At 63.9% G+C, this 54,369-nt stretch carries 58 protein-coding genes, 1 tRNA gene and 1 riboswitch (1 of these 60 only partly in view); of the genes, 36 read left to right on the top strand and 23 right to left on the bottom strand.

What is annotated here, in order from left to right; translation table 11 throughout:
• The 4 genes in view from DGI_RS17300 to DGI_RS10975 are tightly spaced (at most 18 nt apart) and all read right to left on the bottom strand, a layout consistent with a single transcriptional unit that may run on beyond the window.
• Positions 1-258 carry the start of a phage minor head protein gene (locus tag DGI_RS17300; RefSeq protein ID WP_021761116.1) on the bottom strand. It extends 954 nt beyond the left edge of the window, so the window shows 258 of its 1,212 coding nt (coding positions 1-258); it begins with the start codon at positions 256-258; its stop codon lies beyond the left edge, outside the window.
• Positions 258-1,937 carry a DUF935 domain-containing protein gene (locus tag DGI_RS10985; RefSeq protein ID WP_021761115.1) on the bottom strand — a complete coding sequence of 560 codons (1,680 nt, stop codon included), beginning with the start codon at positions 1,935-1,937 and terminating at the stop codon, positions 258-260. The genes DGI_RS17300 and DGI_RS10985 overlap by 1 nt, the downstream gene beginning before the upstream one ends.
• A gap of 18 nt (positions 1,938-1,955) precedes the next feature.
• On the bottom strand, positions 1,956-3,557 hold the full coding sequence (terL, locus tag DGI_RS10980) for a phage terminase large subunit (RefSeq protein WP_021761114.1): 1,602 nt from the start codon (positions 3,555-3,557) through the stop codon (positions 1,956-1,958).
• A complete protein-coding gene (locus DGI_RS10975) occupies positions 3,557-4,048 on the bottom strand; it encodes a DUF1804 family protein (RefSeq protein WP_021761113.1) in 492 nt (163 codons plus the stop codon). Before DGI_RS10975 ends, terL begins: the two co-directional genes overlap by 1 nt.
• 175 nt (positions 4,049-4,223) lie before the next feature.
• On the opposite strand from DGI_RS10975, the gene DGI_RS10970 reads away from it, so the two are divergent.
• The 19 genes from DGI_RS10970 (at position 4,224) to DGI_RS10880 (ending at position 18,192) form a co-directional block, all read left to right on the top strand.
• Positions 4,224-4,703 (top strand): phage holin family protein, encoded by a 480-nt coding sequence (locus DGI_RS10970; protein ID WP_021761111.1) that lies wholly within the window; start codon positions 4,224-4,226, stop codon positions 4,701-4,703.
• A gap of 10 nt (positions 4,704-4,713) precedes the next feature.
• Complete coding sequence (locus tag DGI_RS10965; protein WP_158407322.1) at positions 4,714-5,685, top strand: phage protease; 972 nt, start codon at positions 4,714-4,716, stop codon at positions 5,683-5,685.
• 3 nt (positions 5,686-5,688) lie between these two features.
• Positions 5,689-6,096, top strand: coding sequence for a hypothetical protein (locus DGI_RS17295; RefSeq protein WP_021761107.1), 408 nt, complete (start codon positions 5,689-5,691; stop codon positions 6,094-6,096).
• A gap of 11 nt (positions 6,097-6,107) precedes the next feature.
• On the top strand, positions 6,108-7,013 hold the full coding sequence (locus DGI_RS10955) for a Mu-like prophage major head subunit gpT family protein (protein WP_021761105.1): 906 nt from the start codon (positions 6,108-6,110) through the stop codon (positions 7,011-7,013).
• A gap of 51 nt (positions 7,014-7,064) precedes the next feature.
• Positions 7,065-7,478, top strand: coding sequence for a DUF1320 domain-containing protein (locus tag DGI_RS10950; RefSeq protein WP_021761103.1), 414 nt, complete (start codon positions 7,065-7,067; stop codon positions 7,476-7,478).
• A 21-nt stretch (positions 7,479-7,499) separates the two neighbouring features.
• Positions 7,500-8,258, top strand: coding sequence for a phage tail tube protein (locus DGI_RS10945; protein WP_021761101.1), 759 nt, complete (start codon positions 7,500-7,502; stop codon positions 8,256-8,258).
• Between the two features lie 12 nt (positions 8,259-8,270).
• Positions 8,271-8,645 carry a hypothetical protein gene (locus tag DGI_RS10940; RefSeq protein WP_021761099.1) on the top strand — a complete coding sequence of 125 codons (375 nt, stop codon included), beginning with the start codon at positions 8,271-8,273 and terminating at the stop codon, positions 8,643-8,645.
• Positions 8,635-9,144, top strand: a complete 510-nt coding sequence (locus DGI_RS10935; RefSeq protein ID WP_021761097.1) for a phage virion morphogenesis protein — start codon at positions 8,635-8,637, stop codon at positions 9,142-9,144. Before DGI_RS10940 ends, DGI_RS10935 begins: the two co-directional genes overlap by 11 nt.
• Positions 9,144-9,617, top strand: a complete 474-nt coding sequence (locus DGI_RS10930) for a phage protein Gp37 (protein ID WP_021761095.1) — start codon at positions 9,144-9,146, stop codon at positions 9,615-9,617. Before DGI_RS10935 ends, DGI_RS10930 begins: the two co-directional genes overlap by 1 nt.
• 16 nt (positions 9,618-9,633) lie before the next feature.
• Entirely contained in the window at positions 9,634-9,990 is a 357-nt protein-coding gene (locus tag DGI_RS10925) for a hypothetical protein (RefSeq protein WP_021761093.1), read from the top strand.
• Between the two features lie 92 nt (positions 9,991-10,082).
• A complete protein-coding gene (locus tag DGI_RS10920) occupies positions 10,083-13,124 on the top strand; it encodes a tape measure protein (RefSeq protein WP_021761091.1) in 3,042 nt (1,013 codons plus the stop codon).
• Complete coding sequence (locus DGI_RS17290) at positions 13,111-13,485, top strand: hypothetical protein (RefSeq protein ID WP_021761089.1); 375 nt, start codon at positions 13,111-13,113, stop codon at positions 13,483-13,485. The genes DGI_RS10920 and DGI_RS17290 overlap by 14 nt, the downstream gene beginning before the upstream one ends.
• Positions 13,482-15,167, top strand: coding sequence for a hypothetical protein (locus DGI_RS10910; protein WP_027193450.1), 1,686 nt, complete (start codon positions 13,482-13,484; stop codon positions 15,165-15,167). The genes DGI_RS17290 and DGI_RS10910 overlap by 4 nt, the downstream gene beginning before the upstream one ends.
• 3 nt (positions 15,168-15,170) lie before the next feature.
• Positions 15,171-15,800, top strand: a complete 630-nt coding sequence (locus tag DGI_RS10905; protein WP_021761085.1) for a glycoside hydrolase family 19 protein — start codon at positions 15,171-15,173, stop codon at positions 15,798-15,800.
• Complete coding sequence (locus DGI_RS10900; protein ID WP_021761083.1) at positions 15,797-16,198, top strand: hypothetical protein; 402 nt, start codon at positions 15,797-15,799, stop codon at positions 16,196-16,198. Before DGI_RS10905 ends, DGI_RS10900 begins: the two co-directional genes overlap by 4 nt.
• 18 nt (positions 16,199-16,216) lie before the next feature.
• Complete coding sequence (locus tag DGI_RS10895; RefSeq protein WP_021761081.1) at positions 16,217-16,600, top strand: hypothetical protein; 384 nt, start codon at positions 16,217-16,219, stop codon at positions 16,598-16,600.
• Positions 16,597-16,926, top strand: coding sequence for a hypothetical protein (locus tag DGI_RS10890; protein WP_021761079.1), 330 nt, complete (start codon positions 16,597-16,599; stop codon positions 16,924-16,926). The genes DGI_RS10895 and DGI_RS10890 overlap by 4 nt, the downstream gene beginning before the upstream one ends.
• Positions 16,923-17,246 carry a hypothetical protein gene (locus DGI_RS10885; protein WP_021761077.1) on the top strand — a complete coding sequence of 108 codons (324 nt, stop codon included), beginning with the start codon at positions 16,923-16,925 and terminating at the stop codon, positions 17,244-17,246. Before DGI_RS10890 ends, DGI_RS10885 begins: the two co-directional genes overlap by 4 nt.
• 151 nt (positions 17,247-17,397) lie before the next feature.
• Complete coding sequence (locus DGI_RS10880; protein WP_021761075.1) at positions 17,398-18,192, top strand: DNA adenine methylase; 795 nt, start codon at positions 17,398-17,400, stop codon at positions 18,190-18,192.
• Between the two features lie 672 nt (positions 18,193-18,864).
• Here the strand turns inward: DGI_RS10880 and DGI_RS10870 are convergent.
• Together DGI_RS10870 and DGI_RS10865 are read right to left on the bottom strand one after the other, a co-directional pair.
• A tRNA-Ala gene (locus DGI_RS10870) sits at positions 18,865-18,940 on the bottom strand.
• A gap of 156 nt (positions 18,941-19,096) precedes the next feature.
• Positions 19,097-19,417, bottom strand: coding sequence for an IscA/HesB family protein (locus DGI_RS10865; RefSeq protein ID WP_021761071.1), 321 nt, complete (start codon positions 19,415-19,417; stop codon positions 19,097-19,099).
• A 224-nt stretch (positions 19,418-19,641) separates the two neighbouring features.
• Between DGI_RS10865 and pyrR the strand changes: the two genes are divergently transcribed.
• Complete coding sequence (gene pyrR / locus DGI_RS10860) at positions 19,642-20,178, top strand: bifunctional pyr operon transcriptional regulator/uracil phosphoribosyltransferase PyrR (protein ID WP_021761070.1); 537 nt, start codon at positions 19,642-19,644, stop codon at positions 20,176-20,178.
• A 47-nt stretch (positions 20,179-20,225) separates the two neighbouring features.
• Here the strand turns inward: pyrR and DGI_RS10855 are convergent, their stop codons facing one another.
• Entirely contained in the window at positions 20,226-20,534 is a 309-nt protein-coding gene (locus DGI_RS10855) for a hypothetical protein (RefSeq protein WP_021761069.1), read from the bottom strand.
• A gap of 162 nt (positions 20,535-20,696) precedes the next feature.
• Positions 20,697-20,875: riboswitch (cobalamin riboswitch) on the top strand.
• A 216-nt stretch (positions 20,876-21,091) separates the two neighbouring features.
• Here DGI_RS10855 and DGI_RS10850 point away from each other — a divergent pair.
• From DGI_RS10850 to DGI_RS10825, 6 genes are read left to right on the top strand one after another with little or no spacing between them, the layout of a single operon-like run.
• Positions 21,092-22,162 carry a FecCD family ABC transporter permease gene (locus tag DGI_RS10850; protein ID WP_021761067.1) on the top strand — a complete coding sequence of 357 codons (1,071 nt, stop codon included), beginning with the start codon at positions 21,092-21,094 and terminating at the stop codon, positions 22,160-22,162.
• Entirely contained in the window at positions 22,159-22,986 is an 828-nt protein-coding gene (locus DGI_RS10845; protein WP_021761066.1) for an ABC transporter ATP-binding protein, read from the top strand. Before DGI_RS10850 ends, DGI_RS10845 begins: the two co-directional genes overlap by 4 nt.
• The gene (locus DGI_RS10840) at positions 22,925-23,785 is read left to right on the top strand and encodes an ABC transporter substrate-binding protein (protein ID WP_235621132.1); all 861 of its coding nucleotides are present in this window, start codon (positions 22,925-22,927) and stop codon (positions 23,783-23,785) included. The genes DGI_RS10845 and DGI_RS10840 overlap by 62 nt, the downstream gene beginning before the upstream one ends.
• Positions 23,782-24,510: a precorrin-2 C(20)-methyltransferase gene (cobI, locus tag DGI_RS10835; RefSeq protein ID WP_027193455.1), complete on the top strand. Its 729-nt coding sequence runs from the start codon at positions 23,782-23,784 to the stop codon at positions 24,508-24,510. Before DGI_RS10840 ends, cobI begins: the two co-directional genes overlap by 4 nt.
• Before the next feature lie 16 nt (positions 24,511-24,526).
• Positions 24,527-25,762 (top strand): glycosyltransferase family 2 protein, encoded by a 1,236-nt coding sequence (locus tag DGI_RS17285; RefSeq protein WP_021761063.1) that lies wholly within the window; start codon positions 24,527-24,529, stop codon positions 25,760-25,762.
• Positions 25,735-27,384 (top strand): glycosyltransferase family 2 protein, encoded by a 1,650-nt coding sequence (locus DGI_RS10825; protein WP_144284172.1) that lies wholly within the window; start codon positions 25,735-25,737, stop codon positions 27,382-27,384. Before DGI_RS17285 ends, DGI_RS10825 begins: the two co-directional genes overlap by 28 nt.
• Here the strand turns inward: DGI_RS10825 and DGI_RS10820 are convergent.
• Positions 27,366-28,505, bottom strand: a complete 1,140-nt coding sequence (locus DGI_RS10820) for a hypothetical protein (protein WP_021761061.1) — start codon at positions 28,503-28,505, stop codon at positions 27,366-27,368. The genes DGI_RS10825 and DGI_RS10820 overlap by 19 nt on opposite strands.
• A gap of 170 nt (positions 28,506-28,675) precedes the next feature.
• Here DGI_RS10820 and DGI_RS10815 point away from each other — a divergent pair, with 170 nt between their 5' ends.
• Positions 28,676-29,830, top strand: a complete 1,155-nt coding sequence (locus tag DGI_RS10815) for a cysteine desulfurase family protein (protein ID WP_021761060.1) — start codon at positions 28,676-28,678, stop codon at positions 29,828-29,830.
• 12 nt (positions 29,831-29,842) lie between these two features.
• Here DGI_RS10815 and DGI_RS10810 read toward each other — a convergent pair whose 3' ends face one another.
• Positions 29,843-30,583 carry a hypothetical protein gene (locus DGI_RS10810; RefSeq protein WP_021761059.1) on the bottom strand — a complete coding sequence of 247 codons (741 nt, stop codon included), beginning with the start codon at positions 30,581-30,583 and terminating at the stop codon, positions 29,843-29,845.
• Between the two features lie 2 nt (positions 30,584-30,585).
• Complete coding sequence (locus tag DGI_RS10805) at positions 30,586-31,395, bottom strand: hypothetical protein (protein ID WP_027193458.1); 810 nt, start codon at positions 31,393-31,395, stop codon at positions 30,586-30,588.
• A gap of 118 nt (positions 31,396-31,513) precedes the next feature.
• Here DGI_RS10805 and DGI_RS10800 point away from each other — a divergent pair, with 118 nt between their 5' ends.
• A complete protein-coding gene (locus tag DGI_RS10800; protein ID WP_021761057.1) occupies positions 31,514-32,665 on the top strand; it encodes an aminotransferase class V-fold PLP-dependent enzyme in 1,152 nt (383 codons plus the stop codon).
• 66 nt (positions 32,666-32,731) lie between these two features.
• On the opposite strand, the gene DGI_RS10795 is transcribed toward DGI_RS10800, so the two are convergent.
• Both DGI_RS10795 and DGI_RS10790 read right to left on the bottom strand, forming a co-directional pair.
• Positions 32,732-32,944, bottom strand: coding sequence for a hypothetical protein (locus tag DGI_RS10795; protein ID WP_021761056.1), 213 nt, complete (start codon positions 32,942-32,944; stop codon positions 32,732-32,734).
• A gap of 190 nt (positions 32,945-33,134) precedes the next feature.
• Positions 33,135-33,476, bottom strand: coding sequence for a DsrE family protein (locus DGI_RS10790; RefSeq protein ID WP_021761055.1), 342 nt, complete (start codon positions 33,474-33,476; stop codon positions 33,135-33,137).
• A gap of 180 nt (positions 33,477-33,656) precedes the next feature.
• On the opposite strand from DGI_RS10790, the gene pgi reads away from it, so the two are divergent.
• The 3 genes from pgi (at position 33,657) to DGI_RS17280 (ending at position 37,872) form a co-directional block, all read left to right on the top strand.
• Positions 33,657-35,315, top strand: a complete 1,659-nt coding sequence (pgi, locus tag DGI_RS10785; RefSeq protein WP_021761054.1) for a glucose-6-phosphate isomerase — start codon at positions 33,657-33,659, stop codon at positions 35,313-35,315.
• 78 nt (positions 35,316-35,393) lie between these two features.
• The gene (locus DGI_RS10780) at positions 35,394-35,738 is read left to right on the top strand and encodes a carboxymuconolactone decarboxylase family protein (RefSeq protein WP_021761053.1); all 345 of its coding nucleotides are present in this window, start codon (positions 35,394-35,396) and stop codon (positions 35,736-35,738) included.
• A 490-nt stretch (positions 35,739-36,228) separates the two neighbouring features.
• Positions 36,229-37,872 carry a serine hydrolase gene (locus DGI_RS17280; RefSeq protein WP_021761052.1) on the top strand — a complete coding sequence of 548 codons (1,644 nt, stop codon included), beginning with the start codon at positions 36,229-36,231 and terminating at the stop codon, positions 37,870-37,872.
• Between the two features lie 415 nt (positions 37,873-38,287).
• Here DGI_RS17280 and dsrP read toward each other — a convergent pair whose 3' ends face one another.
• The 7 genes from dsrP to DGI_RS10740 all read right to left on the bottom strand — a co-directional run bounded on the left by dsrP (position 38,288) and on the right by DGI_RS10740 (position 44,578).
• Positions 38,288-39,448 carry a sulfate reduction electron transfer complex DsrMKJOP subunit DsrP gene (gene dsrP, locus DGI_RS10770; protein WP_021761051.1) on the bottom strand — a complete coding sequence of 387 codons (1,161 nt, stop codon included), beginning with the start codon at positions 39,446-39,448 and terminating at the stop codon, positions 38,288-38,290.
• Positions 39,449-39,460: 12 nt separating this feature from the next.
• A complete protein-coding gene (gene dsrO / locus DGI_RS10765; protein ID WP_021761050.1) occupies positions 39,461-40,267 on the bottom strand; it encodes a sulfate reduction electron transfer complex DsrMKJOP subunit DsrO in 807 nt (268 codons plus the stop codon).
• A complete protein-coding gene (gene dsrJ, locus DGI_RS10760) occupies positions 40,267-40,650 on the bottom strand; it encodes a sulfate reduction electron transfer complex DsrMKJOP subunit DsrJ (protein ID WP_021761049.1) in 384 nt (127 codons plus the stop codon). Before dsrJ ends, dsrO begins: the two co-directional genes overlap by 1 nt.
• Positions 40,651-40,652: 2 nt before the next feature.
• Positions 40,653-42,281 (bottom strand): sulfate reduction electron transfer complex DsrMKJOP subunit DsrK, encoded by a 1,629-nt coding sequence (gene dsrK / locus DGI_RS10755; protein WP_021761048.1) that lies wholly within the window; start codon positions 42,279-42,281, stop codon positions 40,653-40,655.
• 23 nt (positions 42,282-42,304) lie between these two features.
• Positions 42,305-43,321 (bottom strand): sulfate reduction electron transfer complex DsrMKJOP subunit DsrM, encoded by a 1,017-nt coding sequence (gene dsrM, locus DGI_RS10750; RefSeq protein WP_021761047.1) that lies wholly within the window; start codon positions 43,319-43,321, stop codon positions 42,305-42,307.
• Between the two features lie 28 nt (positions 43,322-43,349).
• Positions 43,350-43,895, bottom strand: coding sequence for an RsbRD N-terminal domain-containing protein (locus DGI_RS10745; RefSeq protein WP_021761046.1), 546 nt, complete (start codon positions 43,893-43,895; stop codon positions 43,350-43,352).
• Between the two features lie 176 nt (positions 43,896-44,071).
• A complete protein-coding gene (locus DGI_RS10740; protein WP_021761045.1) occupies positions 44,072-44,578 on the bottom strand; it encodes an RDD family protein in 507 nt (168 codons plus the stop codon).
• Between the two features lie 190 nt (positions 44,579-44,768).
• On the opposite strand from DGI_RS10740, the gene DGI_RS18430 reads away from it, so the two are divergent.
• The 5 genes from DGI_RS18430 to DGI_RS17275 are packed head-to-tail and all read left to right on the top strand — an operon-like array spanning position 44,769 to position 48,948.
• Positions 44,769-45,788, top strand: a complete 1,020-nt coding sequence (locus DGI_RS18430; protein WP_021761044.1) for a hypothetical protein — start codon at positions 44,769-44,771, stop codon at positions 45,786-45,788.
• A gap of 29 nt (positions 45,789-45,817) precedes the next feature.
• Positions 45,818-46,171 (top strand): hypothetical protein, encoded by a 354-nt coding sequence (locus tag DGI_RS10725; protein WP_021761043.1) that lies wholly within the window; start codon positions 45,818-45,820, stop codon positions 46,169-46,171.
• Between the two features lies 1 nt (position 46,172).
• Positions 46,173-47,252 (top strand): agmatine deiminase family protein, encoded by a 1,080-nt coding sequence (locus DGI_RS10720; protein ID WP_021761042.1) that lies wholly within the window; start codon positions 46,173-46,175, stop codon positions 47,250-47,252.
• Between the two features lie 33 nt (positions 47,253-47,285).
• Positions 47,286-47,471, top strand: a complete 186-nt coding sequence (locus tag DGI_RS10715; protein ID WP_021761041.1) for a hypothetical protein — start codon at positions 47,286-47,288, stop codon at positions 47,469-47,471.
• Between the two features lie 34 nt (positions 47,472-47,505).
• Positions 47,506-48,948, top strand: coding sequence for a sensor histidine kinase (locus DGI_RS17275; protein WP_021761040.1), 1,443 nt, complete (start codon positions 47,506-47,508; stop codon positions 48,946-48,948).
• 18 nt (positions 48,949-48,966) lie between these two features.
• On the opposite strand, the gene DGI_RS10705 is transcribed toward DGI_RS17275, so the two are convergent.
• From DGI_RS10705 to DGI_RS10690, 4 genes are all read right to left on the bottom strand, one after another.
• Positions 48,967-51,444 (bottom strand): PilZ domain-containing protein, encoded by a 2,478-nt coding sequence (locus DGI_RS10705; RefSeq protein ID WP_081697017.1) that lies wholly within the window; start codon positions 51,442-51,444, stop codon positions 48,967-48,969.
• A gap of 111 nt (positions 51,445-51,555) precedes the next feature.
• Positions 51,556-52,821, bottom strand: coding sequence for a radical SAM protein (locus DGI_RS10700; protein ID WP_021761036.1), 1,266 nt, complete (start codon positions 52,819-52,821; stop codon positions 51,556-51,558).
• 186 nt (positions 52,822-53,007) lie between these two features.
• Entirely contained in the window at positions 53,008-53,826 is an 819-nt protein-coding gene (locus tag DGI_RS10695; protein ID WP_021761034.1) for an MlaA family lipoprotein, read from the bottom strand.
• Positions 53,827-53,858: 32 nt separating this feature from the next.
• Positions 53,859-54,302 (bottom strand): Tgt2/MlaC family protein, encoded by a 444-nt coding sequence (locus DGI_RS10690; protein ID WP_051286717.1) that lies wholly within the window; start codon positions 54,300-54,302, stop codon positions 53,859-53,861.
• Between the last annotated feature and the right edge of the window lie 67 nt (positions 54,303-54,369).

The raw sequence follows: 54,369 nt of genomic DNA, 5'->3' as shown, positions 1-54,369 counted from the left end.
GGCCTTGCGCATTTGGGGCTCAATCTCTTTGCGCCAGTCATCGAAGGTTTTGCCTTCGCGCAGGGCGTCTTCCAGTGAGTCTTGCGTCTTCTTGAGCAGATCCAGGTCCAGCATCTTGGCGACGGTGAAGTCCTTTGCATGCTGTTCTCCCCAGACGTCTGAATAATGGTCCGACGGGGCCAGCCCCTTGCCGCCGAAGTGGTCGATGGCCTCCTGGGGATCGACATCGAAGCGGATGTCCATTGGTTCCGCAGGCATCAGGCGTCTTCCCCTTCATCTGGCTGCCCGTCCTGCCCGGCCTGCCCGTCCTGCACCTCCAGCTGGCCGTAGAGATTGGCAATAAAGCCGGCCCTGGCCAGGCGGTGGCCCAAGCCCTCGGTGGCGGCGTGATCGAAGCCGGTCTGGACCGTGGCCAAGGCTTCCTCGAAGCTGCCGCAGGCCTGGAGCCGGGCGAGGAGCGGGGCGACCAGTTCTTCCTGCACCTGCCGGGAGAGGGCTTCCACGGTGGCCTCGGCATGGGCCTCGGCCTCGGTGACGGCTGGTGATTGTGCTGCGTTGGCAGCAAGTTGCGACGGCAGGAACCCGCCTGCACGCGTCTGCTGGGGGGCGGGCGGGGCCTCCGGCGCGGCAGGGCCGGCGGGCGTGCTGGCCTGGCGCAGGCTGCGCAAGGTGGGTTCGTCGCCTTCGGCCTTGGGGATGCGGAACTTCTGGCGAATCCACCACAGGGGAATCTCGTCATAGCCGGCCTGGCCCAGGGTGGCGATGACCTGGGCCAGGGCCTGGAGGTCCGCGGGTTCCGGGACGTCAATGGCCAGGGTGGGATAGGCCGGCTGCGGGCCGAAGTTCAGGTCCACCAGGGGCTTGACAAGATCGCGGTTGAGGGTGGCGCAGAGCTGTTCGGCGTCGTCGCGTTGAAGGTCCCAGCGGACCTGGTTGTGCACCTCGCCCAGGGCATAGGCCCCGCCACCACCGGAGGCCGTGTCTGTGGTCAGGGTGCCGCCAATGAGGGCGATGGAAATGCTGCGGGTGGTCCAGTCCAGGAACCCCTCATGCGGGGTCTTGGCAGCGCTAGAGAATTTGGTTTCCAGCAATTCCAGCTGCATGCCCTGGGGGATGATGACCGCGGCCTCGCTGCTGATGGCCTGGGCCGCGGCAAGCAGGGTGTTCTGTTCCGTTTCCGTGGCACCGGCAGGATAGCGACCCAGCCGCGTGGGAATGCCGTAGCTTTCCACAAAGCGCGCCCAGCCGGCGAGGTTGTAGTTGCGGAAGAGATACAGCCACGCCAGGGTACGATACAGGGGACCGCGCCAGGGCACGCCGCTGCGGGCCTGGGACCGGTGCACCAGCCACTTGAAGGGCCACAGGGGCTCGGGTTCCCTGAGGCTGCCATCCCCGGCCAGGCCCAATTCCAAGGCCCCATTCCCAAGGCGGAGCCAGCCAAAGCGCCGCTGTTCCACGAACTCCAGGCGCGTGGGCACGGCCTGGCCTGCGGAGACGTCCCAGTACAGCTCCAGGGCGGCGAAGCCCTTGCCCGTGGCGTCCAGGGCATCGCGGAAGGCCTGGCGCAGGGGCAAGGCTTCCAGGACCGTTTGACAGAAGCCGGCTATTTCCGCGGCTTTTGGCGAATCGTCCGCGGCATCCATTTGCCAGCTGCGACCGGAGACGGCGCGCTTGCGGATGCTGGCCAGGTGGCCGATGTGGGGATCCTTTTCTTCCATCTCGTCAAACAGGTTGGCCTGGGCGGCCACATCCCCGGCGCCGCCGGCCCGCAGCAGGCCGGCCAACTGCCGGGCCGTGAGGGCCCCGCGGGCGGGAGTCCAGGTGTCCAGGCCGGCGGAGCCGCCCAGCCGGGAGCGCCGCCGGACGGCTTCGGCCTGGGATTCCTTGAGGTCCCGCGATGAGACGGGCACGCCGCGATGATCGTACAACGTAGGCATCTCAATATCCTTGAAGTGTTAGAATCCGCGCTGCCTGCCGCCAAAGAGCCGGCCAAAGATGCCGCCGCCACCGCCGCCACCAGAAGACTTGAAGGCGATCTGCCCGGCGTGGCGTAAAAGGGACCAAGCCAGCTCCAGGGCGTCTGGCCCGTCGTCGTGTGCAGCCTGGGGGAATTCCTGGAGCTGCTGGTTCAGGGTGCCGTGCAGGGGGTTGAAGAGGATTTGCCCCGCGGCCACAGGTGCTTGCAGGGACAGGATGCGGACTTCCTTGGCAAAGAGGGGCTTGACCGCGAGCACGGGCACGGGCACCCCGGCTTCCAGGGATTTTTCCAGAATGATGTCCCGCAGGACGGCCTGGAAGGCCACGTCTTCCACGGCCCATTGGGCGCAGCCCCACTTGCGCTGCAGCTCGATGACGCGATCCACGGTGGCCATGGGATTGCGCCTGGTGACGTCGGCTTCCAGCACCAGGGCCTTGCGATCGTCCCGCTGCCCCAGGATAACGATGCCCGTGAAGTCGCCCTTGATCAGGCCCTGGGCAGGGTCCACCGCCCCGACGATCAAGCGCCAGGCGTTGGGCATCTCCACGTAGAAATGGAGGGTCCGGAAGACCTGGGAGTCCGGATCAAGGGGCTGATTCTGCTTTTCGGTCTGGAAGGTGTGCGGATCAAGGGCGCGCTTGGCCATGAGCCGCTCCAAGGGCTCCATCTCCGGCCAGAGGACTTCCGCGCCTGCGTCCATCTCCCCTTGGCGGGCCTTGTAGAAGGCCGCTGCCGCCGGGGCGTCCACGGCCAGCAGCCTGCCCCATTCGTCCCAAAGGTCCAGGCGTTCAGGCATGCGCGCCACGGCGCTGAAGGTGTGGCTCTCGAAGTCCGGCCGCCGCTGCATGCGCGCCACCAGACAATCCGCATGGAGCATGGTGCCTACCAAAATCACCTGCAGGCTGCCGTCGGCCAACCCCAGCTCCAGCACGGCTTTGACGAACCAGCTTTCGACCTTGTCCCGCTGGGTCTTGGAGAGGACGTTTTCATCGTTCTCCAGGTCATCCGCGAGGACCAGGGACGGCCGCAGGCCGTTGATGTTCAGGCCGCGGATGCGTTTGCCGGAGCCCAGGGCGGCCACGGGCACGCCTGAGGCGGTGATGATTTTGTCCTGCCGCCAGAGCCGGCCTTCCCCCACCAGCTCCGGGAAGTCTGCAGCCAAGCGGGGATTGTCTTCCAACTCGACCTTGATGACGGCCAAGGACTGCTCGGCAAGTTCCGAGGAATCCTGCAGCAGCACGGGAAAGGCCGCATCCCCTCGCGCCAGACGCCACAGGCAGTAGGCCCGCACCAGATACGTTGTCTTGGCATAGCCGCGGGGCGCGGCGATGCAGAGCTTTGCCCCCTGTCCCCAGCATGGGGCCTGGGCGAAAATCCAGTGATGAAAGGATGATGAGGGCCGGTCCAGATAGTGCGGCAGGTAGGTTTGGCAGAACAGCCGGAAGTCTGCCTTGGCCGCCGGGATGCGGTCCTCGCGCCCGGTTTCGGCCAGGGCGGACATGCGCTGCAGGCGCTGGCGCAGGGCGGCCAGGTCGCGATCCAGCTGTTTGCGGTCCAGACGTTTTGGCGCGGGAGGCATCAGGCGAACTCCTTGCGGACCTTGTCCCGGATGGCGTCCAGACTGGCCTGCAGCCACAGGGCCAGGTCATCACGGCCGTCTTCGATGGCTTGATCCACCAGCAGGTCCAGGGTTTTGGCGACAACTTCGCCCACGTCGATCCTGGGATCCGTGCGCACGGCCCGGATCAGTTCCGAATAGGTCCGGGAGTAGGTGCGCAGGATGTCCAGGCGCTTGGCCGCGTCCGTAATCTCGCGCAGCTTGGGCAGTTCTTCAGCAAAGCAGCCGAAGAGCGTGCCCAGGAACTGCTGATGCGCTTCTTCCGTGGCCGTCTCCCCCACCCGGCATTCCACCCGCAGGGCGTCCCAGTCTGCGCCGTTTCGCGCATCGATACGGCGATGATACTGCACTGATGCCGGCTGCAAATCGAAGAGAACGGCAATCTCATCAATGCTCTTGCCAGCGGCGTACATTTGTCGCATCTTCTTGCGCACCTTGCTGTAGTCCTTCATGGCACATCCTTACCATATTTTATGCTTGTGAAACACTAAAGCGCTTTAGTGGATTGCGTTGTACCGATCTATTACAACGCAAACTGTGCATTGCGTCTAGGTTGCTTTGTTTCACTAATGCGTGAAAATGTTCTCTTGAACCAGCGGTACAATGTGAGGGCAATAGGGGTGCAGCATGGTGCGTGACATGATCGAACAGTGGCGGACGCTCGCGGACCATTGCGGCGTCAAGAGCGCGCTGGCTGCGGCCGGGGCGTATCTGGTCGGGCCGGTGGATGCCGTTGTCTGGGGGCTGGTGACCCTGCTGGTCCTGGATTTCGCGTTGGGCTTCGGGCGGGCCTGGACGGCCGGCACGCTTTCCGGGCGGCGCATGCTGCACGGCGCGGGCAAGTTCGTGCTCTTTGGCCTGGCCGTGGTCATGGGGCATGTATTGGATGCCATGTTTCTTGCCGGAATCGGTCTGGAATTTCCGGTAACCTGCCGTAATCTTATTATCGTCTATCTTGCTCTCAGCGAGAGTCTGTCCATCTGCGAGCACCTGGCCTGCCTGAATGTGCCCCTGCCGGCACGGCTGGTGGCCAGGCTCAAATGCTACCGGGACGAAATCAGCAACACCGAAAGCGCGTCGCGGCCTGCAGGCCGGCCGCGTGCCTAAGGAGCATGAGATGACGACTATGCATCGCAGCGTGGTGCGCTTGGCCGTGGAAGCCAATGCCGTGCAGTCCGGAGCCCGGCTGCTGATCCTGCCGCTGGGTGAGATCAAGGGGCGCGATGGCCGGTATTGGGACCTGACCCCCGGAGACGCCCAGGCCCTGGTGAACATTGTCCAGGCCGAAGGCGTGGATATTGTCATCGACTATGACCACTCCACCTGTTGGAGCGGTGGCCGGGCCGCCGGCTGGCTGCGCAATTTCCAGCTGGAGGATGCTGGCATCACGGCGGAAGTGGAATGGACTGAAGCCGGGTCCGCGGCCATTGCCTCCAAGGAGTATCGGTATCTTTCTCCGGCCTTCGCCACGGATGAAGGGCCGCGCATCCTCCGGCTGCACTCTGTTGCTTTGGTGAACAACCCGAACATTGCGGAATTGCCCGCCCTGAATGCGGCTGGCGTCGCGCCGGGCAGTCCGCCCGTTTCGCCCGTTTCGCCCGGCCCCGCTGCATCGGCTGCCCCGGCATCCTTGGAGCAGCTCTCCGTGGAGCAGCTCTCCGTCCAGGTGCAGTCCTTGGCCGGCCAGGTTCGCCTGCTGACCGAGCAGAACGCCAGCACCATGAACGCCCTGGCGGCAATGACATCGGCCCAGCAGCACTCGGCTGTAGAGGCCCTGGTGGCCAATGCCTGTGCCGATGGCCGGTTGACGCCGGCCCAGCGCGATGCGGCCATCGCCCTGGGCAAGGTGGACAAGAACGCCCTGGAAGCGCTGCTGAATGCTACCCCCAAGGGGCTGGCCACCCTGGCGGCGAGCCAGGCCGGCCAGGGCGCAGGTCCGACGAACGGCGATCCCGCCATGGCAACGCTGGACGGCAATGACCTGGCTATCTGCAAGGCCATGGGGCTTGATCCGGCCAACTATGTAAAAACCAAGGCCCAGGCCGGCGCACGGACCGGTCGGAATGGCCAGACCGGGAAGGAGGGCTAGGCCATGATGGATCGCGATACGCATTGCATCCAGGGTGAGTTGTTCGAATACCTTCCCGCGCCCACGGCCACGGAGTTTCCGGTGGGCCACATGGCCGCGGTGGATGCCACCGGCCTGTTGCACCTGGCCGCTGACGCCGAGGGGCTCGTTGTGGTCGGGCGCATTGAACGTGGCCTCAGGCATGGCCGGGTGACCGTGCGCCGGGGCGTGTTCAACTGGGAAAAGGCCGCCGCCACGCCGCCCACTGCGGCGAACCTGGGGCAGTTTGTCTATGTGGCAGACTCCGAAACCGTCTCGGTGGCCGCTGGCGTCAACGGCATTGTGGCGGGCGTGCTGCTCAAGGTGGACGATTTCGCCTGGGTGGACACCGGGTTTGTCCGCAAAGACCTCGACCCCGCGGCGGCGGGCTAGGAGCTATTTGTATGCTTGTGAACGCGCAGAACATTGCGAGCTTTTTCGTCGGCCTGAACACGGCCTTTCAGAGCGGGCTGGCCCTGGCCGCGCCCAAGTGGCCGGCCATCGCCATGCACGTGCCTTCCACCAGCGATGCCGAAGACTATGGCTGGCTCTCGGGGCTGCCGAGCATCCAACGGTGGGTGGGCGACAAGGAGATCAAGAACCTCAAGGCCAACGGCTACACCCTGGCCAATGAAGACTTCGAGGGCACCTTTGGCGTGCCTCGCAACTCGCTGGCCGATGACAAGTACGGCATGTTCGCAAATACGGCCGCGGCCTGGGGTGGCAAGGCGGCTTTGTGGCCGGATGCGTTCCTTTTCCCGCTGCTGCTGCAGGGGTGGGACGGCATCTGCTACGATGCCAAGCCCTTTTTCTCCAATGCCCACCCGTACAAGGGCGGCGTGCAGAGCAACAGCGGGGGCGGCAACGGCACGCCCTGGTTCCTCTTGTGCACCAGCCAGGTGGCCTTCAAACCCCTGGTGTTTCAGGAGCGCGAAGCGCCCCACCTGGTGGAGCTGGCCGGCCAGGGCGAAGGCGAACGCAATGCGGTGACCAACACCCATACCTTCATGAAAGGGCAGCTGCTTTACAGCGTCGAAGCCCGCGGGGCTTTCGGCTTCGGGTTCTGGCAGCTGGCCTACGGCAGCAAGCAAGAGCTCAACACGGCGAACCTCAAGGCCGCGCGCCAGGCCATGGAAGAATACGTGGACGACGCCGGCACGCCGCTGGACGTGACGCCCAACCTGCTGGTGGTGCCGCCCTCGCTGCGTGGCGCAGCGGAAGTGCTGGTGAACAAGGAAACCTTGGCCGGCGGCGAAACCAACGAGCTCTACAAGGCCTTTGAGCTCTTGGTGTCCGGACATCTGCGCTGAAATCTCAGACTAGTCTGAGACTAGTCTGAAACGCGAAGGAGGGCACAGGGCATGGCCTATTGCAATGCGGACGACTTGCGCCGCGTGTTGGGTGAAGACGATTTGGCGGACCTGGTGGGCGGCTGGCCGTATGAACCGGAAGCGGGCCGCCGGCTTGAATCCGTCTGTGAGGCGGCCAGCGCCGAAGTTGACGCCTATCTGTCCACCCGCATGGCCGTGCCCCTGGCCCAGCCCAGCCCGCTGGTAGTGCAACTGACGTCCCGGCTGGCCGTGCATGGCCTCTTTCGCCAGTTGCATACTGTGCCCGAGGCCTGGGCGGCAGACCGTGCCGAGGTGCTGCGCCTGCTGGCGGCCATTGCAGCCGGGCGGTTGTCTCTGGGCATGAGCGATCAGCCGGTTGCGGCTGGCCGTGCCCGGGCCGTGCGGGGGGATGGCCGGTTGGCCGGGTTGGAACAGGTTTTTTAACGAGCATTGAAGGAGCCGAATATGGCAGGGTACGGATTTGGGCTGGAGGAAGGGGCCGTCCTGAGTGGGATTTTGACCATGCGGCCCATGGACTCCGACGAACCGATGGTGGACCTGGGCAACGCCACGTTGCTGGTGACGAACATCTCCACGAAGACCACGGAACGCCTCTCCCGGCGCAAGGGAACCAAAGGACTCCCGCTGGATAGCGCCACCTCGATCGATACCGTGGGCGGCAAGCTGACCATCGACACCCTGAACCGGACTACCTACGCCCTGGCCACCATGGGGGCTGATTCCGACTTCATCCAGGCCGCCGGCACGGATCAGCAGGTCGCGCTGAAGTTGTACGAGCGCGGTTATATGGATTTGGGAAAGTACAAGGTCTCCAACGTGCGCGTCACAGGCGGGGTTGAAGGGACGGACTTTGAGGTCCTGCCCGACTCCGGGCAGATCAAGCTTGTGCCTGGCGGCGCCTTGACTGACGGCCAGGAATATCAGGTGACGTTCAACTGCGCCTACATCGACGGCTACCAGATCGATGCCGGCACAGTGGCCGTGGCCTACGTGCAGCTCCGGCTGGACGGGGTGAACGAGTTTGGCAACAAGCCGTTTGTGCTGGACATCCCCAAGGCCACCCTGTCTCCGGATGGGGATCTCAACTGGATCAGCGATGAGGTGGTGGAGGCCGGCTTCAACATCAAGACCCTGCTCAAGCAGGGCGAGGCAGGCATGTACCGGATGCGGACCTTCCCGCGGGCGACGCAGACGCCTGCATAGTCGGAGGCATCCATGCGGACCGTTCCTGATTTAGGAGATAAGTACAAAACACTGCAGGGGTTGGTGCGGCTGCTGGGGCTTGAGGATGCCGTAGCGCTTTGCAATGCGTACGCCGGGTTGCTCGTCTATGTCCCGATCCGTGCGCCGGTGGAGCATCCATTGCGCCAGCTCTTGTCTCCCGCTGCCTGGCAGGCCCTGCATGGTGCCTATGGAGGCGTACGCGTGGATGTGCCATCCGCAGAGCCCGTGCTGCGGGCGGCGAGAAACGCCGAATTGCGCGCCCGCCGGACCGCTGGCGCATCGGTGCGGGAGTTGGCGGTGGCCTACAGCCTGACGCCCCGGCGGGTGTCTCAAATTCTGCGAGAGGGCGGGGCCAATGTCTGTTGAAACCGTGATTGTGATTGATTCACATCCTGTGGATGCGTTGTTGCGGCGCCTGCGTGACGGCCTGCAGGATACTGCGCCGGCCTTCAAGGAGGTGGGTCAGGAGCTGGTGGACATCAGCATGGAGGCCTTCCGGAGGCAGGCGGACCCGGCAAATGGTGACCCCTGGGAGCCTTCGGGACGCGCCCAGGCTGAAAATGGACAAACCCTCATCGACACCGGGCGGCTGCGTGCATCCATTACCGCCAGGTCAAAGCATCTGGAAGTCTCGGTGGGCAGCAATGTCGTGTATGCAGCCATCCATCAAACGGGTGGGCGCACCAAGCCGCACGTGATCCGGCCCCGATACAAAAAGGCCCTCTGGTGGCCGGGCGCGGCCGGCCCGCGCAAGAAGGTCAATCATCCTGGCTCAGTCGTCCCGCCGCGGCCATATTTGGGCGTGGGGGCAGAGGACTGGGACGAGATTTCAGACATCCTCACCCACCATCTGGAGCGTGCCTGATGCAGCGTCTTTCCTATGCCCCGGCTCATTCGATCCGCGACATCGAGACAGCCATCGTGCGCACCCTCCTGGCACTGCAACTGCCTGGCGTGCAGGTGGAACCCTACCGGTTCCAATTTGACCAGGCGCAGTTGCCGACCTTGCGGCAGCGACTGCCGGCCTATCTGGTCGCCTGGAATGAATCCAGGCCTCTGGCGTTGGAGAATCGCCGGCATGCCGAGCGGCTGCACTTTGCCGTGATTTGCGGGGACAAAAGCTTCCGGCGTGATGTGGCTGCGGAAGGCGGCGTCTCCGGCCCGGGCGTCTATGCACTGGTTGAGGCGGCCCGGGATGCCATGCATGCCCAGGTTGTCCTGCCCGGCCTCAAACCCTGTGTGGTGGAGCGGGCCTACGGCGCAAGCTACGCCAATGGCATTGCCATTTGCATTGTGGATGTGACGCTGGATCAAGTCAGGGTCCACAACCACTCGTAAAAAGAAGGATTTTGCCATGCCTGTTCAGACTCGTACCGTTCCGACCGCCGTGCGCGCCATCACCGTCACCGAGCCGACCCTTGCCACGCTGTGGCAGGTCGTGGGCCGGCCGGACATCCTGTTTGATCCCCATGAGGTGATGACCGGACGTGCTCCGCTGCCTGCCTCGCTGTTGGCGGCGGTTTCGGATCTGCAGCCCGAGGAGTTCGGCAAGCTCACGCCGTCCGAAGCGCGCGCTGTGACCGCTGCCGTGCGGGAGGTGCTGGCCGATTTTTTGCCCCTGCTCCAGGAGCTGCACGGGGCAAAGGGGCTGCTCGACCAGCTGGCCAGGCCTTGCGGGACGCGATCGAGCGGGCCGTCTGCGTCCTCGTGAGCCGGGGACATGTAGGGGCCTGGCAATACGGCTGGGGCGTGGCGGTCCGGATGCTCAACATGCTGGCGGAAAAGAAGAGAACATAGCTCCCCATGGCGAACGACCTGCTGTATCAGATCAAAATCACCGCCGAAGACAAGGCATCCACCGTGATCAATGACGCGGCCGGGCGCGCACGTGATGCGTCCGGCCGGTTTGTGAAAATGGGGGAAGACAGCACCGCGGCGGCCCGCAGCGCCACGGCGGCCCAGACGGAACATGGACTGGCGCTGACCGCTCTGGCTGGCAAGGTGGCCGGGGTGGCTGTGGCCTATGTTGCGTTCCAGACAGCCGTCAATCTGGTGTGGGAGCTGGTGACGGCGGCCAAGGAACTGGGCACCGCGGCTGTGGACACGGCCGGGAAATATGAGCAGTTGCGCAATGCCCTGGATACCGTAACCGGTGGGCATGGGGACACTTGGTTCGAGCAGCTCAATGCCTGGGCCAAGGTCATGCCGGGGAACACGGCTGAGGCCGTGGATGCATTCAAAAAGCTCCGGTCGATGGGCGTGCAGCCCACCATCAAGGACATGACCACGCTGAAGGATACCGTGGTGGCCGTGGGCGGGGGTGATGAGGCATTCTCCGGCATTGTGACCGCGTTGGGTCAAATGCAGGCCAAGGGCAAGGCGTCGGCCGAAGAATTGATGCAGCTCGCCGAACGCGGCGTGCCGGCATATGCCATCCTGCGGGAGGAGCTCAAGCTCACGGGCGCTCAGGTGGCGGACATCGGCAATCAGGCCATCCCCGTGGAAAAGGTCATGGAGGCCCTCATGGCAGGGCTGCAGAAGCGCTTCGGCGGCGCAGCCGCAGGCATGGCCGACACCTGGGAGGGCATGACGCAGACCCTGGAAAGCGAGTGGGAAGACTTCCTGCGGCTGGTGGGCGATGCCGGGGTCATGGACTATGCGAAGGCGCAGATCAAGGCGCTGTTGGCCGAAGTACAGCGGATGGCCGAGACTGGCGACCTGGAGCGCTGGGCTCGCAAGACGTCAGAGGCCCTGGTGAACCTGGGCACCATTGTGACCGGCGTGGTCAAGGTGCTGGGCACCCTGGCGCGAGGGGTGGTTGAGCTGGGCAGCAATGCCGGACCATGGCTGCGGGTGCTGGAGGTGCTGGCGTCCCTGCCGCTTTCGCCGTTGTCCGGGTTCGCGGGTGAAATATCGCGACTGCGCGTCGAATATGAGGCGGCATACGCCGCCAGCCAAACATTTGCAGATGCGACCACTGCGGTTGCCGGCGTGTTCCGCGAGGCCACGGCGGCGATTGTGGAGCACTACGACGCCCTGGCCGCGGCCGCGAAAAAAAGCAGCCAGGACGAAGTTGCCCAGGTGGCGGCCGTGCTGGCGGTGCGACGGCAGCAGCGAGATGTGGTGATCGCCCTGGCCGAAGAAGAGGCCGCTGCCCGTCAGGCGGCGTTGGACAAGGCTGGTTTGGCCGAACAAAAACATGCCGCCGAGGCAAAGGCCATTGAGGAGTCACTGTCTCAGGCCAGGCTGGGGGCCTTGCAGGCCTATGCCGCGTCTGCGCAGCAGATATACGATCAGGTTATTGCCCATGGCCGCAAGCTCCAGGAAGAGCTCACCAGCTTGCAGGCTGCGCAGAAGGAATTTGCAAAGACCGCTGCTGACTTGATCCTTGAAACAGCGCTCAACACCATGAATCCCACCCAAAAGGTGGCGGCGTTGAAGCGTGAAATCATGGCGGCCAATGCCGAATTGCGGACGTTGGTGGCAAAAGGAGACGCAGAATCCCTCAAGCAGGCCGAAGAACAGCTCAAGAAGCTGGCATCCTTGTACAAGCAGATGGAGTCGGCAGCGAGTCCGGCGCAGAAGCCGACCATCGCTCAGGAGGCGGCCCAGGATGTGCAACGCGGCGCAGAGCTCATTGGCAAAGCCTGGGACGCTGTGACGCAAAAGACCAAGGATGCCGCCACAGCAAACGAGGCGGCGGCAAAGCAGATCGGCGATGCCGTGGGTGATGCAACCGATGAAGTCAATAACGCCAAGCCCCAGATCGAGGTGGTGCACAATGCCGAGGTGGTGAAGGCCGAAATCCTCGCCGTCTTGAACGGGCTCTCAACCACTGGAACGCACACCGTGCTCTTTCAGGACGCAAGCGGCAAGCCGTATGCCCCGGCATCGCCTCTGCTGCAGGAAGGACAGCTGGTTATCAAGGCGGTGACCGAGGCGGCCCAGGCGCGCGTGGATGCGCTGGCCGCGCCGCAAACCAAGGAAGTGGCTGTCGCGGTGGTGAACACGGCGGAGGCAGCCTCAGCGTTTGAAGGCCTGACTGCGGCAGCAGAGAAGGCCATCACGGTGCACCCCATCGGGGATGCCGCCGTGGCCTTGTTTGAAGCACTGATTGCGCCAGCGGAAAAACCCGTGACACTGGTGGCGGATGCCACAGTGGCTCAGGAAACGCTGGAGGCCGTGATGGCACCGGCGGAAAAGTCCATCGTGCTGCATGCCGAGGCTGATGCGGCGCAGGACGTCATTGCCAATGCCCTGGCCCCCGAGGAAAAATCCGTGACGCTGGAGGCCGAGGCCGCTGCGTTCAAGGCCTTGCTCCGGGAACTCTTGAAGCCGGAAACGAAAATCATCACCATCGAAGAGCGCCGCAAGGGAGGCGGCAACTCTTCTGGAGACGCCGGGGGCGAAGGTGAGGCCCCCGGGTACGCCACAGGCGTGATTCTGCCAGGGTATGGCGGCGGGGATATCATCCCGGCCCGTCTGGAGCCGGGCGAAGCGGTGACGGATAAGGAAACCGTGCGGTTCTTTGGCGCGCAACTGTTCCGGGATCTGAAGCGGGCACGCACCGGGGAAATTTCCCTGTCGGAGCTGGCGGCCCGCATCCAGCACGCGGCAGTGGACCTCCGGATTCCGGTGCGGCAGATCACCGAACCCTTGCGCTACAGCGCTGGCGGGCTGGCCCCCGCGCCTGCGGGAGGCTTGTCCGGCGGCCATTGGGGCACCTTGACGTTGGAAGTGGGCGGCCGGGAATTTCAGGTGGTCTCGGAACGCGCCGTGGCTGCGGACCTCGCCGAACAGTTGACCAGAGCCCGTTTGGCCGGAGTTTCCCGTGCGCCTCGCTGACGTGGATCTGGAAGATGTGGCCATTCTGGATGCATGGCACGTGCCCATGGACGCCAAAATGGAACGCACACTGTCCGGGGCCTTGCTGGTCTGGACCGCTCCGACGCAAGGGATCCCCATGGATCTGGTAGGCGGAGCCGAATACGGCTGGTTGCCGCGCGCGAGTCTGGATCGGCTGCGGGAGTTGGCCAGCCAGGCCGGCGCCGTCTATCCATTGGAGCTCAATGATGGGCGCGCCCTGCAGGTACTGTTCCGTGTCTGGGAGCAGCCGTGCATAGACGGCCGAGCCGTCTATCCCGATGCGGATCCCGCCCCGGATGATCCCATTGCAGACATCATCATCAAGGTGGTGGCGCTGTGACGCTGGTGCTGCTCTGGGGATCCCAGTCGGACCTGCAAGGGCAACTCCCTTTTCCCGTCAGCGTGGGCGTCACGCGGCGGCAGCTCCTGTTCGCAGGGATGGGCAAGCGCAGACGGCTGGCGGTGTGCTCTGCATTGAGCGCCGGTCGCCGCGGCCGCCTGTGCATTTCCGGCAGCACTGCGGCCGGCTGCCGCGGCATGCTGCCCCTGGGTGTTGAACTGGCACGCGTGGATGCCCGACGCGGCCACCAGGCGCTGCTGGACGCCGTGCTGCCCGTGCTTGTCCCGTCGGTTGGCATGCCGGCGGTTCTCCTGGACGGGCAGGACATCAGCACGGCCGTGTCTGATATCTCCATCAGCCTGGATCAGGACGCGCTGCATGATCAGGTCGATCTGACCATCCTGGCCCCGGCGCATTTTGGGACGGCCGATCCGGCGCGCCTGCCGGGCACGCTCCGGCTGCAGGTACAATTCCGGGGTGGTCCGGCCCATGCGTTTCTGGTGGAGCGTCGGGAGCTGGCCGTGGACCGCTGTTCGGTATGGGGTCGCGGAGCCTCCGCGTTGCTGTCGGAGCCGTTTGCGGCCGCAGTGGCCATGGGGCCGTATGCGACCGCGCCGACGGCACGCGCCGTTGCCGCCGAACTGGTCGGAGATGTGACCGGAGGCGGGCTGGTCTGGGCGCTGGAAGACTGGGTATTGCCGGCCTCCTACACCTATGCCGGCGATGCCATGGAGGGCCTGCAGACCCTGGCTGCGGCCGCAGGCGGTGTGGTGCAGGCGTTGCCTGCCGGTGGAATGCGCGTGCGGCCACGGTGGCCGGGCGGCCTGGCGGTGATACGGGATGACGCCACTCCAGCCGCAGCGCGCCTGGATGAAGACTGTGTCCTCTCGTGCTCGGTCGCTCACGAGGCCGGAACGCCTGTGGATCGGGTGGAGCTCTCCGGCACGACCTCTGAAGCGGTCATGCCATCCCTGGAGGTGGAAGGATCGCCTGCCGCGGGAGAGGATATGGTGGTGCGCGCCTACGGTCAGTCAGGTCTGGATGTGTGGGATGTCTGGACCTCATCTGGACGAGTGACGCCGTTGGGTACTTCCCGCGAGACGGTGACGGAACGGATCGCATTTTCGGCCGGTGCAGGGCAGGCCTCCCGCGTCGTGGCGGGGGAGCTCGCCTGGCAGTGGATTGGTGCGGATGCCGGGGACATCAGCGTTGCGACCGGCGCGACGGATCTGACCTTGGCCGACGTCAGCCGGCACGGTGTGGCGGACATCACATATGATACCGTAATTACACGGTGGCTTGTACGTGGCTGTTCTGAAAAGACGGTACTCTTCGTGGTGCAAGGCACGGCCCCGGATGGCGTGCATGTGGTTGTGCAATCTGCCGCCCTGGCCGCCCGGGACCGCGCGGCCGACCCCATTGAAGACCCCCTGGTGACATCCGAGCGGATTGCGTTGCTGCTCGGGCAGGCGTGGTTGCTTGAGTATGCCTTTGACCGGCGGATCATCACGGTGACCATCCCGTGGCGTCCGTTGGCGCCGGGGGATGTGGTCGGGCTGCAGTTGCCGTCACTGCGGGTGCATGGTCGGGCGTGGGTGCGGGCCGTGAGGCATCACGCCGAACATGGCGGCCGCGTGGTGACCGAAATAGACGCGGTGCAACCTATCATTGTGGGAGGATGAGCAATGGACATCCAGACGCCGATCCAGGCGACCATCAACCGGCTGTGCCCGGCTGCGGAACCCGATCTGGTCAAGGCATTTGACCACGCCGGGGATGTTCTGCCCGGGCACGGCATCGGCACCCGACTGCGGCTGCAGCATTTCCTGGCCCAGGTCTTTCACGAGACCGGGCAATTGCGGCGAGCCGAAGAGAGCTTGAACTACACCACGGCGGCCCGGCTGATGGTTGTCTGGCCGTCACGGTTCAAACGGCCGGCAGACGCCATGCCGTTTGTAAGCAATCCGCAGGCGCTGGCCAATGCCGTGTACGGCGGCCGCATGGGCAACACCCAGCCCGGGGATGGTTGGGCATATCGTGGCCGGGGCCTGCTGCAGCTCACTGGGCGGGAGATGTACGCCCGCGTCGGCCGGGCTGCAGGGCTGGACCTGGAAACTTCGCCGGAGCTGGCCTGCGCCCCGGAGACGGCCCTGCTGGTGGCGGCCACCGTATGGGCGCTGAAACAGTGCAATGCGTCGGCAGATCAGGATGATGTGGCCGGGGTGACGCGCCGCATCAATGGCGGGTCCAACGGGTTGCAGGATCGTACACGGCTGCTGAAGCGCATCAGGACAGGCCAGGAGTGGCGGGCATGAGTCTGTTGACATCCATTCTCCCGGCCTGGGGTCGCTGGCTTGCACTGGGAATTGTGTGCATCGCGGTCTTTGCCGGCGGGTGGCAAGCACGTCTGGCGTGGGACGCGCCGATCATTGCAGAATTGGAATTGAAAACGCAGCAGGCCCTGGAGCGAGAGGCGGGCTATAAACTGGAGCAGGCAGGTAGGCAAATTGCCGACGCCGCGGTGCAGGCGCGCCTGGATGCATGCCTCAATCAGGCTGGCAAGCAACCGACCATCCTGGCAAGGGTGCTGGCCACTCGCAAACCCGTTGCCAGCTTATCTAACGCAACAGCCGCCGTACACGATCAGCAGGACGCCTATGACCACGCGGCCATCATCCGGCTGTGGAATGATGCCATCGACGGCAATTGGTGATGACAGGAGGTCTGCACGATGACATGCGCCAGGCTGTTGATGTTGGGGTTGATACTGGCAGGCTTTTCGGCGTGCTCGGCCAAACAGCCCGCCATCCGCGTCGAAGTGCTCGACCCCTACACCGGGTGCGGGACGCCGGTTCGCCCGGAATTTCCACGCATGACCATGGCCGTCGATCCGGAATACGCCGGGGTGGAGCTGCGGGCTCCGCAAAACGTGGAGGCCCTGATCCTCGGCTGGCCCGTGGCCATGTCCTACATCCAGAGCATGGAACAGACGCTGGAATGCTACGCCGCGCAGATCGCGGCCCGGGAACAGCTCCAGCCGGAACATGCCGGAACAGTCGGAACAGTCGGAACAGTCGGAACGGCCGGAACAAGCCGGACAGGAAGGAAACCATGACCACTGATGCACTGGAAACCACAGATACCTTGGCCTTGCTCATGGGCCGCATGCAGGGCGTGTGGCGCGATGGGGTGCATGTGATCCGGTTTGAGGCCGGCATGGGCAGATGGTGGGGTTTTGTGAATGGCCACGCCTTTGCCAAGCCCATCGAATCCCTGGAGCTGGCTGGAGACTCCGCAATTCGCTTTCTGTCCGGGGCCAAGCGCGTGGAGGCGCGCCTGGAGGGTGGCCACCTGGTGCTTGCCGCCGGGGGGGTGGAGTATCGGTATGAGAAAGCGCCCCTCACAGGAGAAGCAGGCATGCGCCAAGTTGGTGAGGCATGATTCGGCAAGAACTGGATCGGCTGTATGCCCGCGCCGGAACCGGGGGCAAGAACCGCGCGGCAGAGAACGCGCTATGCGAACAGCTCATTGCCGCGTTGCGGTTGATCGAGCTGTATGAAGGGGCTCCAGAATCCATGCATCTGGAAACGGACATGCTGCGGGGAACCCTTGAGGGCTTGCTGCCCTCCTCAGAAGAAGCAACGGCACCATGCATTGCAGGCGGTGATATCTGGACGCAGGCGTTCAAACGAGGCTTCGCAATGATCATGGAAGAACAGCGGGGGCGGTCGGAACCTCCCGCAAAGGGCAAGACAACATAGGTGAACGGAGGCGCAGGCGGGGTGTTCGAGCACCCCACCGGCCCGGTGGGTGAACACCGGACCACGGCCGAAACCGCTGCGCCATGAGGCCCCTTCGGGAACCGGGGCAAAGCATGGGTAGCAGGCGGACGGCAGACAGTAAAGAGGCGATATGCGATCTCCCTTGGCATGGATAGGTGGCAAACGGCTACTGGCGCGACGCGTTCTGAAGGCACTTCCCGAACATCGCACCTACGTGGAGCCCTTTTGCGGAGCAGGCTGGGTATTCTTTTCCAAAGAGCCCAGCAAGGTGGAGGTATTGAACGACATCAACGGCGACCTGGTGGCATTTTGGCGGGTAGTGCAACGGCACCTGGAAGAATTCCTGAAGCAGTTCAAGTTTCTGTTGGTCGGCAGGGAGACATTTGCCGACTTTAAGCAACAATTGGAGGCCGGTGGCTTGACGGACGTGGAAAGGGCGGCGCGCTTCTATTACCTGCAGCGATGCGCCTTTGGGGGCAAGGTGACGGGGCGTACCTTTGGCGTGAGTGCTTCGGAGCCCCCTCGCATAAACTTGCTACGCATGGAAGAAGAGTTGTCCGCCGTGCACCTGCGTCTGGCCAAGGTCACTATTGAGCATCTTTCCTGGGAAGAGTGCTTAAGACGGTATGACCGTCCCGAGACCTGCTTTTACATTGATCCGCCCTATGTAGGCAGTGAGTCCGACTATGGTGCCGGGCTCTTTTCCAGGGCGGACCATGCCCGATTGGCAGCAGTGCTGCGTACGATCCAAGGGAGGTTCATTTTAAGTTACAACGCAGTTCAGGAGATAATTACATTGTATGATGGCTTTACTGTACGTCATGTGGACACGCAATACTCTGTGAATGCGAAAAACAGCAAAAAAGCCGCAGAAGTACTCATCTGCAATGGCACTCCCGCCGGGCTGTTGGAGGGAGCGATATGAGTGATCATCGTCGGCCAGCCAGTTCATGGATGCTCAGGAAGCAGGGCAAAAGGGCTGTGAAAGTCGAATGCTTCAATGCCCAGGACTTCGATGACGCGGCGGATGGGGCCTTGCCTGGCCTGTTTCGATTGCGTATCGACGGGGTCTGGTACCGCGCCCAGGGAGAACAGTATACATTCTTATCGCCTGAGGGCGTGTGGCGGGTATTGGAGAGGCATGCTTTTGAGGAGCAGGCCGAGCTCCACCGGCCCCCGCCCCTGGTCAAAGGCGACCATGTCCGAGCGTGGCTGGGAGAACGGGATGGGGTGCCCGTGAATGAACGATGCGTCCTTGCCTCGAACCCAATGCAGGACGAACATGGACGGTGGCACGTGCTCGTGTTCACCTACCGACTAGGTCGGGTTTTGTTGCCAGTGCAACAGGTGTCCAGACTGGAGGATACGGCCAAGTCCAAATGCAAGCATTGTGCCTAGCAATAATAATGCCAAACGTAGAGAATACCAGGAAAGCTAATTTATAAAAATAGCCGCGAACTTTATAAAAACGCGTCCGAAGGGGTAGCGTCCTGGGTCTTGCCAAACGCGATGCGGACACAGCGCAGGCCCACGGCGGGAATCCGCCCTGGGGCAAGAAAAAAGGGTCCCGGTAATTAACCGAAACCCTTAGGAAATTTGGTGGAGCTGGAGGGAATCGAACCCACGACCTCTTGAATGCCATTCAAGCGCTCTCCCAACTGAGCTACAGCCCCGTGCAGGTGGCGAGAGATAGCCAAGAGTGGGGGTGGTTGTCAAGCACAAGGTGTCATTTTTTTTTGATGCCGGCGGCAGGATGTGCAAAACGCCTTTCCCGCACGGTGTGGACCGGCAGGAAAGGCGTTCTTGGCGTGTGGGAAGGGGCGGGGCTATTACACGCTGCAGGAGCCGCCCGAGCAGCTGCCCGAACTGCAGCCGCCGCCGCCGAGCTGCAGGCTGGATTCCACGGAAAAGCCCATGTAAGAGACGTCGATCCGCAGGGGCTTCGCCTGGTTGAAAAGTTCGCGTTCCATGATGATGGAGTAGTCGCCTTGCGTAAACACTTCGTCCTTGTCGTTTGGCTCATCCAGAGCCAATGCCAGCCGCGGGCCGGCTCAACCGCCAGGAGCGAGGTACACGCGGATGGCGCTTTTGGGCTTGTCCGCGAAGTACGCGTCCAATTCCCGGATGGCATTGTCCGTCAATGTAACCATGATGCCTCCAAAAGAGTGTGAGTTGTATTGGCATCTAAGGCTGCGGGGGAGCAATGTCAACGAAATGCCGACACATAGAAAATCTCTCTGCACCCCATAGGAAAACATGCCCGGGCGGCACCAGATAAACAGTGGAGCATTGCCTTTTCCCCGGAAATGGTGTTCTCTATCATTTTAGAATGGGAAATGTTTTTCCAAAATCATTACACGGGACGCCCATGGCCATGCCTGTCTGTCACGATCTGATGCACGCCCGGGATATTGCCGCCGCCCTTGAGCGCATGGCGACCGAGGCCATTGCCTGCCACGACAATTGCCGCGACCTCGCCATCATCGGCATCCAGCGCCGTGGCGCCGACCTCGCCGAACGCCTCAAGCGGCTTCTGGATGCCCGGCTGGGCGCTTCCGTGCCCCTGGGCAAGCTGGATATCAATCTCTACCGCGATGATTGGACCCGGCTGGACGTGCGGCCGTCCATCAGCCATACGGATATTCCCTTTGATATCGACGGGCGCGCCATCCTGCTGGTGGATGATGTGCTGTACACCGGGCGCACCGTGCGGGCAGGGATGGAAGCCATCCTGGATTTTGGCCGGCCGCGCAGAATCGAGCTGCTGGCGCTGGTGGATCGTGGCCACCGCGAACTGCCCATCCAGCCGGACTATCTCGGGTTGGCAGTCCAGACCACGCGCAGCCAGCATGTGGATGTGCTGCTGCAGGAGCGCGACGGCGAAGAGCGGGTGCGCCTTTCAGGGGCGTAGCTGCATGGTCGCGTCACAACGCAAGAACGCTTGACGCGGCCCTGCAATCAGTAGCAGCCGCAGGCTTTGGCTGCCGCCTCGCTGACGGTGGGGGCGGAGTTGCTGCCGTCTTGCTTGCCGGCAACGGTGCAGGTGTAACTGTTGGTTTGCGAAAAGGCGTTGCAGCAGACCTGCTGGCCCGTGTTGCGGCAAAAACCGCACACCTGGTTGCCTTCCCCGATGAATCTGGAATTGTCGATGTAGCATCCGCGCTTGAACAGGCGCTGATCGTCCCGGTATTCCCTGTACGCAAAGGCAGTGCTGCAGAGGCACAGGCTCAGCAGGAGAACGGCGCTGCAGAAGGTCAGGATTTTCATGACAAGCTCCTTGTTGACTGCCTGCATCCCTGCAATAGAGAAGATGTAGAGCTGTTCTAGGAAAGACAATCATTCTTGACGGTTATTCTTACATGCATCACGGTGATGCTGTCAAGGCAGGAGAGTCGCATTGACAATGCTGCGGCAATAGTCGTAGCTTCTGGCCGTTTCACGCCTTTGGGTGCCGTTGGCTTGATAGGGAATCCCGTGCAACCCGGGAGCGGACCCGCCGCCGTAAGCCCTTGATGCGTCTGCCTCTTTCATGTGCCACTGGGAGCGATCCTGGGAAGGCCGGGGCAGGTGGGGCGAGCCGGAAGACCTGCCTGAAGGTGTGCTGTTTCTCGCGCGGGCAACGGGGCTATTGCCTGCCGCGATCTGTCCGGCCTGCAGCAGCACGTGCATTGCCATGGCGGCGTGCATGGGGTTGTCTGTTGCATTTCTGCCGTCGGACATTCTTGTTCCCGCCCCGGATGCCATGGTGTTCAGCGCGTATGCGATGTTGGCGATGTTGCGGTTGTCCGCCAGTTCCGTTGCAGTCTGCCGGCCGGTGATTCCTCGTGCATAAGGGATTCTGGATTGTCCTCGTGGCCTGCGCCGTGTGTTCGGTGCTGGTTTCCTGCGTGCTCGGTCCCTGGGATATCGGCCTGCACGAGGTGGTGCGCGCCGTGGGCGGGGCGCTGGGCCTGATGGATGCCACGACGTTGCCAGACGCCGTGCGCGCGGTGGTGGTGGATCTGCGTCTGGCCCGGGCCGTGCTGGCCCTGGGCGTGGGGGCGGCCCTGGCCATGGCCGGCGTCACCTTCCAGGCTGTGCTGCAGAATCCCCTGGCCGACCCGTTCACGCTCGGCGTCTCTGCCGGTGCGGCGCTGGGGGCCACGCTGGTCCTCGGGCTGGGCGTGCGCCTGGGCGATGTGGCCGCCCTGGCCGGCATGGATTCCGCCCTGGCGACACTTTCCTTGACGGCGCTGCCCGTGGCGGCGCTTTTGGGCGGGCTCGCCACCCTGGCGGCCGTGCTGCTGCTGGGCCGACGCGCCGGCGGGCTTTCCCGGGAAACCCTGGTCCTGGCCGGGGTGGTGGTGTCCAGCGTGCTGGCGGCCTGCATCACCCTGGTCAAAGCCGTGCATGAGGAAGCGGTGGGGGCCATGGTGTTTTGGATCATGGGCAGCCTGCAGGGCCGTGGCTGGGGGCATGTGGCGTTGTTTCTGCCTTTTTTTACGGTGGGATGTCTGGTGATGGTCCGCTACGCCCGGGAGCTGGATCTGTTGGCCCTGGGAGAGGAGCAGGCTCTGCTGCTGGGGGTGGATGCCCCGCGGGTCCGGCTGGTGTTGCTGGTCGGGGCCACCATGGTCACGGCGGCGGCGGTGGCCGTTTCCGGCATCATCGGCTTTGTGGGGCTGGTGGCGCCGCATGCCTTCCGTCTCTGGCTCAAGCCGCGTTCGCGCGCCCTGCTGGCCGCCTCGGCCCTGGGTGGCGGCGTGCTGCTGGTCTGGTCGGATGTCCTGGCCCGCACGCTGCTGGCCACGGAAACCGGCGGCATGGAACTGCCCGTGGGCGTGGTGACGGCCTTGCTGGGCGGTCCGTTTTTCTGCGTCCTGCTGGGGCGCGGCCAGACGAGGAGGGCGGCATGATCCGCTGCGAGGGGCTTGCCTGCAGCCATCCCGGGGCGCAGGGCCGGCCCGTCTTGCAGGGGGTGGAACTGCACCTGCGCCGGGGCGAACTGGTGGCCGTGCTGGGACCCAACGGCAGCGGCAAGTCCACCCTGCTCAAGGCCATGGCCGGACTGCTGCCACCCCTGGCCGGAAGCATGCTGCTGGGCGGTGCGCCGGTGCATCGGCTGCCCCCGGCAGTGCGGGCCCGGCGGGTGGCCTGCCTGCCGCAGCAGCTGGAGGCTCCGGCGGGGTGCACGGTGCGGGATCTCGTCCTCATGGGCCGCCATCCCTATGCGTCTTTCTGGTCCGGACTGACCCGCGCCGACCGCGAAGCCGCCGTGGACGCCATGCTGCAGGCGGATGTCCTGCATCTGGCGGATCGCGACGCCGCACGCCTCTCCGGCGGCGAACTGCAGCGGGCCTGCATCGCCCGCACCCTGTGCCAGCAGACGCCCGTCCTGCTGCTGGATGAACCCACCGCCAACCTGGATCTTGCCCACAAGGCCGCGCTGCTTCAGGTGCTGCAACGGCGCCATGCCGCCGGCACCACCGTGGTGTGCGTGCTGCACGATATCAACCTGGCGGCCCTGTACTTTCATCGTCTGCTGTTCCTCAAGCAGGGTCGGCTGGTTCTGGATGGACCACCGCAGCAGGTGATGCGCCAAACCGCCCTGGAATTCATTTATGAAACACCTCTCGTGGTCATGGAGCATCCGCTCCTGGGCCTGCCTCAAGTGGCTCTTGCTCCTGGCGATGTGCCTGCCGCCGCGCGCACTGTGGGCCCTGGAAGCTGGCGTCACTGACGATCGCGGCAAGACAATCCGTCTGGAACGCCCGGCCCGGCGCATCGTCTGTCTGCATGGCGGGCTCTCGGATGTGCTCCTGGTCCTGGACAAGGCGGACGCCATCGCCGGCCGGACCACTGCCGACGACGACACCCCGGCCCTGGCCCATGTGCCGGCCGTGGGCACGCATCTCAGGCCCAATCTGGAACTGATCCTCTCCCTTGCGCCGGATCTGGTGCTGCAGCATGCCGGCCGGGAGGAGGCTGGCGAGCCGCTCAATGCCCTGGAGTCCTTGAATATCCCCACCGCTGCCTTCGCAATGGATGACTTCCCCGCCCTGTTTGCCGCCATGGAGCGCGTGGCCGTGCTGGTGGATGCGGGGCAGACCGGCGCGCAACGCATCCAGGATCTCAAGGATCGACTGGAGGCCGTGCGGCGGCAGGTGCAGGACCGGGAGCGGCTGACGGTGCTGGTGGAGATCCGCTATCCCAATCTGTTGGTGGCCGGCCGGGGGTCCCTGGCCAGTCATATTGTGGAGGCGGCCGGCGGCCGGCAGCTGGTGATGGAAGATGCCCGGCACGTCCGCCTGAGCGAAGAAACCCTGTTGCGGCTGAATCCGCAGGCCTGCCTCATGCAGCGCGGGCCCATGAACCCCAATCCGGAGCCGTATGTGAATCGTCCGCATTATCAGCATCTTGATTGTGTCAAACACAACCGCACCCTGGTGGTGGAGGGGCGGAAGTTCGCCCGCACCGGTCCGGCTGCGGTAGACGCCGTGGAAGAGCTGGCCGCCTGGCTGCACGGAGGCGCGCAATGACCGCCACTGCCTCGTCCGTGTCCTGGGGCGTGCTGCACGGGCTGGGGGTGGGCCCCGGCGATCCCGAACTGCTGACCCTCAAGGCCGTGCGGCTGCTGGGTCAGGTGGATGCCGTGTTTGCCGCGGCCTCCAGCAGGAACGACTTTTCCCACGCCCTGGAGATTGCCCGGCCGCACCTGAAGCCCGACACGCCGGTGACGCGTCTGCCATTCCCCATGACGGCAGACGCCGCCGCCCTGGCCGCCGCCTGGGAGGCCAACGCCCATACCGTGGCCGAGGTGCTGGCTGCCGGCAAGGACGCCGCATTCCTCACCCTGGGCGATCCGCTGCTGTTCTCCACCTTTGGCTATCTGGCGCGCACCCTGGCGGCCCTGTACCCCCAGGCCCGGCTGGCGGCCACGCCGGGCATCACGTCCTTCCAACTGGCGGCGGCCACGGCCGTCACGCCCCTGGCCGAGGCCGGAGAAGCCCTGCTGGTGCTGCCCGGTGTGGCCGGCGGAGAGGCCCTCAGGCACGCCATGGCGGCCTCGCCCAACGTGGCCGTGCTCAAGGCGTACAAGAATTACAAGGAACTGAAACAGGTGGTCACAGAGGCCGGCTGCGGCGAAACCTCTGCCGCCTTCACCCGGCTGGGCCTGGAAGGCGAGCAGTGGAGCCGGGATCTGGACAGCCTGGGCGATTCCCCGCATTATCTGACCCTCATGCTCGTCAAGCGCAAGGGGTAGGGGAGTCGCACAAGGCATGGCCGTTCGCGTCAGCATCGTCGTCCCGGTGTTCAACCACTGGGCCTGCACCCGGGACTGTCTGCAGTCCCTGGCGATGCATCTGCGCGGGGACTGGTTCGAGGTGCTGGCGGTGGACGACGGCTCCACGGACCAGACCCCGGCCGAGTTGCCCGGCCTGGGCGCGGCCTTGTTCGGCGAGGCGTTCACGCTGCTCAGCCAGCCGCACAACCGTGGCTTTGCGGCGGCCGTGAACCGTGGCAGCCGGGCCGCCCGCGGCAACTGGCTTCTGCTTCTCAACAACGACACCGTGTGGACCCACGATTGCCTGTCCCCCTGCCTGGCCGCCCTGGACGCCGATCCTGCCCTGGCCGGCGTCGGCCCCACGCTGCTATACCCCGAGGGCGGCCGGCTGCAGCACCTGGGCGTGGCCGTGGCGCATTCCATCAAGTGCGTGCATCCGTATCATCTGTACCCGTCGGGGCACGAGGTCGCCGGCAGGTCCCGGCGGCTGCAGTGCATCACCGCGGCGGCCATGGTGGTCTCCCGGCGGCTGTTTCTGGATCTGGACGGATTTTTCGAAGGCTATGTCAACGGCATGGAGGACGTGGACTTCTGCGCCCGGGTGGCGGCGTCCGGCAGGCATTTCACCGTGCTGCCTCAGGCGCGGCTGATCCATGCCGAGCATCAGAGCGCCGGCCGCTTTGCCCGGGAGCGCGAGAACAGCCGGCTGCTGCTGGACCGGTGCGGGGATCTGCTGCGGCCGGACCTGCATCGGCTGGCAGGCGAAGACGGCTATGCACTGCGCTTCACGCCGTGGCTGGATCCCGTCCTGCATCCCGGACCGGAGCGGGAGCGGACCGTGACCGCCGCCTGGAAGGCCGATCCCCGCCCCGGGCGGGTGGAGGCCTTGCTGGAGATGGAACCGGCCTGGGAAAAAGGCTATGTCATTCTGGCCGGCTGGCTGGAGCGGCGCGGGGAGCCGGCTGCCGCCCTGGCCGTGCGGACCCGGCAGGGGGCGTTTTTGCCTTCCCTGGCGGTGCTGGAAGAAACGCAGCGGCTGGCCCGAATCTGCGGCGATGCCGGCCGGCTGCAGGCCGCGCGCACCCGGCTGGCGGCCGTGCGTCAGGTCCTGGCCGATGCGGCCGGGCTCCGGGCCGTGGCCGTGGCCGAACATGCCCGGGCGCACGCCGCGGGCGACACGCTTTTGCTGGAGGTCTGGGACAGATGGATGACGCAATTCACCGCGAGATGATGGCCCCGTTCTGGCGCAGTCTGCCGCCGGCCCTGGCGCGCCGGTTGCTGATCAATGCCACAGGGCAGGCGCATCTGCTGGCCTGCGCCTCCCTGGCCATGCAGATGGCCGAGGCCAATCAGCCAAATCTGACGGGCCTGACGGGATTGGCGGCGGAATTGCTGGTCGCGGCCTGGATGGCCGATCCCCTCCACGGTCCCACGGCCCGCCACGTGGCGGCGCTGCCGCCGGTGTTCATCCATCCGGAACTGGCCAAGGCCGCCAAAATCATCGCCGCAACCTTCCGTCCGCCGGATCGCACCGCCCGCCTGGAGGCCCTGGAAGCCGCCGGGGACTGGGACGCCATGCGAATCATGGTGGAACGGGAACTGTCGCTCGCTCCGGGCAACTGCTTCTGGCGCTGGCACGGCTGGCATCACGGACTGGCCCGCATCGGCGGAGTGGATGGCGACACGGGACAGGCGCTGGCCTGGGAGATTCTGGAAGGGCTCAAGGCCTTTCCGCCCCTGGCGCCCGTGGGCAAGTGGCTGGAGGCGCAGTTTGAGCTATGTACCGGCCGGACTAGTGCGGCAGTGGGGCTGCTGGAGCGGCATGCCGACGTGCTCGGTCCCTGGCACCTGGAGCGCCTGGCCCGGGCCAGGGTGGCGGAAGGCAACCAGACCGCCGCCATCCAGGCGTTGCTGACCCTCCTGCGGCAGCAGCCCTGGCGGATCAATGCCCTGCTGACGGTGCGGGATCTGCAGCACGGCCTGGCCGGAGCGGTGTCCATCCCGCAATCATCCACCGCAATCTGCCTGTATTCCTTCAACAAGGCCGAGGAGCTGCAGGCCACCCTGGCCAGCCTAGCCGCCAGCGAGCGGGGCGGGGCCATCATCCGGATCCTGGACAACGGCTCCACCGACGCCACGCCCGAGGTCTGCGCGGCCTGGCAGGCTCGTCTGGGCGAGGCCTGTACCGTGATCCGCCTGCCGGTAAATGTGGGCGCAGCGCCGGCCCGTAACTGGCTGCTGGCCCTGCCCGAGGTGCAGGCGTGCGAATTTGTGGCCTTTCTGGATGATGATGTGGAGCTGCCTGCGGAGTGGCTGGGCCGGCTGCATGCCGGGCTGGCCGCCTTCCCAACGGCCGGCGTGGCCGGGGCCCGGGTGCTGGAGGACGCAAGCCCCGGTCTGGTGCAGCAGGTGGAGCAGTTCTTCCAGGAAGACGCCGCCTTCGCCATGGCGGACGTGCACCGCCACGCCCTGGATCTGGGGCAGTTCACCTATTGCCGGCCGTGCCTCAGCGTCACCGGCTGCTGCCACCTGTTCCGCCGCGCGGCCTTGGCGGCGGTGCCGGCCTTCGATATCCGCTACAGTCCGACTCAGTACGATGATGTGGACCATGATTTCGCCCTGACGAAGGCCGGCTTCCCGGCCCTGTATCAGGGGCATCTGGCCATCCGCCACAAGAAGCGCTCCGGCCGGGGCCTGCTGGCCAGCGCGGCGGAATCCGCCAATGCCGCGGCCAACTTCCACAAGCTGGCCGGCAAGTGGTCCGGCAACAAGGCGGCGCTGCAGCAGCAGGCCCTGGCGTGGTCTGCCGCGCTGGTTGGTCTTGCGGTGGCGGATCAGAGCGCTTTTTCGTAGATGCGCCACGTCTGGCCCATGGGGGCCTTGTATGCCCGCATGGCCCGGATCATGGGGATGTTCGTCTCCACGATGAGGGAGCAGTCCCACCATTCCAGGCTCGGCGTGTCCAGAAGCTGCAGGTAGGTGGCGGCGATGAAGGCATGATGCAGGCTCTGGCCCTGGTATTCCTCCTTCACGCCCATGATGATGGTCCGCACATTCTTCACCGGCGAGAACCAGGCGGCCTTGATGAGCTTGAACAGGCCCATGAGGTTCAGGCGGCCGTTCGCGTCCTTGATGGCATAGTTGATGTCCGGGATGGTGATGATGAAGGCGGCCAGACGGTCCTGCTCGTCATAAAAGGCGCGCATGAAGCGGGTGCGCAGCATGGGCCGCAGCTCGGTCAGCACGGCCTTGAACTGCTTGGGCGTAAACGGCACATGGCCCCAGTTCCGTTTCCAGGTTTCGTTGAAGATCAGCCGCACTTCCTCCACGCGCTTGAGCACCTCGGCGGGGGAGGGCTTGCGGAAGGTGAGATTGGTCTTTTCCAGCGCCTCGTTGAGCCGGCGTTGGGCCACCTCGCGCATCTCCTCCGTGGGCAGGCCGCGAAAGCCTTTCCAGTCGATGGACTTGGCCAGCCCCGTTCCTTCGAGCAGGGCGGGATAGTAGGGCGGGTTGAAGACCTGCATCACCGCCGGGGGCAGCTCGTAGCGGTCGATGAGGACGCCCACTTCATCATAGATACCGAAGCCCAGCGGGCCGAGGAGCCGGGTCTTGCCGCGCGCCTTGACCCAGGCCGCAGCCGTGTCGATGAGGGCGGCGGCGGCTTCGGCGTCGTCCTGGCAGACGAAGAATCCGAAAAAGCCGGTATCTGGCCCATGGAAGGCGTCGTAATTGCGGTTCACGTGGGCACTGAGCCGGCCCACAGGCGTATCGCCACGCCAGGCCAGAAAGTATTGTGCTTCCCCGAACTCGAAGAACGGCCCTTTTTTGGGGTTGAGGAAGTCCTTTTGCTGGAGGCGCAGCATGGTGGGGACCCAGTTGGGCTCATGGCCGTGGAGCTTCCAGGGCAGATCCAGGAACGTGGTGAAGTCGGGCGTGCCGAACTCCACGGGAGTGATGCGCAGGGAGTGGTTCATACGTGGTCAAACGGGGGTGGATGTGGATGCCGAATGCGGGCGAATCCTCTTATCATACGTCCCGGCCGGATGGATGACAAGGCCGTTGTGATCCACCAGATGCCTTGACCGGACGCCGGGAGCGCGTCACAACGTGGCCACCCCTTGCACTGCGTCCCGGGAGAATCGCCATGCCTCGACCGCTGTATTTCGATTGCAACGCCACCACCGCCGTGCATCCCCGCGTGCTGGCGGCCATGCTGCCGTTTTTTGCCGATCGTCCCGGCAACCCCGGCTGCGCCCACGAGGTGGGCCTGGACGCCAGGCAGGCCATGGAGTGCGCCCGCGCCCAGGTGGCGGCCCTGCTCGGCATGGAGCAGGCGGCGGGCGTGGTCTTCACGGGCGGCGCCACCGAGGCCAACCATCTGGCGGTGCTGGGCACCTTCATGCGCGAGTGCCAGACCGGGCCGGGCTGGCTGGCCGTGAGCGCCGTGGAGCATCCGGCGGTGCTGGGGCCGGCGCGCGTGCTGGAGCGTCGCGGCGTGCAGGTGGTCGCGCTTCCTGTGGACGCTCGCGGCGTGGTGGAGCGTGCCGCCCTGGAAGAGGCCTTGCACCGCAGCCGGGACGCCGAGGGGCCGAAGCTCGTGTCCGTCATGTTGGCCAACAATGAAACCGGCGTGCTGCAGCCCGTGGCGGAAATCGCCGCCCTGGCCCACGCCCACGGCGCGTTGCTGCATACCGACGCCGCCCAGGCCGTGGGGAAAATCCCTGTGAACCTGCCGGCCCTGGGGGCGGATTATCTGACCATCGCCGGGCACAAGATGTATGCGCCCAAGGGCGTGGGGGCGCTGGTGTGCGCCTCTGCGGCGGCCCGGGAACGGCTCTCGCCCCTGGTGTTCGGCGGCGGCCAGGAAGGGGGCCTGCGGTCCGGGACGGAGAATATCCCCCTCATCGTGGCCCTGGGCGAGGCCTGCGCCCTGGCCGCGGCGGATCTGCCGGCCGAGGCCGAGCGTCAGGCGGCGTTGGCCGGCATCCTGCTGGACGCCCTGACCGCGGCGGGGGTGGCATTTGTGGTCCATGGACAGGAAGCCCCACGGCTGCCGCAGACGCTCTCCCTGGGCCTCACCGGCCGGCGGGCAGGGGATGTGCTCTCGGGACTGGTGATGGAGGACGTGGCCGTCTCCGGCGGGGCTGCCTGCCATGGCGGCACGGCGAGCATGTCCGGCGTGTTGCAGGCCATGGGCGTGGACCCGAGGCACGGCCTGGGCACTGTGCGCATCTCCTGGGGCCGCTTCACCACAGTGGCAGACATGCAGGAACTCGCCGCCCGGCTGGTGCGGGTGTAGGGCCTCGCCGCGTTATCCTGCCTCCCGTAGGGCGGCCGTCTGTGCGGCGAAGCCTTCCCTGCGGCAGCGGGCCGAGAAGTACAGCACGCAGTTGACCGCCAGTTCCGCCGGCACCAGCAGCACGCTTAAGGCCACCTCCAGGGACATGCGCAGCATCGGGTCCCGCATGGACTCCAGATGGATGAATGCCGCAATGCTCCCCGTCAGGAAGACCGTGCTGGTGAGCAGGATCATCCAGACGGCGTGCCGGCTCAGTTGTCCGCTGCGGCCCAGGGATCGAACCGGGCTGCTGTCTTCCAGAATGACCACTTCCTCCACAAAAAAATAGCGGACATACAGCCAGATGCCGAGCACCAGAAATACCGGCAGCCCGGCGAGCACCAGGGTGTAGCGCAGGGTCCTGGCCCAGACCAGACGCCAGAACCGGGCCTGGGCCAGGCGGAAGGCCTGGCTGCGGGTAATGGGCTCCCCGAGGTATTCCGCCGCCAGCAGGGGCGTGATGATGCCCTGCTGCAGCGGGACGAGCAGGAAAAAATAGCACAGGAAGATGAGAATATTCCATACCGCGGCCGTGCTTTCCGTCAGCATCCCTGCGGCGGCGGCGCGGTCCAGCAGGGTGTTGATGACGTAGAACGGGCCGGAAACGGCCAGCACCGTCACCAGACAGTCGGCAAAGGTGCGGACGAAGAGCCTGACGGCATGGTCCAGCACGCCAGACAGGCCGAGCGGACGAAGGGTGAAGGGCGCGGTCACGGCTATGCGGCCCGGGATGCTCCCGGCTGCAGTTGGAACCCTTCCTTGGCGTGCCGGGCCGAAAAGTACAGGGCTGTGTAACAGGCGCTCACGGCGCACATGGTCCCGGCTTCCACCACCCACTGCACCACGCCAGCCACCAGAGGACTGGCCGTGACCGACACCCCGATGACGACGCCGATGGTCAGCCCCCACATGAGCAGCACCAGGGCCAGGGCGGTCCAGTAGTTGGACTTCATCAGCACGCCGCTGCGGCGCAGGGCGGTTTTGGGATCTGCCTGTTCCAGCATGACGGTCTGATAGATCAGCGTGAAGCGCAGGGCAAAGTACACCCCCAGCACGATGAGCAGCATGCCCAGGATGATGCACAATGTGGACAGGGCCATGGTGACGCACAGGGGCACCTTGCGCTGCCAGGCCTGACGCAGGGCCTGTTGCCAGGTCATGGATTCACCGAACAGATCCGCCGTGAACAGCAGCGTCAGCGCCCCGGAGGAGACCGGGAAGAACAAAAAGGCCTGCAACAGGCTGATGCCCAGGGTGATGGCGTTTTTGACGGTGAGGCGGGGCGGGGTCAGCTCGTCTTCGGCCGCTGCGGGGGGAGACGGCGCCATGGTCTCGTCAATGCTGTCCCCAAAGAAGGCCGGGCCGTTAAGCAGGTCGGAATCCACCAGCTCCAGGCCGGTGGCCAGCAGCCCCGGCAGGGACAACAACAGCCCCACCAGCAGCGCCGCCCGGGCGTTGTTGCGAAACAACTGAAGCCCCAAATCAAACACGCCGCTCAGGCCGGCGACCGCAATGTTGTAGCGCATGGCTGCTCCTTGCCCGTGTGTGTATCCAGGGCCGCGACATAAGGCAACTCTCGGACATTTCCGCGGCTGGACTTTTTTTCCCCGATGCCGCACAAAGACCCCGTGAAAAGGAGGGATCATGCCCGACAATCAGCGCCATCTGTTCGATATCCCGGAAGACGTGGCCTATTTCAACTGCGCCACCACCTCGCCCTTGCCCAATGCCGGCGCGCAGGCCGCCGCCGCCGCCCTGCAGGCCAAGGCCCACCCCTGGACCATCACCCCGGCGGACTTCTTCGCCGTCCTGGAGCGCATTCGCCCTCTGGCTGGCGAGGTCTTCGGCGTGGATGGCGAGCGCATCGCCCTGGTGCCGGCGGCGTCCTACGGGCTGGCCATTGCCGCCAGGAACCTTCCCCTTGCTCCAGGCGGCTGCGTGCTGGTGCTGGAAGATCAGTTCCCGTCCAATGTCTACTGCTGGCGTAAGAAGGTCCGGGCCGTGGGCGGCGAGGTGCTCACCGTGGCGCGCCCCGCGGATGACGACTGGACCACCGCCGTGCTGGAGACCCTCAATGGTCCGGCTGGCGAGCGGGTGGGCATTGTGGCCCTGCCGCCCTGTCATTGGACCGACGGCACCGTGGTGGATCTGGTGCGCATCGGCGCGAGCTGCCGGGACCGCGGCCTGCCCCTGGTGGTGGACGCCACCCAGGCCCTTGGTGCCATGCCCCTGGATCTGGCGGCCTTGGACGCGGATTTTGTCATCTCAGCCTCGCACAAATGGTGCTTCGGCGCGTACGGCATGGGCTTCTGCATCGTGCATCCGCGCTGGCTGGCTGGCGAGCCCCTGGAAGAAAACTGGCTGAATCGTAAGGGGAGCGACGATTTTTCCGGACTCACCCGTTATGCCGACGCCTACCGCGGCGGCGCCAGAACCTTCGACACGGGCGGGGTCTCGGCCTTTTTCCAACTGCCGGTGGTGGAGGAGGGCCTCAGGCTGCTCAAGGCCTGGGGCGTGGCCACAGTGGCCGCGCACAATGCAGCCATGTTGCAGACCATTCTGGACACGGCCACGGCGCTGGGCTTTTCCGCACCGCCTCCGGCGGCCCGGGCGCCGCACATGACCGGCCTGCGCTCAAGACAGGTGCCCCAGGGGCTGGCCAAGGCCCTGGCGGCGCGCAAGGTGTACGTGAGCGTGCGTGGAACGTCCATCCGCATCGCCCCCCACCTTTACAACACCCCGGCAGACGTGGCCCGGCTGCTTACGGCGCTGGAGGAAAGCCTGGCCGAGGCCTGATGTCATTAGCGTATTTTAATTTTGAAAAAGGACATATCGAGAGGGGAACCCTTTTGCANCCTTTCTTCAGAAAGGTTTTCCCCCGAGAACTTCTTTCAAAGATACCTTGCCCTCGTCGTCCTGCCCCTGGGCCAGCATCTGGCCCAGCACCCTCGCCAAGGTCCGGCGGTTGGCGGCCTTTGGGGCGGCGTCCCTGGCCATGGCGTCCTTGTTGCGACGCTTGATGGCCGCCAGGAGCGCGGGCAAGTCTGGAGAAGGACGGCGGGGGGAGTCGTCCATGGTGTGCCCTCGGGGTTCCGGGTGGTGGCGGGTATAGGCCGGAGAAGCCGCAGGTGAACGGCTAGAGCATTTTACTCTTGAAAAAGGACATATCGAGAGGGGAACCCTTTTGCANGAAAGGGAGTTCGGGGGAAGAACCTTTCTTCAGAACGGTTTTCCCCCGAGCACTCCTTCTCAAAAAGAACTTGTCCTAGACCGTCAGGATTTTCCAGTCATCCTTGAGCATGGCCGTCAGTTCCGGCCCCATGGGCAGGACGGTGACGCCCAGGGAGCTCAGTCTGTCGGCCACGTCGAAGAGATCAGCGCAGGCCTTACAGGCCAGCACCTCGACGCCTTGTTGACGCAGGTCCCGGATCTGCTGGCGCAGGTCGTGGTCCATGGCCAGCACCTCGGCAGAGGGACCCCAGACCACCAGGCGGACGGTGTCCCACCAGGATTCTGTTTTGGAATTGCGGGCATACATGAAGGCCATGGTCAGGGCCACTTCGCGGTCGCTGGACGTCCAGAGGATCGCCAGACGGGAGGAAGACATGGATAGAGCTCCGGCTGCAGGTTCGGGCGCGTACGCCCCTTTGGCGCATGCTCCTTACGGGGATTCGCCACGTCTGGCAAGCAGTTTTGGAGCAGGCGCCGCTTGTTCTTTGCCCGTGGAATGCGCTAGTGTGCTGCCAGCACAGTCCTTCGTGTTTAATTTTGCAAAGGAGCAACGCCCATGCAGAGCCGCACTTTGTTGGAGAGCTGGAAAGCCCTTGCCGCCCACAAGCAGGAACTGGCCGGCGTGCACCTGCGCGACCTCTTCGCACAGGACCCCGACCGCTTTGCACAGCTTTCCAGAACCGTGGACGGTGTGCTCTTCGACTTTTCCAAGCACCGCATCACCAACAAAACGCTGCTCCTGCTCCAGGCCCTGGCCACGGACTGCCAGGTGGAAGCCCGGCGAGACGCCATGTTCGACGGCCAGCGCATCAACATCACCGAGGGCCGCGCCGTGCTGCATGTGGCCCTGCGCAACCGTTCCCAGCGGCCCATGGGTCCTCGCAACGACACCGGCGAGCTGCAGGACGCCATGCCCGCCGTGCGCGCCGTGCTGGCCAGGATGCGCGCCTTTGCCGAAAAAATCCGCTCCGGCGAGTGGCGCGGCTACACCGGGGAACCCATTACGGATGTGGTGAACATCGGGATTGGCGGCTCGGATCTCGGGCCCCTGATGGTCACCAAGGCCCTGGCCCATTACGGACACGAGCGCCTGCGTTGTCACTTTGTCTCCAACGTGGACGGCACGCACATGGTGGAGACCGTCAAACGTCTGAATCCGGCCACCACCCTGTTCATTGTGGCCTCCAAAACCTTCACCACCCAGGAAACCATGGCCAATGCCGCCACGGCCAAAGCCTGGTTCCTGGAACGCGCCGGGGATCCCGCCCAGGTGGCCAAGCATTTCGTGGCCCTTTCCACCAACCATGTCGCCGTGTCCGCCTTTGGCATTGATACGGCGAACATGTTCGAGTTCTGGGACTGGGTGGGCGGCCGGTACTCGTTGTGGTCGGCCATTGGTCTGTCCATCATGCTCTCCATCGGGCCGGACGGGTTCGAGGAGTTGTTGGAAGGCGCCTTCACCATGGACGAGCACTTCCGCACGGCGCCCCTGGAGCAAAACGTGCCCGTGCTCATGGCGCTGCTGGGCATCTGGTACGTGAATTTCTGGGGAGCCGAGACGCAGGCCATTTTGCCGTATGATCAATATCTGGACCGCTTTGCCGCCTATTTTCAGCAGGGGGACATGGAATCTAATGGCAAGCGCACCACCCTGGACGGCGAGTTCGCGGACTACGCCACCGGCCCGGTCATCTGGGGCGAGCCGGGCACCAATGGCCAGCACGCGTTCTATCAGCTCATCCACCAGAGCGACCGTCTCATTCCCTGCGACTTCCTGGCTCCTGCGCGGACCCTGAATCCCGTGGGCGAGCACCACCTGCTGCTTATCGCCAATTTCCTGGCGCAGACCGAGGCCCTCATGCGCGGCCGGACCCTGACCGAGGCCCTGGAGGAACTGCGCGCCGCCGGCCTGCCCGAGGCAGAAGCCCAGCGGCTGGCGCCGCACAAGGTTTTTCCCGGAAACAAGCCCACCACGTCCATTTTTTATCCTGTGCTCACCCCGCGCACCCTGGGCCTGCTTATCGCCTGCTACGAACATAAGATCTTCGTACAGGGGGCCATCTGGGGGGTGAACTCCTACGATCAGATGGGGGTGGAGCTGGGCAAGCAGTTGGCCAAGACCATTGAACGTGAGCTGCGCGGCGATGCGCCCCCCTCCGGGCACGACAGCTCCACCGCCGGCCTGATGGACTGGTTCCGCAGCCACCAGGGGTGACCGCTGGCAATTTCAGAGGAAATCAGGCAGAATCTGTTGCCATGGGAGGCGGGCAGCGCATCCCGAAAGGAGCATGGTATGCTGAACAACTGGCCGGAGTTTCTCAAGGATGCCTTTGGAGCCATCGGCGCGCTGGCCAAGGACAATCCCAAGATCCTGCAAGGGCTGCAGACCATTGAAGGCGGCGCGGAAAGCAAGGGCGCCCTGGACGGCAAGACCCGCGAGCTTATCGCCCTGGCTGTGGCCGTGACCACCCGGTGCGATACGTGCATTGCCGTGCACGCGTCCAAGGCTGTGGAGCTGGGAGCCAGCCGCGAGGAGCTGCTGGAAACCCTGGCCATGGCCACGGCGCTGAACGCCGGCGCGGCGCTGGTGTACTCCTCCCGGGCCCTGGACGCCTTTGACCAGTTTGCCAAGAAATAGAGCAAGTTATCTTTGAAAGGAGTTCTCGGGGGAAAACCTTTCTGAAAAAAGGTTCTTCCCCCGAACCCCTTTTCCAAAGACTTTTTATTGTGATTCAAGGTCACTATGAAAGTTTTGGAAGGGGAGAGCGCGAGAGGGGAGAACCTTTTGCAAAAAGGTTTCCCTTCTCGCAATATCCTTTTTCAAAATTAAAATGCCCTAGCCTGCAGAATTCGGGCAGGCAGGATACACAGGGGGGCCGCTGGCCCCCTTTTTTTTTGTGGTGATGGATTGTCTTTTGCATGGACTGAAATTATCTGAACCCCATGCACCGTCATGCGCGCGCAATGTTGGTGTCTGACTGCCGCCAACAGCCGGACTGTCCATCGCTCTGACAGGGAGAACTCCCTATGCATAATCAATACCGTTCCGAAAAGTGTAGAGAAAGTATTGAAACAAAATTTCACGCTATGCTAGAGTGTTCGTAACGCAAGCACAGCAGGGGATCGTTATGGTTCACGCAATTCGGGCACTCGTCTGCAGCGCCATTGTGGTCATGCTTCTTTGGGGGACCGCCTGGGCGAGTTCGCTCAATGTAAAATCCGCCATTGTCATGGACATGGGCAAGGGGATGGTACTGTATGAGCAGGACCCCCACAGAAAGATTGCCCCGGCATCGCTGACCAAGGTGATGACCATGTATCTGGTGTGGGAGCTCATTGAACAGAAAAAAGCCTCGCTGAACGACAAAGTCAAAGTCAGCGTCAGAGCGGCCAATACCGGCGGGTCCACCATGAACCTCAAGGCCGGCGAGACCGTGACCATCAACGACCTGATGCACGGCATGGCCATCGCCTCGGGCAACGACGCCTGTGTGGCCATCGCGGAACATTTGGGCGGCATTACCAACTTTGTCGCCCGCATGAACCGCAAGGCCAAGGCCCTGGGCATGAAGGACACGGTCTACATGAACCCCAACGGCCTGCCTGCGTCCGGTCAGATCACCACCGCCCGCGATCAGCTGGTGCTGGCCGCCGCCTACCTCAAACGGTTCCCCAACGCGCTGAAAATCCACTCCAAACGCTCCATCACCCACAACAAGTACACCCGCACCAACTCCAACCGCCTGCTGGGCTCCTGCTCTGGCGTGGATGGTCTGAAGACCGGCTTTGTCCGGGCCAGCGGGTTCAATATCATCGTCACTGCCCGGCGCAACAATCGCCGGCTTATTGCCGTGGTGCTGGGCGGGCAAAGCTGGGCCATCCGAAATCGGGAAGCCGCCAGCATCATTGAGGCCTGCTATGCCGGCCGACAGCCCAAAACCGCGTTGACGGCCAAGGTGGACCTGCCTGCGGCGGGACTCAGTACGGAACTGGCCGCGCTGGATCCTGCACCCAAAACCCCGGCTCCTCGCGCGGACGCCCCTGCGTCCACGGCATCTGCGGCATCTGCGGCATCTGCGGCATCGGCCCCGGCGGCTCCCCTGGTGGCGGAAGCTCCTGCGCCGGAAGAGACCGATGACGTGGTGGTGGACGGCTCCGACATCCCCGACGACGAAGATCTGGCCGAAGCCACAGCCCTGGCCGACGCCGCCGCCGAAATGTTGACGGCCACTCCCCCCGGCCAGCAGTCTGCCCCCGCAAGCCAGCCCGCAATGCCGCCGCGCCGGCCCACGCCGGCCGCCCGCCTTGTGGCCAGCCTGGCGCCGTTCCCGGTTCCCCAGCCTGCCACGTCTTCGGCCGCCTCTCCTGTGCTGGCCCTGGCGGACCATATCGTGGCGACCAGCCCGTATGAAATCCGCGGCAGCATCGAACGTCCCGCGGCCCTGGACCCCGTGCCCGTGCCTCGCGGCATGCCCCAGCCAGCAGCCATCGCCCAGGGCGTGTACTATTCCATTCAGGAAAGTTCCTGGAAAGACCGTGACGGCGCCGTCGATCATACCAGCAAGCTGCGTCAGGCCGGCCTGGACGCCCGCGTGGTCACCGTGCACCTGAAGCAGAAGGGCACCTGGCACCGCGTGGTCATCGGCTCCTTTGATGATCTTCAGGAAGCCCGCCAGTATCGCACCACCCTCAAGAAAAATCTGCACCTGGACAATACCCTCATCATCCAGATGGATGCCGGCATGGAGCAAAACCAGGCCGCGCTGCGGTGAGATGACTTGCAAAGACTTCTCGGGGGAAGAAACCCCTTTCCAAAGACTTTTTTTATTGTGATTCAAAGTCACTATCAAATTTTTGGAAGGGGAGAGCGCGAGTTGGGATAGCCTCTTTACGGGTAACGTGCCATGCTTCCCCACCACGTCCCCCAGTGTTCGGGCCGGGCAGGCTGCGTCAAGATGATGCAAGTCTCCCCGGCCCGAACTGTTTTGTGCAGTGGGGGGATGGAGGATGCACTGGGAGGGGAGACTGATTCCACCGCCACGTCAATGGACAGGCGAAATACGATGTGCGTCTCTTGTGCTCTGTACCAATGAGTTCGGCCCTGTCAGCGCATCGAAGGTGACGTGCTGCCAGGGCCGAAAAGAGGGGCCCGGGGGAACCTGGGTTCCCCCGAACGGTGCGGCGTTGTTAGAAGTGTCCCACTTCCTGCTTCACACCCAGAGCAATCTTCCAGAGCACGGTGAGGATCATCGCGCCCATGGCGTAGATGGCCAGGACGATGGCCAGCTCGGGGATGGAGGGAATGTACTCGGTCACGGTTTCAAACATGTTGGGTGTGAAACCGCCGACCAGCAGGCCAATGCCCTTGTCGATCCAGGTGGCGAGGACCAGGAACAGCAGCGTCCAGGGCAGCAGTTCATGGTTGTCGCGCAGTTTGGCCGGAATCAGCAGGGCCAGGGAGACGAAGGCCAGGATGGCAGCCAGCCACATGAAGGGCGTCCACTGGGCAAAGCCGTCTGTCCCGGAGAACAGGTACACAATGGGCGCCTTGTGGCCGGGGATATCGGAATAGAAGGCGGTAAAGACTTCCAGCAGGAAGAAGAAGACGTTCAGGGCCATGGCGTAGGTGATGATCTTGGCCAGGCTCTTGATGGCTTCCTTGCCCGGGTCGAAGTTCACCAGCCGCTTGAGCAGGAAGGCCAGCAGCAGCAGGATGGCAGGACCGGAGCAGAACGCAGAGGCCAGGAAGCGGGCGGCCATGATGGCGGTGAGCCAGTAGTGGCGGCCGGGCAGGCCGGCGTACAGGAAGGCCGTGACAGTGTGGATGGAGAAGGCCCAGAAGATGGACAGGTAGATGAAGAACTTGATCCACTTGGGCGGGGCCACTTCATTGCGTTCGGCCTGCAGGGTCACCCAGCCGACCAGCAGGTTGATGAACAGGTAGCCGTTCAGGACGATCATGTCCCAGAACAGGATGGATCCCGGGGTGGGGTGGAGGATGACGTTCATGGCGCGCTGCGGCTGGCCAAGGTCCACAATGATGAACAGCAGGCACATGGACACGGCGGCAATGGCCATGAACTCGCCCAGGATGATCATCTTTTTGAAGGCCTTGTAATGATGCAGGTACGTGGGCAGCACGAGCATCACCGCGGAGGCGGCCACGCCGACAAGGTAGGTGAACTGGGCGATATAAAAGCCCCAGGAGACGTCGCGGCTCATGCCGGTGACGCCGAGGCCGAAGTTGAGCTGATAGAGATAGGCCATGCTTCCCACCCCGGCCACACAAGCCAGGAAGAACAGCCAGAACCAGTACAGCGGAGAGCCTTTGAGTGCTTTTTCGAGCATCGGTTCGTTCCTCTAGATGATGTAGTAGACGCTCGGTTCGGTGCCCAGGCTGACCTTGCGGCGGACGGTGAACTTGGAGGCCAAGGCCTTGCGCACGGAGGAATGCGGGTCGTCCAGATCGCCGAACAGAATGGCGCCGTCGGACGCCTCCACGCAGGCAGGCATCAGGCCCTGGGCCAGACGCTCCACGCAGAAGGTGCACTTTTCCACCACACCGCGCATGCGGGTGGGGTAGTCGGGGTTCATCTTGGTTTCGTCGAGGTAGGGGCGCGGATTGTTGAAGTTGAAGCTGCGCGCGCCGTACGGGCAGGCGGCCATGCAGAACCGGCAGCCGATGCAGCGGTGCATGTCCATCTGCACAATGCCATCCCAGGCGCGCTTGAACGTGGCCTTGGTGGGGCACACGCGCACGCACGGGGGGTTTTCGCAGTGGTTGCACAGCAGCATGAAGCTGCGCTGTTCCACGCTTTCCGGCAGGTAATGATTGTGCTCGGTGAAGGTTTCCAGGTAGCTGGCGGCCCAGATCCACTTGAGTTCCTGGGGGCCGTCAATTTTGGGCACGTTGTGGGTCAGGTGGCAGGCATCCATGCACTTCTGCACCAGCAGGGGGTCGGTGAAGCGCTTGGTGTCGATGACCATGCCCCAATGCGTGCCGTGCAGGGCGTTGTCGTGCTGATTGGCAGGCTGAGCCACAGCCGGGGCATGCCCGCCGTGGCCGGCATCGGCGGCCTGGGCGTTGGCGCCAACGAGCTGAGAGGCCGCCACAGTGCAGGCGCAGGCGCCGGCCAGCTTGAGGAAGTCACGTCTGGTCTTGCTCATTACTGGTTCCCCCTCGGCGCGATGTGGCATTCCCAGCAGTAGGGATACACGCTGTTCTTCGTGTGGCATGCATCGCAGAACTGCTCTTTGTTGGTGTGGCAGCTCATGCAGGTGTTCATGAGGCTCATGTCATAGAGTTTGCCATTGGCGGCGGTGAAGGTGACTTCGCCGTCGCGCACGTACTTGTCGCGCCAGTCGTTGAGCAGGGTCATGTGTTCGGCGCGCATGACCTTGGTGTCGATGATGCACTCTTGCTGATCTGCAGGCAGGGCCAGCTTGGGGGCTTCATACCGCGTGCAGCTCAGGACGTTGAACCAGAGCGGGAAGGTGATGAGGCCCAGGAAGATGACGAGCCCAGGCATGATGTATTTGGCGTTGTACATGATTACGCATCCTCCTCAGCGCTCTCGTCGAGGTAGGGCAGCTCGTTCTGACGGAGGTCCATGGTGCGTTCCTGCTCACCTTTCATGATGAGTGCGTTGGCCACAAGCTCATGCACGCCGCAGATGGTCACGCCAGGGGCCCAGTAGTCCGCCAGGGGGATGAGGGTGGCGCGGTCGATGGCGCACACGCAGGCCATGGTGTTCACATCGTGCTTTTGCTGCACGTGGCGCAGGGCGTTGCCACGTGGCAGGCCGCCGCGCATGCGCATTTCCATGATTTCGTCGGTGTTCAGGCCGGAACCACCAGCGCAGCAGAAGGTCTGCTCGCGGATGGTCTGGGCAGGCATTTCGAAGAAGTTGTCGCAGCAGGCCTTGATGACCTCGCGCGGCTCTTCGAACATGCCCATGCCGCGGGCAGGGTTGCAGGAGTCGTGGAAGGTCACGTTCAGGTGAGAGTTGCGGCGCTTGTCGAACTTGAGCTTGTTGTGCCGGACCAGGTCCGCCGTGAATTCCGCAATGTGCACCATCTTGGTTTCCGTGGCGTTGCGGAACACGGTGCCCGTGATGGGGCTGACGGGCGTTTCCATCTTCGGCGGGCAGGGGCCGTTGTGGGTGCTCATGTACTGGTTGATCACGCGCCACATGTGGCCGCACTCGCCGCCGAGGATCCACTTGGAGCCCAGGCGCTCTGCTTCGGCATACATCTTGGCGTTCAGCTTCTTCATCATCTCGTGGGAGGTGAAGAGGCCGAAGTTGCCGCCTTCGGATGCGTACGTGGAGAGCGTGTAATCCAGGCCGATTTCATGGAACAACATCAGATAGCCCATGAAGGTGTAGATGCCTGGATCGGCGAATACGTCCCCGGAGGGGGTGATGAAGAGGACTTCATGCCCCTTCTCGTTCATGGGCGGATTGATGCGGATACCGGTGACAGCTTCGATATCCTCGCACAGGAAGTCAACGATATCCTTGAAGGCGTGGGGCTGGATGCCGAGGTGGTTGCCCATGCGGTTGCAGTTGCGCACGGGTTCCATCATCCAGTTGATGTTGATGCCCAGCAGTTGCAGCAGCTCGCGGGCGATCATGGTCACTTCGGCAGTGTCGATGCCGTAGGGACAGAACAGCGAGCAGCGGCGGCATTCGGTGCACTGGTAGAAGTAGAAGAACCATTCCTTGACCACGTCCATGGTCAGGGGGCGGCCGCCGGCCCATTTGCCCAGGATTTTCCCGGCTGTGGTGAACTCGCCGCGGTAAATGGAGCGCAGCAGCTCGGCACGCAGCACCGGCATGTTCTTGGGGTCGCCGCCGCCGATGTAGAAATGGCACTTGTCGGCGCAGGCGCCGCAGCGCACGCAGATGTCCATGAACAGCTTGAAGGAACGGTAGCGATCCAGGCGGTCCTTCATGCCATCGCGGACAATTTCCATCCAGTTTTCAGGCAGTTTCCAGTCTTCGTCCAGCGGAGACCATTCGCGGGGATTGGGAAATCCCAAATCCCGAATGACATCAGCCTTGCCAGGGTAGGCGAAATTGCCTTCCTTGAAGACGGGCTTGTGCTCCATCCATCCCACGTTCGGCGCACCGAACTGGAAGTTGAGCAGCTCGTCCGGAGTCATATTGAACTTGGCCATGTCCTCTCCTTAATTTGCCACGACTAAGCGTCCGCTTTGTCCAAGGGTTTGTCCACCGGCAGCCCTGCCTCGACCATGAATTCGCGGAAGTCGTCTTCGTACGCTTCGTACGTGTGGTACTTCTTGGGCGGATTCCAGGGGTTCACATGCATGCGCATGCGCGAGTCGTTGGGCAGGTTGCGCGTGGGAGAGAGGAAGACGCCGCCAAGATGCATGAGTTTGGACCAGGGGAAGTACAGCAGCAGCGCACACACCAGGAACAGATGCATGAAGAAGATGGGGGCGATGCCTTCCGCAGATACCGGGGACAGCGTGAACAGGCCCATCACATAGATCTTCACGGCATTGATGTCCGTCTTGCCCAAGTAGCGCATGTAAATGCCGGAAAGAGCGATGCCAGAGATGAGCACCAGGGGGAAGTAGTCGCTGATGAGGGAGATGTAGCGCACCTTGTGGTCAAACATGCGCCGCAGCAGCAAGAACGCCAGGGCGGCGAGGATGAGCACATCCGTCTGGTACAGGCGGGGGGCGCCGATCTGGAAAATGCCGTCCGTGAATTCCAGGGCCCGCACAAAGAAGGGCACTGGATCAAGGAAGAACCGGAAGTGGCGCAGGAAAATCACCAGGAAGCAGTAATGGAAAATGAGGCCAAACAGCCACAGCCAGCGCGCGGAGTTGTACGCCACGCGGGGACCGTCTTCCGTGCGGTGGATCACCACTTCCGTGTTGCGGAACAAAGACCGGAATGTCAGGATCTCCAGCAGCATACGGCCCACAGTCCAACTGACGGTGTGCGGGTTGTCCAGCGGATTGTGTTTGATCCATTCATGCGAATACTGCTGGCCCCCGGTGGTGGGAATACGGAATGGCACCGGAGACTTGGCCCATGAATAAATCTTGTACGCAAATCCGCAGACAAACCCTGCAATGGCCAAGTACGGGATGGTCATCCCGAACAGCCACTGCATGCCTGCCTCCGCCCCGTAGTAGGACGCGGCGCACAGCGTCAGCACGAGGATGAGGGAGATGAAGAATGCCATGTAGCGTCACCTCGCTTCCTGTTGAGGATTACTGTTGTTCAGAATCCGGGGTTTCTTCCGCCGCCGTGTCGGCCGTCAAGCCGGCATGGCGAAAAAGCATTGCATGTCTGTTCTTGATCTCTTTCAGGCGCATTTCATACAACTGCGTTCTGCATTTGACATATATGTCAAATGCGCGGAGCGCCACGCTATCCACTTTCGACTCGAAACGCAACACAGCCTCAATATGATCTTTCATCTTGCCCACTTTGGACAGATGCAGTCTGACGACGCCTTTGAGCAGAAAAATTGCACCCACAGCCTTGGCCGGGGTGAAGTCCTGCACGGCACGAATGCGCACCAGCTCGTCCAGGGCGGCGTCCAAATCCAGGTCATCCAGCACCTTTTCTTCCAGCAGGTGCTTTGTCAGGGCATGGACGGCGGCATCGGTGCGCACGCCCACCGGGTTTTTGAATTCATCCTGGCCTTTACGCAAAAAACCAGCCGTATCGAACGGGTACGTGCTGTAAATGGCATCGCGCCATGCGGTGGCGATGGCGTTTTTATCGGAGCGAAGCAAAGCGAGAAAGGACATGGTGGCGTCTCGTGCACGTTGGGGGTGCCAGGGGCAGGGCGCGGCGGCAGTGCGCCAGCCCTACCCGGCGTGGCAACTCGTATAAGGGGTTTTTCGGCGATTGTCCAAAAAAAAACAAGCCCTGGACCAGGAAGGCAATCGTCACTGCAACCCACTGAAGCAGTTGGTGAAAGTCGTTAACTCCCGTATACGGCCGTGCCGACGATGCGATCGTGTAGGGCCTGGCGCGATTCGCCGAGGGTCAGCAGGAATCCCAAGGTGATGGCTGCCGATGCCAGGGTGCTTAGGCTGTTCAGGGTGTTCAGGTGTGTCAGCAGGGCCAAAAAGGCCAGGGCGCTGCCGGCATTCTTGAGCAGGTAACGCAGCAGCAGGGTGGCCAGGGGGGCGGGCTGGCCCGAGTCTGTGCGGATGACAATACCGATCATGCGTTTGCCGGGGGACGCACCGGTGAAGGCCTCAATCAGGCCGTAGGCAAAGGCCAGGGGAGGGAAGAGCATGGGTGTCAGATAGTATGCGCCAGCCAATCCGCCAGCCACACCGCCTGCGGGGCCGGCCACAGTACCGCCCAGCAGCGCGCCGATGGTGGTGCCGAACAGCAGGGCCAGTATCCCAACGCACACAAGAACAATCAAAAAATCCAGAATGGCGGCGCCCAGGCGCGGCCCGAACCCTTTGCGGTCCATGAAGCATGCCTCCGTATGGGGTTTCAGCAAGCGTCGGCCTGCTCAGGCCTGTACCCGATGCCTTGGCGTCTGGCAAATGGTTCCAGCCATTGCCAGAAGCGCCTGCGCAGGCTATATGCAAGGCTGGTCACTGCGCTGCGTGGGTGGCGCGGCAGTCTTGGCGTTGCCATGAGGCAAGGGGGTGGTTGGGATGCGATGGCGCGGCGTGCAGCTGGTGATGCTGGTGGCGATGGCGATGACGACCGGCGCGGCGTTGCCTGCGCGCGCGGCACGCCAGGATGCAGCACCGCAGTTCACCATCCAGATTGTGCCCAAGACTCCGGCCCAGAACCACGGCACGGCCTCCCCCCGTTCTTCACAGGGACAATCCGCACAATCCCCCCGAGCCCGCCAAACACCTAGCCAAACACCTGGCCAACCGCCTGTGCCTGCTGCAACTCCCCCGGCCCAGGCGCAGCGTCCGGCGAAGTCCCCCCCGTCGCGCTCCCAGACCGAGTCTTCCGCAGCCTCCCAGCGGGCAGCATCTCCCGCAGGCAGCGTCAACGCCCCCGCGCCAGCCGCCCTGGCCCGGTTGGAGCAGACACTTGCCGAGCAACGCGCAGGCGAGCAGCGCAAGGCCCAGCTGCAGCAGGCGCTGGAGGCCGCGCGGCATATCGTCGTCCAGGCCGCAGGTCCCCAGGCTGTTCGGCCCGTGCTGTTCGTGTTTGTGGATTACGAAAAAACGCCGCATGGAAAACGCCACCTCGAAGAGGCGCAACGCCGCAAGGAGCGCGAGCTGCTGCTGCAGATGCTCAAGGAGCATGTGCAGCAGGTGGAACTGCAGGGGTGCGAGCTGGTGGAAACCACGCGCATGTTCGAGTATCGTTTTCGCCGCACTGCGCGCCTGAGCGAGCTGGATGCATATGGCGTGACATATACAAGACAAGACGGCGGCGGCTTCAGCTTCACCTTGAAGTCCCCGGCCAAACAGGCCGTGCTGTTTCAGCAGCACCGAGGCACAGCCCAGCTTTCCGAGCAGTATGGCGATGAAATCGTCTTTCGCACCACCATCACCGATGGCATGCAGGCCTTTGTGCTCAAGCAGCGGCTGCAGGAGTTGATCAATCGCTGCAAGCTGGGCAATGGATACAAAGCCGGCGCGGACCTGCCGGAGATGGCCGCCACCCCCATGGTCCGCCAGGAAGGCCCGGTGCTGCGTCGCAGCGAATAACCCCATACTCCCTCAAGGAGTTGCAGCCTATGACACGTGTGTTTCACTTCGCCGGCCCAGGCCTATGGCTGTTGGTTCTGTTGCTGGCCCTGCTGACTGCCGGAGGCGGGTGCGCTTCCAAGCAGGACCACGTGTGGCCCAGACGGGTGGACGGCCTGCGCGGTCTGCATGTGGGCATGAACAAGCAGCAGGTGCTCATGGAATTGGGCGACCCGGACGCCACCCGCGCCTCCGGTCGTATCACCTACCTGTGCTATCAGCTGCCCATGCGCGATGCCTCCAAACGGGACGCCCAGCGCAAGGGCGTGTGGTATTTCATCAAGCACGAAGACAATCTCGTCATCAAATTCGGACCTGCCACCGCGGAGGATAACTGTGGTTGAGATGCCCCAGGCCGGCTGCATGCCTGCCGAGTTCGATCCCCTGGACGCCTTGTGGATGACCTGGCCCCACAACGCCGCCGATTATTCGCCCAAGGCCGCGTGCATCCCCTGGGTGTATGCCGAGATGCTGCGCGTGCTGGCGGGCCGGGAGCGGGTGCGCCTTATTGTCCAGGGGCCGGAGCAGGAGCACAAGGTGCGCGCCTTGCTGGCCAGTGTGGATGTGGATGTGGCCACCAGTCTGGATGACGCAGCCGGCACGCCCTGGCTGGAGTTTTTCCATCTGCCCACGGACCGCGCCTGGGCCCGGGACTACCTGCCCACCTTTGCCCGTCAGGAAGACGGTTCCCTGGCCGCAGTGCATTTTCGCTTTACCGGCTGGGCCTTGTATCCCAATCACCTGCGGGATATCCAGGTTCCCCCGGCCCTGGCCCAGGCACGGGGCTGGCCGCTGATTCCGGCCATCTGGAACGGGCAGCACGTGGCCCTGGAGGGTGGCGGCATCGATTCCAACGGCCGCGGCGTGCTCCTGACCACCGAGGAATGCTACCTGGACCCCGCCGTGCAGGTGCGCAACCCCGGCTTTACCCGCCAGGATTATGAAGGCCTCTTCCGCCAGTATCTGGGCATCGAGAAAACCATCTGGCTGGGCCATGGCATTGCCGGGGACGACACCCACGGCCATGTGGACGACCTGTGCCGCTTCGTCTCGCCGGATACCGTCGTCCTGGCCCAGGAGTCCAACCCCGCCGACGTGAATTATCGTCCCCTGGCCGAAAATATGGAACGGTTGCAGGGAGAAACCCTTCCGGGCGGTGCGCCCCTGCGGGTTGTTCCCCTGCCCATGCCGGACCCGCTGGTGTACAAGGGGCGCAGGCTGCCGGCATCTTACGCCAACTTCGCCATCCTGAACCGGACCATCCTGGTGCCGACGTTCAATTCCCCCAAGGATCGGACGGCCCTGGGCATCCTGGCGGAACTGTTCCCGGACCGTCAGGTGGCAGGCGTGCATGCCGGAGATTTGATTCTCGGCTACGGTGCCATTCATTGCCTGAGCCACGAGGAGCCGAGCCGCTCCCTGTAATCGTGCGACACTGCACTGCATCGGAGACACGCCATGACGGACACGCGCCGCCTTTCCCCGACGGACGACGATTTTGAGATCGAACCGGCAATGGACGACTCGCCCGGGGACGCTCCCCACGGAGGGCCCAGCCTGTCCCGGGAGGAGGCGCGCGCCTTCGTCAAGAGCATGAATACCCTCTTTGCCGAGGGCGATTCCGCGGAAGGCGGCCAGGCCTGAGACGGCTGCGCCGCCTTCCATGTAACTCAACCCCATGAAGCATCAATTGCACATTCTGTATCTTGACGCCGACATTTCGTCGCGGGCGCGGTTCCGGCAGTTTTTCGACGCAAACCTGTTGCCCTATACCGTGCATGATGCAGGCTCCCTGGCCGAGGCCCGGCGACTGCTGCATGAGCATGATGTGGATGTGGTGGTCAGCGAGCATCGCCTGGAGGATGGCCTTGTCTTCGACCTGCTGGAAGGCACCCCGGCGGATGCTGCCGGCGTGTCGCATGGTCGGGAACGGTGCGCGTCCCTCGCGGTGCCGGTCATTCTGGCCACCGCCACCGGCGACGAAAAAACGGCGGTGCGCGCCATGCGCGACGGCGCCTACGATTATATCATCAAGGATGCGGACCATCGCTGGATGGCGCTCATCCCCCAGGCTGCGGAAGGTGCGGTGCGGCAGCATCAGGCCCAGCGGCAATACCGGCTGCTCACCCATGCCCTCATGAGCATCACGGACGCCGTATTCATCACCAACACCGCGCAGCACCTCGTTTTCGTCAACAAGGCCTTTTGCCATACGTACGGCTTCAAGGAAGAAGAGGTCCTGGGAAAAAGCATCGCCTTGCTGCGGGCGGAGGTGGTGCCCGCGGGCCAGGCCAGTGATAGCGAAACCAGGGGTGCAGCGCGGGAGATCTATCATCGCCGCAAGGATGGCCGCATTTTTCCCGTGTCCCTCACGCGGTCCGTCATCCATGACGACAAGGGCCTGAACATGGCCATCGTGGGCGTGGCCAGGGATATTTCCGCCTGGAAGGAAGCTGAGGCCCGGCTGACCAATTCCCTGAAGGAAAAGGAAGTGCTCCTCAAGGAGATCCACCACCGGGTAAAGAACAACCTGCAGGTGGTCTCCAGCCTGCTGAATTTGCAGTCTGGCTACCTCAAGGACGAGCAGACAATCGACGCCCTGCGCGACAGCCAAAACCGCGTCAAATCCATGGCCCTCATCCATGAGCGGCTGTATCAGTCCGAAAGCCTGAACAAGATTGACTTTGGCGGCTACGTGCAGAGCCTGGTCAACCACGTCAAAAGCTCCTTCCGGGGCATGGGGGAGATTGACGTGGCGGTGGACGTGTCGGACATGTTCGTGGATGTGGATGTGGCCATCCCCTGCGGGCTGATCATCAACGAGCTGGCCTCCAACTCCTTCAAGCATGCCTTCAGCGATGCCAGGGGCGGAGCCTGCGGTGGCAGGGTGCACATTCGGCTGTCGCAGCAGGTGAGCGATGCCGGCCAGCCCGAGTTGCTGCTGGAGGTGGGGGACAACGGCAAGGGGTATCCGCCGGGACTGGATATCGACTGCGTGGCCTCCCTGGGGCTCCAGCTGGTCAATTCCCTGGTGCAGCAGCTCAAGGGGAGCATTGATCTCGCCAGCAACGGCGGCGCGTGCAGCAGAATGCGCATCCCACTGCCGCAGCAGGCGCCGTGAGTCGCTGCGCGCCGCGCGTCACGCCATGAGATAGTAGCCCAAATCCTTGTCGCGTTCGCGGTGCCCCACGAATTCTGCGCCGATGGACAAGCCGTGGACGGTGCGGACCAGGACCCGGCGCTGGATGGGGGTTCCCTTCAGATTATCGAGCTGGAAGCTCACGTCCAGGAACATGCCCGGCTGCAGGCCGTACGATGTGGGCAGCTTCATGCCCACGCCGCCAAGGGAAATGTCCGTCACGGTCATGTCGCCTTGCATGCTGCCGTCAGGGAGCCCGAAGGTACCACGCAGGTTCACGCGTTTTCTGTAGGTGCGGCGAAATTCCAGACGGCAGAAGTACTCGTTGCCGCATTTGCACCAGGTGCGGATGACAGGGCCCACCTCGGGGTGCTGGGTGAAGTCCAGGTTGCGGGCGCGTTCGCACTTGGGGCACAGCACCATGACCTGTCTGTTTTCATCAACATAATAGGTCGGGGGTTCCTGGCCGGGGGGCGCCTGGGCGGTCTCGAAGGGCAGGGCGGGCAGTATCTCCGCCATCACGGCGGCCTCGGGCAAGGCGTCGTCCTGGCTTTCGTGGCTGTGCTGGTCGGGGGCGGAAGGGGCGGCGTCCAGCTGGGTGAGGTAGTGGCTGAGGTCGTCGCCCATGAGGGAGACGGCGGCCTGGGCGAGCTCCTCATCGTCGCGCGAGGCGAAGAGAGCTTGCAGCCGTTCGGGGGACATGGTTTTGGAAAGCTCTTCCTCTGTCGCGGCAGCCTCGGGAGTCTCCGCATGTGAGGCAAATCTGCCGTGGGCGTCGGGCTGCATGGTCAGGGCTGCGTCGTCAGCCTCGCTGGCCGGCTCGTCCGAACGGGGGAGGTCTGCCTGGGCGAGCTTGGTGACATTCGTAAGATCGGGCGTAAGATCGGGCGTAAGATTGGGCGTAAGATCCGGCAGGACAAGGGCCGGGGGGCCCAGCTCGAAGCGGCAGGAAAAGGAGGCCCGGCACGAGCGGCATTTGAGACGAGCCGGCTGCGCCACGCCGCGAAGTTTTTCCCCGGGCACGATATTGCTGGCGTGGCACGAGGGACACACCAGGGTGACGTTGCCGGCGGCATCGGCATGGAAAACGGGAAGATCCTCCGGGCCGGGCGAGACGGGCGAGCCGGGCGAGACGGGCGGAACGGGCGAAGAAACCGGCCGGGGCGCGTGATGCTCCAGGGCGAAACGACACGGGAACACCGTGCCGCAGCTTTTGCACTTCATGCGCGCCGGCTGCCTGATCGAGGCCACCTCTGCAGCCTTGAGCGCCTTGCGGGAACCGCAGCTGGGGCATTCCACCTGGATGATGCCGTCTGCGTCCGGGGCAAAGATGGCGATGCGAGGTTCGGGCTCGGCGGCAGGCAGGGCAGCCGGCTGGCGCGCGGCAGGCAGGGCAGAAACCCGGCGCAGCATGCGGGCCAGCTGCTCCTTCTGTTGCAGCACCTGCTCGCGTTCCTGTTCCAGATGCCTGCGCAGGGCTTCCAATTCCTCGCGCTCTCGTTCGATGGTCAGACGCCGGGCCTCAAGCGCCGCTTCCTGACGCCGCAGTTCATCCGCCTGCGGTGTTGTGGTCGCTTGTGGTACGACCTGCACCGCCTGCACCGCCTGCACCGCCTGCACCGCGAGGACAGGGGAGGCTTCAAGGTCGGCAGGCCTGGCTGCTGCAACGGGAGGCGCCTCGGCCTCGGTCCGGGGCTGGAAGCCAATATGCTCCACAGCCTCGGGTGACAGGGACACCTCGGCCTCCTCGGGCGGCGTGTCGCTGGATGGCAGGATGTCGCGCAGCAGGGAGTCCGGAGACGGCAGCGGGCCGGTGTGGGCTGCCTGCGCGAGTTCCTCATCGGGGCGCATCTCGCGGAAGGTCATCAGGGTCCGGCGGTTGGCCATGGCGGCTTCGCGCGCCTGGAGCGAAAACGTCTTGGTGCAGTCCTCATCCGCAAAATCGGGAAGATGGGTTGCGGCATCGAGATGCGGCTGGATGGCGTCCGGATCCTCGGGCTGGAAGTCGGGCTCAAAAAACTTGAAGCGACATTTGAAGATGTTGCCGCATCGGCACTTCATGGTGGCTGGCTGGGGGATGTGGCGGAGCTTCTCCCCGTCCAGGGTACGGGCATCCTTGCAGGCCGGACAGATGACGGTGAAGCGGTTTTGACGATCTGCGCAGAAGACGGGAAGTTCCGGCTCGGCTGGGGCTGCCGGGGCAGGTGCTGCAGCGGCAGGCGGCAAAGTGACGGACGCTGCCTCGGCAGGGGCGAACCGGCAGTGAAACACATGCCCGCAGGTGCACTTGATGGCCGCAGGCTGTTTGACCTGCTCCAGCTTCGCGCCATCGAGCAGCCGTTTTCTGTTGCAGGCGGGGCAGACGAGGGCTACCCGATTCCGGGAATCCGCATGAAAAACAAGCACGGGCGGTTCGGGGTGCGCCAGCGGAACCGAGGCAGAAGGGGGAATCTCGTTCATGGGTCTGGTAACAGGCATTGCGTGTGGCTCCAATGCAGCAGGAGCATAGCCTCTTTTGCATCCGCCCGAAACCCCCTTCAGGCCTCTTCCTCGTCAGGATCCGGCAGGTTGTCAAAAATTTACAGAGGCTCACTCCATATCGATCCCCGGTCGTACCGGGAGGCGGAAGGGAATACCCATGGCCTCGCGGCGGTGTTCTGGCACGAAATCCACGCACAGCCGCGGCCAGCCAACGGTTTCTTCGCCGCGGGCCAGTTGCCTGGCCAGGGGGGTGAGGATGGTCTGCCAGGCGGGATCCATCTGCCGCTGAACCATTTCCTTCGCCCGGAGGTGCTCGCCGTGCGCGGCGAGGGCCGCTGCCAGATTGCCCACGAAGAGATCGGCGCCGGGATCGAGCGCCAGGGCCTGGACGAATCGGGCGCGGGCGGCTTCGTGCGCTCCGGCTTCCCAGTCCAGCACGCCCAGATTGTTGGCCGCGGCCGGCAGCTCGGGGTCCAGGCTCAGGGCGATGAGAAACTGTTCGCGGGCGGCCGTGGAGTTGCCGGTCACCATGGCCTGCAGGCCGGCCAGCAGCGCGTCCTGGGCCGGGGAGAGCAGCACATAGTTTGGCCCCAGGCACGGACACCGGCGGGCGCGGCAGGGTTCGTCCGTGTCCAGCCGCCGTGGGGTGGTCAGCATGTTGCCCAGATCCCGTTTTTCGCCGCTGCACCGGTAGAGCTGGCCATCCGGCTCCAATCGCAGCAGGGTGCGGCCGCCGCGGCAGGGCACGCCCTGGAAATTGAAGGCCATTTTGCGGCCGGCGCGGGGAAACTCGGCAAACACGGCCCGGGCCTCGGCATTGTAGGCGTTGGGGTATTCCTGCCCATCAAAAAATCCCTTGAATGGCCGTGGGGTGATGGGAACGCCCCTGGCTCCAAACCATTCCCTGTCCTTGCGAAATTCCGGGACAAGCTGGGGATGGACCACATAATTGACCGTCAGGTGAAAGCCCCGCTCCAGCAGCAGGCGGATGTCCTCCACAAAGGCATCCACCAGCCCCTTGCGGCGGCGTTCCTCGATGTGCAGGGCGATGTACAGATCGTGCACGCGGGCGGGGTCCACCCGGTCGGCGAAGTCCCGCACCAGCCTGGAGATGCTCAGGTTGGTGTCGATGGAGATGCGATGCCGCAGACTCAGCTCGTGGCACAGATCCACGAAGTCCGGATACAGAAACGGCTCGCCTCCGGTCATGCCCACCACCCACTCCTCGCCGGTGGCGTCCAGAAAATCCAGCAGCACGCCGGCCGGCACCACAGGCTCCACCGGGGCGGCTTCGTGGGGAAAATAGCAGTACCGGCACTGGAAGTTGCAGCGCCGGGTCATGTTCCACATCAGATGAAAAGGGGCAGTGGCCATGCACGGAGTCCTGGTTGGAACATGCACAGGGGCGCCCCGTGGCGCCCCTGGATGGATAGATGCGGCAGTTGAGGGCAAGTTGTCTTTGAAAGGAGTTCCCCCGAACCCCCATCAAAGTTTTGGAAGGGGAGAGCGCGAGNAAAAGGTTTCCCTTCTCGCAACGTCCTTTTTCAAAATTAAAATGCCCTAGCGGCCTATTTCCACTTTCCTGTTCTGGATATAGGCATCCCGCATGGCGCTGTACGGCTCCACGGCAGCCTGCTTGAAGCGATCGTACTCGTCCAGCGTAAAGGCCATTTTGTTGAACCGCTCGCCGCCGCGGACAGTCGCCTCCACCCAGAACGGGCTGGGATCGTAGCCGAAGTACAGGGGCCAGGGGTTCAGGTATGTGACGGGATCGGCCAGCAGGTCCACGGTGATGCCGAAGCCGTCCCGCAGGGTGGTGGGGCCGAGGATGGGCATGACCAGATAGAAGCCGTCACCCACGCCCCAGCTGGCCAGGGTCTGGCCGAAGTCCTCGTCATACGAGGGGACGATGGACGGCTTTGTGTCGAAATGATTAAAGAACCCGCCAACGCCAAAGGCCGTGTTGCCCACAAAGCGCGACAGTTGCACGCCTGCGCCCAGAAACTTGCCCTGCAGGATGCAGTTGATGAAGCGCACCGGGAACAGCAGATTATGAAAGACGTTGCGGATGCCGGAACGCACCACCACAGGGGTGACGAAATTGTAGCCCTTGCCCAGGGGCTGCATGACGATCTGATAAAAATAGTCGTTGAAGCCGAACCAGAACTGGTTCCAAGGCTGCAGCGGGTCGGCCACCGTGGCGTCGCCGTCATTGAAACCGAAGTCGCTTTCGGTTGGCGCTGCAGTGTCCACGGGGGGCGACGTCTGGGCCGCGGCGGCATTCTGGAGCGGAGCTGGCTGGCTGGCGTAGCATTCCGTCGCCAGGGTCAGGACGGCGAGCACCAGCAGCATCGGGAGCAGTCGAGTAACGGTGTGCATGGGCAGGCTCACTATGAGGTAGCGGGATTGATTCAGGAGGCGCTGCGCGAGGCGGCAGCCCGTTCCCGGATTTTGACAATGAGTTCCTGCGGTGAACTCTTGAGCATGACTTCCTGGAACTGGGTGCGGTAGTTCTTCACCAGGCTCACGCCCTCAATGACCACATCGTACACTTTCCAGCCGCCCAGATCCCGCATGCGGTAGGCGATGGGCGTGGCATTTGCGCCGGCCACCACATTGGTGCGCACTTCCACGGCGCCGCGCTCGCCAGCCACCACCTCGCCGTATTGCACCTGCTGGTTCTCGTATTTTTTCATGGAGCCAAGGTAGGTGGATTCCAGCAGGTCGGCCATGGCGTCCGCAGCCTGGGCCTGTTGATCCGGGGAGAACCGCTTCCAGTGCACGCCCAGACACAGACGGGTGAGCTCCGTGAAATCGAACACATCCCGGACGAGGCTGCGGAGCTGATCTTCCAATGCGTTTCCTGATTACCCACAAACCTCAGCCAGTTTTAGCAGCCGCTGTGGCATGGGCGGTGTTCTG

The organism is Megalodesulfovibrio gigas DSM 1382 = ATCC 19364, from assembly GCF_000468495.1.
Lineage (GTDB): Bacteria > Desulfobacterota > Desulfovibrionia > Desulfovibrionales > Desulfovibrionaceae > Megalodesulfovibrio > Megalodesulfovibrio gigas.
The sequence above is the reverse complement of the archived record's forward strand: the minus strand, read 5'-3'. Positions and strand labels throughout refer to the sequence as shown.

What these genes read in the sequence shown, in the direction of transcription:
- DGI_RS10985 (WP_021761115.1), bottom strand. Translation starts at nt 1,937, where the DNA reads ATGCCTACGTTGTACGATCATCGCGGCGTGCCCGTCTCATCGCGGGAC.
- terL (WP_021761114.1), bottom strand. Translation starts at nt 3,557, where the DNA reads ATGCCTCCCGCGCCAAAACGTCTGGACCGCAAACAGCTGGATCGCGAC.
- DGI_RS10975 (WP_021761113.1), bottom strand. Translation starts at nt 4,048, where the DNA reads ATGAAGGACTACAGCAAGGTGCGCAAGAAGATGCGACAAATGTACGCC.
- DGI_RS10970 (WP_021761111.1), top strand. Translation starts at nt 4,224, where the DNA reads ATGGTGCGTGACATGATCGAACAGTGGCGGACGCTCGCGGACCATTGC.
- DGI_RS10965 (WP_158407322.1), top strand. Translation starts at nt 4,714, where the DNA reads ATGACGACTATGCATCGCAGCGTGGTGCGCTTGGCCGTGGAAGCCAAT.
- DGI_RS17295 (WP_021761107.1), top strand. Translation starts at nt 5,689, where the DNA reads ATGATGGATCGCGATACGCATTGCATCCAGGGTGAGTTGTTCGAATAC.
- DGI_RS10955 (WP_021761105.1), top strand. Translation starts at nt 6,108, where the DNA reads ATGCTTGTGAACGCGCAGAACATTGCGAGCTTTTTCGTCGGCCTGAAC.
- DGI_RS10950 (WP_021761103.1), top strand. Translation starts at nt 7,065, where the DNA reads ATGGCCTATTGCAATGCGGACGACTTGCGCCGCGTGTTGGGTGAAGAC.
- DGI_RS10945 (WP_021761101.1), top strand. Translation starts at nt 7,500, where the DNA reads ATGGCAGGGTACGGATTTGGGCTGGAGGAAGGGGCCGTCCTGAGTGGG.
- DGI_RS10940 (WP_021761099.1), top strand. Translation starts at nt 8,271, where the DNA reads ATGCGGACCGTTCCTGATTTAGGAGATAAGTACAAAACACTGCAGGGG.
- DGI_RS10935 (WP_021761097.1), top strand. Translation starts at nt 8,635, where the DNA reads ATGTCTGTTGAAACCGTGATTGTGATTGATTCACATCCTGTGGATGCG.
- DGI_RS10930 (WP_021761095.1), top strand. Translation starts at nt 9,144, where the DNA reads ATGCAGCGTCTTTCCTATGCCCCGGCTCATTCGATCCGCGACATCGAG.
- DGI_RS10925 (WP_021761093.1), top strand. Translation starts at nt 9,634, where the DNA reads ATGCCTGTTCAGACTCGTACCGTTCCGACCGCCGTGCGCGCCATCACC.
- DGI_RS10920 (WP_021761091.1), top strand. Translation starts at nt 10,083, where the DNA reads ATGGCGAACGACCTGCTGTATCAGATCAAAATCACCGCCGAAGACAAG.
- DGI_RS10905 (WP_021761085.1), top strand. Translation starts at nt 15,171, where the DNA reads ATGGACATCCAGACGCCGATCCAGGCGACCATCAACCGGCTGTGCCCG.
- DGI_RS10900 (WP_021761083.1), top strand. Translation starts at nt 15,797, where the DNA reads ATGAGTCTGTTGACATCCATTCTCCCGGCCTGGGGTCGCTGGCTTGCA.
- DGI_RS10895 (WP_021761081.1), top strand. Translation starts at nt 16,217, where the DNA reads ATGACATGCGCCAGGCTGTTGATGTTGGGGTTGATACTGGCAGGCTTT.
- DGI_RS10890 (WP_021761079.1), top strand. Translation starts at nt 16,597, where the DNA reads ATGACCACTGATGCACTGGAAACCACAGATACCTTGGCCTTGCTCATG.
- DGI_RS10885 (WP_021761077.1), top strand. Translation starts at nt 16,923, where the DNA reads ATGATTCGGCAAGAACTGGATCGGCTGTATGCCCGCGCCGGAACCGGG.
- DGI_RS10880 (WP_021761075.1), top strand. Translation starts at nt 17,398, where the DNA reads ATGCGATCTCCCTTGGCATGGATAGGTGGCAAACGGCTACTGGCGCGA.
- pyrR (WP_021761070.1), top strand. Translation starts at nt 19,642, where the DNA reads ATGCCTGTCTGTCACGATCTGATGCACGCCCGGGATATTGCCGCCGCC.
- DGI_RS10855 (WP_021761069.1), bottom strand. Translation starts at nt 20,534, where the DNA reads ATGAAAATCCTGACCTTCTGCAGCGCCGTTCTCCTGCTGAGCCTGTGC.
- DGI_RS10845 (WP_021761066.1), top strand. Translation starts at nt 22,159, where the DNA reads ATGATCCGCTGCGAGGGGCTTGCCTGCAGCCATCCCGGGGCGCAGGGC.
- cobI (WP_027193455.1), top strand. Translation starts at nt 23,782, where the DNA reads ATGACCGCCACTGCCTCGTCCGTGTCCTGGGGCGTGCTGCACGGGCTG.
- DGI_RS17285 (WP_021761063.1), top strand. Translation starts at nt 24,527, where the DNA reads ATGGCCGTTCGCGTCAGCATCGTCGTCCCGGTGTTCAACCACTGGGCC.
- DGI_RS10825 (WP_144284172.1), top strand. Translation starts at nt 25,735, where the DNA reads ATGGATGACGCAATTCACCGCGAGATGATGGCCCCGTTCTGGCGCAGT.
- DGI_RS10820 (WP_021761061.1), bottom strand. Translation starts at nt 28,505, where the DNA reads ATGAACCACTCCCTGCGCATCACTCCCGTGGAGTTCGGCACGCCCGAC.
- DGI_RS10815 (WP_021761060.1), top strand. Translation starts at nt 28,676, where the DNA reads ATGCCTCGACCGCTGTATTTCGATTGCAACGCCACCACCGCCGTGCAT.
- DGI_RS10805 (WP_027193458.1), bottom strand. Translation starts at nt 31,395, where the DNA reads ATGCGCTACAACATTGCGGTCGCCGGCCTGAGCGGCGTGTTTGATTTG.
- DGI_RS10800 (WP_021761057.1), top strand. Translation starts at nt 31,514, where the DNA reads ATGCCCGACAATCAGCGCCATCTGTTCGATATCCCGGAAGACGTGGCC.
- DGI_RS10795 (WP_021761056.1), bottom strand. Translation starts at nt 32,944, where the DNA reads ATGGACGACTCCCCCCGCCGTCCTTCTCCAGACTTGCCCGCGCTCCTG.
- DGI_RS10790 (WP_021761055.1), bottom strand. Translation starts at nt 33,476, where the DNA reads ATGTCTTCCTCCCGTCTGGCGATCCTCTGGACGTCCAGCGACCGCGAA.
- pgi (WP_021761054.1), top strand. Translation starts at nt 33,657, where the DNA reads ATGCAGAGCCGCACTTTGTTGGAGAGCTGGAAAGCCCTTGCCGCCCAC.
- DGI_RS10780 (WP_021761053.1), top strand. Translation starts at nt 35,394, where the DNA reads ATGCTGAACAACTGGCCGGAGTTTCTCAAGGATGCCTTTGGAGCCATC.
- DGI_RS17280 (WP_021761052.1), top strand. Translation starts at nt 36,229, where the DNA reads ATGGTTCACGCAATTCGGGCACTCGTCTGCAGCGCCATTGTGGTCATG.
- dsrP (WP_021761051.1), bottom strand. Translation starts at nt 39,448, where the DNA reads ATGCTCGAAAAAGCACTCAAAGGCTCTCCGCTGTACTGGTTCTGGCTG.
- dsrO (WP_021761050.1), bottom strand. Translation starts at nt 40,267, where the DNA reads ATGAGCAAGACCAGACGTGACTTCCTCAAGCTGGCCGGCGCCTGCGCC.
- dsrJ (WP_021761049.1), bottom strand. Translation starts at nt 40,650, where the DNA reads ATGTACAACGCCAAATACATCATGCCTGGGCTCGTCATCTTCCTGGGC.
- dsrK (WP_021761048.1), bottom strand. Translation starts at nt 42,281, where the DNA reads ATGGCCAAGTTCAATATGACTCCGGACGAGCTGCTCAACTTCCAGTTC.
- dsrM (WP_021761047.1), bottom strand. Translation starts at nt 43,321, where the DNA reads ATGGCATTCTTCATCTCCCTCATCCTCGTGCTGACGCTGTGCGCCGCG.
- DGI_RS10745 (WP_021761046.1), bottom strand. Translation starts at nt 43,895, where the DNA reads ATGTCCTTTCTCGCTTTGCTTCGCTCCGATAAAAACGCCATCGCCACC.
- DGI_RS10740 (WP_021761045.1), bottom strand. Translation starts at nt 44,578, where the DNA reads ATGGACCGCAAAGGGTTCGGGCCGCGCCTGGGCGCCGCCATTCTGGAT.
- DGI_RS18430 (WP_021761044.1), top strand. Translation starts at nt 44,769, where the DNA reads ATGCGATGGCGCGGCGTGCAGCTGGTGATGCTGGTGGCGATGGCGATG.
- DGI_RS10725 (WP_021761043.1), top strand. Translation starts at nt 45,818, where the DNA reads ATGACACGTGTGTTTCACTTCGCCGGCCCAGGCCTATGGCTGTTGGTT.
- DGI_RS10720 (WP_021761042.1), top strand. Translation starts at nt 46,173, where the DNA reads ATGCCCCAGGCCGGCTGCATGCCTGCCGAGTTCGATCCCCTGGACGCC.
- DGI_RS10715 (WP_021761041.1), top strand. Translation starts at nt 47,286, where the DNA reads ATGACGGACACGCGCCGCCTTTCCCCGACGGACGACGATTTTGAGATC.
- DGI_RS17275 (WP_021761040.1), top strand. Translation starts at nt 47,506, where the DNA reads ATGAAGCATCAATTGCACATTCTGTATCTTGACGCCGACATTTCGTCG.
- DGI_RS10705 (WP_081697017.1), bottom strand. Translation starts at nt 51,444, where the DNA reads ATGCCTGTTACCAGACCCATGAACGAGATTCCCCCTTCTGCCTCGGTT.
- DGI_RS10700 (WP_021761036.1), bottom strand. Translation starts at nt 52,821, where the DNA reads ATGGCCACTGCCCCTTTTCATCTGATGTGGAACATGACCCGGCGCTGC.
- DGI_RS10695 (WP_021761034.1), bottom strand. Translation starts at nt 53,826, where the DNA reads ATGCACACCGTTACTCGACTGCTCCCGATGCTGCTGGTGCTCGCCGTC.